Here is a 56,605-nt window from a genome sequence, read left to right as displayed (position 1 = left end):
CCTCGCCGGCGATGGCACCCAGTTCGTCGGCGAGCCGCTCGGTTTTCTCGGCGCTCGCCCGCACCCGGGCAGCGGCCGCGCGGTTGCGGGCGACCCCCTCGGCCACCTGTTGGGCCGAGCGTTCGGCGTTGGCCGCCACTTCGTCCATGGTCGTGGAGAGCTCTTCGATGCTGCTCGCCATGCGTTGCGCCGCTTCGGCCTGGTGTGAGGCGGCATCCGACGTTTGCAGCGCGCGCTGCGTCTCGTCCTGTACCGCCTCCTTGAGCTTGTGCCCGACCTGGCTCAAGGTGATCACCACTTCATAGAAACGCGCGCGCATGATCTTGAGCGCATCGAGCAGATCGCCGATCTCGTCGCGTTGCAAGTCATCGACGTCGGTGCGCAGGTCGAGGCGGGCGATCGAACGGGCCATGGAGAGCATGTTTTCCATGCCGCGCTCGATGCGCCGCCCGGCCCAGGCGGCCAGGATGGCGAGCAGAATGAAACCGGAGATACCCAGCCCCAGCAAGGCGTATTCGGTCGCGCGGGCCTCGCTGGCGGAGCGCTGCAGGCCGGCATCGGTGCGGGCACGCTGAAAGGCGATGAGCTCGTCGAGCGTGGCATGAACCACCCGGCCGCGATCTTCCATGGCCGTGAGATAGCCCCCGGCGATTGCCAAGGCTGTTTCGCGATCGGGAGCGCGCTCGAGCGCCGCGCGTGCCGCCATCAGGAGTTCATGATAGGCACGGCGATTTTGCTCGAATTTCTCGAAGAGGGCCCGCTCTTCGGGATCGTCGGTTTTTTTGAGATAGGAAGCGATGCGCCGATCGATCTCGGCGGCGGCGCGATCCATTTCTTGCCACTCTTCGCGGTAATACTCGCCGGTGCCATAGAGCGTGGCCGCTTCGCCGAAGGCGCGGTAGAGCATCGACCCCTTGCGCTCGATGAGGTGTTTCACCGTGGCGAGATCGGTGAGCGGCAGCACGCGATCGCGGTAGATCGAGCTCATCGTGCCGATTTCGCTTTGCAGCGTGCGCACGGCGGTAAAGCCCATGCCGGCGAAGAGCAGCATCGCCACTACCACGGTCGTCCAGAAGCGGGCCTTGAGGGTGATGCGGCGCAGGAAGCGCACCGGCGCCGAGGGGCGGGGTTTCCCCCGCTCGAGCCGCAGCGAGGGGTCGGAGCGCATGCGGGCATGGAGCGCCTGGGCGGCAGCGATTTCTTCCGGTGCGGCCTTGAGCCGAATGCTCATGTAGCCGGAGCCGTCGGGCAGCGGGGCCACCGTGGCCTTGACCCAGTAGTGGTCGCCGTTCTTGCGCCGGTTCTTGATGACGCCTTGCCAGGGGCGGCCGCTCTGAATGGTTTCCCACAGGTCGCGGAACACTTCGGGCGGCACGTCGGGGTGGCGGATGACGTTGTGCGGCTGGCCGATGAGCTCCTCGCGCGTCATCCCGGCATATTCGCAGAAGTCGTCATTCACATATTTGATGACGCCTTCCTTGTCGGTGTGCGAGACGATCACCACGTCGTCGCGCACGGGGTATTCCTGCTGCGTCACGGGTTCGTTGATCCGCATGGTCGGACTCTCGGGTCGGTGGATTGTTGTAATTACGGCCGGCGCGACAAAAACTTTAGGAACCTCCTGCCGCGCCAGCGGTCATGCTGCTACAATGGCTCGGCATCGGACGGGGGCGTCCTCGGGCGGTGTCATCTTACTTTGATTGTACGGAGTTCGTTCCATGGAAGTGGCAAAAAACACGGTGGTCACGCTGCGCTACACGGTGCGCGACAGCGACGGCGAGTTGATCGACGACGGCAAGGAGCCCCTGGTCTATCTGCACGGCGGCTACGACGGCATTTTCCCCAAGATCGAGGAAACGCTGCAGGGCAAGAAAGTGGGCGATACCCTGCGCCTCAAGCTGCAGCCGGAAGAAGCGTTCGGCGAGTACGACGAAGAGCTCGTCTTCGTCGAGGACATCAGCCTCTTTCCCGAAAACATCGAGGTCGGCATGGCCTTCGAGCGCGTGGGTGAAGACGGTGAGGACGACATCCTCTATCGCATCACCGACATCGCCGAAGGCAAGGTCGTCGTGGATGGCAACCATCCCCTCGCGGGCATGGCGCTGGTCTTCGACCTCGAAGTTGCCGATGTGCGTCCCGCCACGCCCGAAGAGATCGCTCATGGACACCCGCACGGAGCCGGCGGACACGCGCACTGAAGCAGCCGTCGAGAAATCCTTCGGCGGTGAGCGCAAGGTGCTGGTGATCGAGGATACGGTCACCAGCGCCGCGGTGCTCGCCCGTCATCTGGAGAAGATGGGTTGCGTCCCCTTGCTGGCGCACAGTGGCGAAGAGGGGCTGGAAACCTTTTTTCGCCACAATCCCGACGTCGTGCTGCTCGACGTGATCCTGCCCGGCATCGACGGCATCGAGGTGGCCCGGCGCATCCGCCAGTCCGAGCGCCCGGGCGAGTGGACCCCCATCATCTTTCTCACCGCGCGCAGCGACGACGGGGCAATCGAAGCGGGCATCGAGGCAGGCGGCGATGACTATCTCGCCAAACCGGTCTCCTTCGTGGTGCTGGCGGCCAAGCTGAGGGCGATGCTGCGCCTGGCGCACGCCCAGCAGAATCTCCTCCTGCTCACCCGTCGGCTCGACGAGGCCAACCAGAAACTACGCCGGCTCACCAATCTCGACGGACTCACGGGTATCGCCAACCGGCGCGGGTTCGACGACAAGCTCGCCCGCGAATGGGCGCGCTGCCGCCGTGAAGAACGTCCGTTGGGTCTGTTGATGATCGACGTCGATCATTTCAAGGCTTTCAACGACAGTCTCGGGCATCTGGCAGGCGATGATACGCTGAAGATCGTCGCCGCCACCATCGCCGGGTCTTTGCAGCGTCCCGGCGACATGGCCGCGCGCTACGGCGGCGAAGAATTTGCCGTGGTACTGCCCAACACCGACCTAGCCGGCACGCGCCACATCGCCGAACGCATCCGTGAGAACGTGGAGAAATTACGTATTCCCCATCCTGCTCAGGGAACGGCGGAACACGTGACGATCTCCGTGGGCGGAGCCGTGGCGCATCCGGCCGCCTTGCCGGCCATGCCGGCGAATCGCCTGATCGACTTCGCCGACGCCGCCCTCTATCGGGCGAAAAAAGAAGGCAGGAACCGAGTCGTCATCTTCGATGCCGATGCCATGGCGTCTTCTTTGCCTGCTTCTCGTTGAGCCGAGAGTGCGTGCATCAGCCGCGAAAGCCGTCCTTCCATTGGCGCAGCAGACGAAAGCGCTCGACCGGATCGTCGGGGCAATGCCCGTAATGCCGCGCGAGCGCCGTGGCGACTGTCGGCTGATGCACCCGGAGGAAAGGATTGATCGCGCGCTCGAGGCCAATGGTGCTCGGCAGCGTTGGCTCGCCCGCGGCGCGTTTTTGCTCGCAACGATGTTGATATTCGGCCCGTTCGGCATTCTCCGGCTCGACCGCCGCGGCGAAACGCAGGTTGGCCAGCGTATATTCATGGGCGCAGCACACGCGGGTCGACTCGGGCAGCGCGGCGAGCCGCTGCAGCGAGGTGTACATCTGCGCCGGGGTTCCCTCGAACAGGCGGCCGCAGCCGGCGCAGAAGAGCGTATCGCCGCAGAAAACGAAGTCCTCGCCCACATAGGCGAGATGCCCGCGGGTATGGCCGGGGATTTCCCATACCTCGAGCGTGAGGCCGAGTTCGGGAATCCGCACTCTGTCGCCCTCGTGCAACCGCTGCGTGAGGCAGGCGATGTCCTCGGCGGCAGGTCCGTACACGGGAACGTCGTACTCGGCGCGCAGCGCCGGCACGCCTCCTACGTGGTCGAAGTGATGGTGCGTGACGAGGATGGCGACCAAAGCGAGCCTTCGGGCGGCGAGTGCCGCGCGCACGGGGTCGGCCTCGCCCGGATCGGCCACCACGGCGTGCCGGCCGTCGTGCAACAACCAAACGTAATTGTCGCTCAAAACGGCGATGGGTTCGAGGAGCGCTTGGGTCATGACTTCTCCTGAGGGGCAAGAATCAGCGTTCCCCTCTTGGCTGGATTCGCCGGCAGGGGAACGAGTCTGGACATGGTGTGAGGAGGTCGTCGATCGCTTCGTTGCCGACGTCTTCGGATTCTACGCCATCCAGCTCGGCCTGCCACAGCGCGATCTGCTCGCTTCCTGCCGTATTCCCTGGCGCTGGCGCTGCGACCCCGAAGGAGGGGAAGTGCGCGCCGCCTGGGACGAGCTGCCGTTCGAGTCGAACGCCCTCGATCTGGTCGTGGTCCCCTTTGCGCTCGATCGCAGCGGCGATCCCCATGCGCTGCTGCGCGAGATCGAGCGCGTGCTGGTGCCGGAAGGTCATGCGCTGTTCTTCGGGTTCAACCCTTGGTATCCTTGGCGGCTGCTCGTACGCCACGAGCGCTGGCCGCACTTGCCGGGCAGCATGACCGTGCCACGCCTCAAGGACCGCCTGCTCGTGCTCGGTTTCGAACCGCGAGGAGGGCGTTTCGGCCTCTATGCGCCGCCCGGTGAGGGAGCGCCATCTCGCGCGCGCCGCGCCTTCGAGGCGGCGGGAGACCGGTGGTGGCCGCTCCTGGGCGGCGTCTACGTGCTCGACGCGGTCAAGCGCGTGCCCGGCATGCGCATCATCCAGCCCGACTGGCAGAAACGCAAGAAACAACGTGCCGAGCGGCTCGCAGCCATCGCCGAGCGCGCGCGGCTGGAACGAGGATCGTGAGCGCAGAGAAAAAAGTGGAGATTCATACCGACGGGGCCTGTTCCGGCAATCCCGGCCCCGGCGGCTGGGGCGCGGTGCTGCGCTGGAACGATCACCGCAAGGAACTGTGGGGGGGCGAACCCGCTACCACCAACAACCGCATGGAGCTGCGGGCGGTGATCGAGGCGTTGCGGGCGCTGCGTCGGGTCGTGCCGGTGGCGCTCTACACCGACAGCCAGTACGTGCAAAAAGGCATCACTGAGTGGCTGCCGCAGTGGAAACGTCGCGGCTGGCGTACCGCCGCCGGCAAGCCCGTGGCCAACCAGGACCTCTGGCAGGAGCTCGACGCGCTCGCTTCGCGTTTTCCCGTCGAATGGCACTGGGTACGAGGGCATGCCGGGGACGAAGGCAACGAACGGGCCGATGAGCTCGCCCGCCGCGGCATCGACGAGGTGCGTCGCGGCGCCTTGCAGGAGAAATGAACCATGCATCAGATCGTGCTCGACACCGAGACCACAGGGCTCGATTGGAAGAACGGCGATCGTATCATCGAGATCGGCTGCGTCGAGCTGCTGGCGCGGCGACTGACCGACAATCGCTTCCACCGCTACCTCAACCCCGAGCGCGCCATCGACGCTGGAGCGGCGGAAGTCCACGGCATCACCGATGAAATGCTCGCCGACAAGCCGCGCTTTGCCGACATCGTGGACGAATTCCTCGACTACGTGCGCGGCGCCGAGCTCATCATCCACAATGCGGCGTTCGACCTGGGATTTCTCAACGCCGAACTCGCCCGCCTGGGACGGGATCCGATCGAGACGGTGGTCTCCGGCGTGATCGACACGCTCAAACTCGCCAAGACGATCGCCCCGGGCAAAAAGGCGTCGCTCGACGCGCTGTGCGAACGCTACGGCATCGACCACCGTCACCGCACCCTGCACGGCGCGCTGCTCGACGCGGAACTGCTCGCCGAAGTCTATCTGGCGATGACCCGGGGGCAAGAGACCCTGATGCTGGATGCAACGCCCACGTCGAAGGCCCAGCGCGGCGCCCGGCGTGACGGCGCCCCTCGGCCGGCACTGCGGGTGCTTCGGGCGAGTGAGGAAGAACTCATCGCCCACGAATCGGTGCTCGCCGAGATCGACAAGGCGAGCGGTGGCAAGACGCTATGGCGCTCGTCCCGGTCCGGCGGTGCGCAGGCCGGTTGAAAGGATCAATCGGCCTTCTTCGTTTTCAGGTAATCCTTGGCGATATCGGTAATGGCCTGCAACAGCTCATGGATCAATACCTTCGGAGACGGCGAGTCGTCTTTGTCTTGATTCATCGGGCGAAACGCAAATCTTAATAGTGCAAGAGCCAAGACAGCCATCAAGGACGCGAGAACAACGAATGGGGCAATAAAAAGCGAGGCACGATAAGTGGTTGTGATACTTTGGTCCATGATGTTCATTCCGATCAGGACAACCCATCCAAGCAATGCCGAGAATGTGCCGAGGAATACCACGCCAACACCAAAAAATGCCCATTGACGGAAAACGCGCTGCAGCCTTTGATCGTTGATATTCTCAGTCAAGATGCGGGAGTCCGCATCTTGTGCCCCGGCAGACAAGTCCTCCGCAGCCCCGGTTTCCAGCCTTTTGACCTCGTCTCTTTCGCCGGACAACGGGCTCATTACAACCACCCCAAATTCTTCAGCCTGAACTGCATCGCCACCCCCGACGTATTGAAGAGTGCTGCCAGGCGATCGAAGTCGGTGATCTTGCGCTTCATGATCAGGTGGTTGATGACGTCTGCAGGCATGAGTAGCTCGGCAGCAAACTGGTTGGCGGCAACTTCCTTGGAATCGTAGGCCGTCAGCGAAAAATTCTCAGACGGGTCCCGAAATCGCGGTCCGTGCCCCAGTGCGTGGTGCCCCAGTTCGTGGGCGACGGTGAATCGCTGGCGTACCAGAGGCTCGCGGCCGTTGAACTCGATGACGGGACCGTCCTCATCGTAGAAACAGCCCGACAGGGGAGCCAAGTTGGGGTTCTGGAAGACCCGTACACCAGCGGCTTGAGCAATGGCGACAGGATCCACGGGTAGCTGACGGTTCCAGTATCGATCCAGATACCATTGGGCGACACCGATCGGGTCGTTCGTCCCGATTTGCCAGGCACTTGGTGCCAAAGATGTAGTGGCAGTAGCCATGGCTCCCCCCTTGGTTTTTTCAACGGATTATAGACTACATATCCCGTGCGTAGTTCGTGAGGATACTTCGCCCGGGCTCCTCACGAATCAGGGGGAGGGATTGCGCAGGGCCGCGCGCAGGCGCTCGAACCACTCGATCGCCTCTCCCAGGGTGAGCGCGCGCGGATCGACGTCGGCGAGCGGTTCGAGCCACGCCGGCAGCACTTCCACGCGCTGCGGCTCGGGTTCGGGCGCCAAGTCGTCGCTCGGTTCGCAGGCGAAGAGCTGCGGCTGGCGGGTTTCCTCCAGGGCGCGGGCTTCGAGGCGCGCCAGTTCCCGGCGGGCTTGGGTGAGCACGGCGCGCGGCATGCCGGCGAGCGCGGCCACGTGGATGCCGTAGCTGCGACTCGCCGGCCCCTCGCGCACCGAGTGGAGGAAAACCACCCGTCCCTCGTGCTCCACCGCTTCCACATGCACGTTGGCGCAGGCTTCCAGCTCCTCGGCCAGACGCGTGAGCTCGAAATAGTGCGTCGAAAAGAGGGTGAGGGCGCGGTTCTTGCCGTGCAAGTGGCGCGCGATCGCCCAAGCGAGCGCCATGCCGTCGAAGGTCGAGGTACCCCGGCCGATTTCGTCCATCAGCACGAGGCTGCGCTCGCTCGCGTGGTGCAGGATATAGGCCGCCTCCGTCATCTCCACCATGAAGGTGGAGCGGCCCGAGGCAAGATCGTCGCTTGCGCCGATGCGGGTGTAGATCGCATCGAGCGGCCCGATGACGGCGCGCCGCGCCGGCACCCAGGCGCCGACGTAGGCGAGCAGGGCGACGAGCGCCGTCTGGCGCATGAAGGTGGATTTGCCGCCCATGTTGGGGCCGGTGATCACCAGCAGCCGCCGGGTCGCGCCGTCGAGCCGTACGTCGTTGGCCACGAAGGTTTCCACCTGACGCTCGACCACGGGATGTCGCCCGCCCTCGATCGCGAGCCCCGGCGTGTCGGTAAATTCCGGTGCGACGTAGCCATAGCGTTCGGCAGCTTGCGCGAGCGAAGCGAGCCCGTCGAGCTCGGCGGCCGCGCGCCCGGCCTCCTGCAGCGCCGCCACCCAGGCAAGCAGTCGGCGCACCAACTCTTCATAAAGAAAACGCTCCCGCGCGAGCGCCCGTTCGGCCGCCGACAGCGCCCGATCCTCGAAGGACTTGAGCTCGGGGGTGATGAAACGCTCGGCGTTTTTCATCGTCTGGCGCCGGCGGTAGTCGGCCGGCACCTTGTCGGCATGCGTCTTGCCCACTTCGATGTAGAAACCGTGCACCTTGTTGTATTCGACCTTGAGGGTCGCGATGCCCGTGCGCTCGCGCTCGCGCGCTTCCAGTTCGAGCAGGAAGGCGCCGCAGCCGTTGTGCAAGGCGCGCAATTCGTCGAGTTCGGCATCGAACCCCGGGGCGATCACACCGCCATCGCGCACCAGCGCCGGAGGATCGTCGGCCAGCGTGCGTTCGAGCAGGGTGAGCGCTTCGGGTGGCACCGTCAGGGAATCGCTCAAGGCGGCAAGGCGCGGCACCTCGCGGTGCGGCTCGAGTAACGCCCTCAGCTCGGGCAGACGGCACAGCGAGGCGCGCAGCGCCGCCAGCTCACGCGGGCGCACCGTGCCCAACGCGATGCGCGCCGCGATCCGTTCCAGGTCGCCCAGCCCCTCGAGCCGCTCGAGGAGGGCGGCGAAGGTGCGCGGTTGCGCCAGCAGCCTGCCGATCACCGCCTGGCGCTCGCGCGCGGCAGCAGCACTGCGCTGCGGATGGTGCAAAGCCTGCTTCAACCAACGCGCACCCATCGCCGTGCGGGTGAAGTCGAGCGTGGAGAAAAGGGTGGGGGAGGATTCGCCTCGCAGCGTCTCGGTGAGTTCGAGGTTGCGGCGCGTGGCGGCGTCGAGCCAGAGATAGTCGTCGTCGCGCTCGAGGCGCAGCGCGCGCACATGGGCGAGTTCGCTTTTCTGCGTCTGGCGCACGTACTCGAAAAGCGCCGCGGCCGCGGCGAGCGCCGGCTCGTGCATCGAGTCCACGCCGAAAGCCGCCAGATCCTGTACCCCGAAATGGGCCGTGAGCAGGCGCCGCGCGATCGTCGCATCGAACTGCCAGCCGGGCAGGCGACGCAAGGGCGTGCGCTCCGTCTCCAACACCGCGGGCAAAGGCAGATCCTCGGGCACGAGTACCTCGGCCGGTCGCAGGCGCTCGAATTGCGCTTCCAGCTCGGCGGCATCGCACACCAGCAGGCGAAAATCGCCGCTCGCCAACGTCAGGGTCGCCACGCCTATTTTCCCCTTGCGGGTAAACAACGCGGCAAGCGGCGCATCGCTGCGTTCGTCGAGCAGCGCCGCATCGACGAGCGTGCCCGGCGTGACGATACGGGTCACCACCCGCTCCATCGGCCCCTTTTGCGCGCCTGGCTCGCCTTGCTGCTCGGCGATGGCCACCGCTAGGCCGGCGCGCACCAGCCGTCCCAGATACGTCTCCAGGGCATGGAACGGGATGCCGGCCATGGGAATGGGCGCCCCGGCCGACTGGCCGCGGGTGGTGAGCGTGAGATCGAGGATCCGCGCCGCCTTTTCGGCATCCTCATAGAAGAGCTCGTAGAAATCCCCCATGCGAAAGAGCAGCAGGCACCCCGGATGCTGCGCCTTGAGGCGCAGATATTGCTGCATCATGGGGGTGTGGGCGGAGAGATCGCCGACGGCGGGCGTCACGGCTTTGGTCATGGCGGCGAAAGGAAAAAGGGAGAAAAGCGCAAGCAAACAGTGCAGTCTACCATGCTGCGTTTCGCGGCGAGATTGGGTCGTGAGAAACGTAACCGTCTCTTTCCTTCTCTTGCCAGAAAAGATGGTGCCATGCAACAATCGCGTCATCGCATCACCGGAGCCCTCCATGGACTGTCCTGGTCGAAGTTTCCCCTTTTGGCAGAAAGTCTAGGCAGGGTAACGGTACCGTCACGTAGAGCCGCTATCCTGCCCCGATTCGGCGGGTAGCGGATTTGATGGGTGCGGACGGCGTCCTTCTCCGCTTTCCCGGAATACCCGGATTCCATGCTCTCCCCGGGCTGGAAAGAAGAAAAGGAGGATGCCGTGCGTCTCACCTTCGTCAAAGAACTCTTCGCCGGTTTCGTGCGCACCCGCGCACTGGGCCGGCATTTCCGCCGCTTTCCGCTCTTCGACGGTACCCCGGCCCCGGCCAAGGAGCCGCCGCCTTCGCTCTCGCGCGAACTCATCGAAGCGGCCAAGAGTGATCCCCAGCAACTCCTCGAACGGCTCGGTACGCATCCCGACGGGCTCACCGACGCCCAGGCCGAGCGCATCCGCGAGCGGGTCGGCCCCAACCAGGTCGTCACCGAAAAACCGCTGCCGTGGTGGCTGCACCTGTGGCACTGCTACAAGACGCCATTCGATTTGCTGCTGACGCTGCTTGCCGTCGTCTCCTATCTCACGGAAGATCTGCGCGCCACCCTCGTCATCGGCAGCATGGTGGTGCTGTCGGTGGCCATCCGTTTCTGGCAGGAACGCAAGTCCTCCCGTGCGGCCGACGAGCTCAAGGCCATGGTCAGCAACAAGGCCACCGTGCTGCGCCGCGATCTCAGCGAGGAGGTGGCCGAGAGCGCCATCCGCTACTTCGGTGTCCAGCTGCACGTCAAGCCGCCGCGCCGCCTGGAGCTTCCTTTCTCCGAACTGGTGCCCGGTGACATCGTGCTCCTGTCGGCCGGAGACATGATTCCGGCCGATTGCCGCGTCCTCTCGGCCAAGGATCTCTTCGTCAACCAGGCTGCGATGACAGGTGAATCGCTTCCGGTCGAGAAGTATGCCGTGCAGCGTGACCCGAACGTGACCAATCCGCTCGAACTCGACGACATCGTCTTCATGGGAACCAACGTCGTCTCCGGTTCGGCCACGGCGGTGGTGCTCCATACCGGGGCGCAAACCTACTTCGGGTCGCTGGCGCAGCGCGTCACCGCCGTCGATCGCGCTCCGACCCAGTTCCAGGCCGGGGTGAACAAAGTGGCCTGGCTGCTCATCCGCTTCATGGCGGTCATGACGCCCGTGGTGCTACTGCTCAACGGCTTTACCAAGGGGGACTGGCTCGAAGCGGCGCTCTTTGCCATGTCGGTGGCCGTGGGGCTCACGCCCGAGATGCTGCCCATGATCGTCACCTCGACGCTCGCCAAGGGGGCAGTGAAACTCTCGCGCCAGAAAGTGATCGTCAAGCGGCTCGATGCCATCCAGAACTTCGGGGCCATGGACGTGCTGTGCACCGACAAGACCGGCACGCTCACCCAAGACAAGATTTTCCTCGCGCGCCATACCGACGTCTGGGGCGAGGAGTCCGACGACGTGCTCGAAGCGGCCTATCTCAACAGCTATTACCAGACGGGGCTGAAGAACCTGCTCGATCTGGCCGTGCTCGAACACACCGAAATGGACAAGCAGCTCCAGCCGGCGGTGAATTTCCGCAAAGTCGACGAGATCCCCTTCGATTTCCAGCGTCGGCGCATGTCGGTGGTGGTGGCCGAGCACGACGAGCACCACCTGCTCATCTGCAAAGGGGCGGTCGAGGAAATCCTCTCCATCTGCGAGCGCGTGCGTCACGGCGAAACCGACGAGCCCCTCACCCCGGAGCTGCTCGAGCGCATCCGTGAAGTGACCACCGAACTCAACGACGACGGCCTGCGGGTGGTGGCCGTAGCGGTGAAAGAGCTTCCTCCGACCAAGGAAACCTACGGCGTGGCCGACGAGTCGGGGCTCACGCTGCTGGGCTACGTCGCCTTTCTCGATCCGCCCAAGGAATCGACGGCACCGGCCTTGCGCGCGCTCGAGCAGAACGGCGTGGGCGTGAAAGTGCTGACCGGCGACAACGAGCGTGTCACCGCCAAGATCTGCCGCGAAGTGGGCTTGCCCGCCGAGCGGGTGCTGCTGGGCAGCGAGATCGAACGCATGAGCGACGAGGAACTCGCCAAGGCGGTGGAGGAGCATGACGTCTTTGCCAAACTGACGCCGGCGCACAAGGATCGCATCGTGCGTCGCCTCAAGCAGAACGGGCACGTGGTCGGCTTCATGGGCGATGGCATCAACGATGCGCCGGCCCTGCGCAGCGCCGACATCGGCATCTCGGTCGATTCTGCCGTCGACATCGCCAAGGAGGCCGCCGACATCATCTTGTTGGAGAAGAGCCTGCTGGTGCTGGAAGAAGGCGTCGTCGAGGGGCGCAAGACCTTCGTCAACATGCTCAAGTACATCAAGATGACGGCGAGCTCGAATTTCGGCAATGTCTTCTCGGTGCTGGTGGCGAGCGCTTTTCTCCCTTTCTTGCCCATGCTGCCCATGCACCTCTTGGTGCTGAACCTACTCTACGACATCTCGCAGGTGGCGATTCCGTTCGATACGGTCGATGAAGACCTGGTGCGTCAGCCCCAGCGTTGGAACCCGGACGACATCGGCCGCTTCATGCGATTTTTTGGTCCGACGAGTTCCGTGTTCGACATCCTCACCTTCGCCATGATGTGGTTCGTCTTCGGGGCGAACTCTCCCGAGCAGCAAACCCTCTTCCAGTCGGGCTGGTTTGTCGAGAGTCTGCTCACGCAAAGTCTCATCGTGCACATGCTGCGCACGCCGAAGATTCCCTTCGTGCAGAGCAGGGCGAGCACGGCGCTTCTGGGGGCCACGCTCGCCGTGATGGCGGTGGGTATTTTCCTGCCGATGGGGCCGCTCGCGCCGTACTTCAAGCTGCAGCCGCTACCCTTGGCATACTTCCCGCTGCTGGCGGCGATCCTTGCCGGCTACATGGGGCTGACGCAGCTGGTGAAACGGTTCTATCTGCGGCGCTACGGTTGGCAGTGAGCGCTTGCTCAGCGTGAAAGCTCGGGCGTGAGGTGCTCGCGCACCAGCCCGAGCAGCGGCACGAAAACCTTGGGGGTGCCGGCCACGACGTTGCCGCTCTCGAGAAAGCCGCCTTCACCGGAGAGATCGCTCACCAGGCCGCCCGCCTCGAGGATCAACAGCGCACCCGCGGCCATGTCCCAAGGCTTGAGGCCGAATTCCCAGAAACCGTCGAATCGGCCGGCGGCCACGTAGGCCAGATCGAGCGCCGCCGCGCCGGGACGGCGAATTCCGGCGGTCTTTTGCGCCAGATCGCGGAAGATCGCCAGATAAGTGTCGATGTGGCGAAACTCGCGGAACGGGAAGCCGGTGCCGATGAGCGCCTGGTGCAACTTCACGGTGCGGCTCACGCGAATGCGCCGTTCGTTGAGATACGCCCCGCTGCCGCGCGAGGCGGCAAAGAGCTCGTTGCGCACCGGGTCGAAGACCACCGCGTGTTCCAATATGCCGTCCTTGCGCACGGCGATGGAGATGGCGTATTGCGGAACGCCGTGGATGAAGTTCGTCGTGCCGTCGAGCGGGTCGATGATCCACTCGAATCCTTCCCCGGCCAACGCGCCCGATTCCTCGGCGAGGATGGCGTGTTCCGGGTACACTTCGCGGATCGTCTCGATGATCGCCTCTTCGGCCGCGCGATCGACCTCGGTGACGAAGTCGTTGAACGCCTTGGCCTCGATGGTGAGCCGCTCGAGCTGCAGCGCCGCGCGGTTGATGATGGCGGCGGCACGCCGGGCGGCCTTGATGGCGATGTTGAGGGTGGGGTGGACGATCATCGGCAAAATCCTCGGTTGCGAAACGCCCGTGCGGGCCAACCCGGAATTTTACCGTAAAGGGCGGCGGGGCTGGCGGACGGAAAACCGGCCAAGGTCGTACGTTTCAGTCCTCCCGCACCGACAAGGTGAAGTCGATGTTGCCGCGCACGGACAGACTTGATGTGCGACAAGCACCGGTTCTTCTGCCGTGCGTTGAGTTTTTCTCAACGGCGATTTAGAATGAATCACATTGATTCAGAACATGAAGAGACTACAGATGTCGAAAACCGAGACTCGAGTTCTGACAGTCCACGTGCCTGTCCCTTTGGCCGAGAAAGTCGATGATCTCGCCCGGCGCATGGAGCGGTCGCGGGGCTGGATCTTGAAACAGGCACTTGCGGCCTGGATCGCCCAAGAGGAAGAAAAGGATCGTCTCACGAGGGAGGCACTCGAAGACGTCGATGCGGGGTACGTGGTGGAGCATCGGGTCGTTCAGGAATGGGTCGAACGAATCGGTACCGATCAACCCTTGCCGATGCCCGAGCCGCGATGAGGGAAATACGCTGGACGGGCAAGGCCTTGTCCGACTTGGAGCGTCTCTACGCTTTTCTTGCCCCAAAGAATGAGCAGGTGGCCAAGAGGGTGCTGAAAACCCTGATTTCGGCGCCGAATATCTTGGTGACGAATCCCCGGATCGGGGAGCAGCTTTTTCAGTTCGCGCCGCGCGAGGTTCGTCGGTTGCTCATAAGCGATTACGAGATGCGATACGAGCTCTGTGACTCGGGTATCTTCGTTTTGCGCATATGGCATACACGGGAGCAACGCTGAATTGTTGTCGCTTACGCTAGATCACGAGGGCATGCGATTGCTTTCCCATGTGCGCGTCGTGCTGTGCCGCCCCTCGCATCCGGGCAACATCGGTGCGGCGGCCCGGGCGATGAAGACGATGGGGCTGTCCCGGCTCGTGCTGGTGGCACCGCGGCGTTTTCCCGATCCCCAGGCCACGGCGCTCGCCTCGGGCGCGGTCGACGTGCTCGAGCGCGCCATGGTGGTGGATACCCTCGCCGAGGCGCTTGCCGGGACGGCTGTGAGCGTGGCTTTCACCACGCGCTCGCGCACGTATGTTCAGCCTTTTCGCACGCCGGAAGAGAGCGCCCGGGAAGTGCTGCAGGCGCTGCACTCCACATCCGACACCCAGGCTGCGCTCGTCTTCGGCAACGAGACGAATGGCCTCGCGAACGAGGAAGTGTGGCAATGCACCTTCCCGGCGACGATCCCCGCCAATCCCGCGTATTCCTCGCTCAACCTCGCGGCGGCGGTGCAGGTGGCCTGTTACGTGCTCGCCCGCACCTGCGAAGCCTTTGCGCCGCAGGCAGGCGCCATCGCGGACGCGCCCGATTTCGTGCCTGCTTCACACGAGGCGGTCGAAGGTCTGCTCGCGCAGTGGCTCGCCGTGCTCGAGCGGCTCGATTTTTACGATCCAGCTTCGCCGAAACGGCTGGAGGCGCGGCTGCGGCGGCTGCTTGCGCGCGCCCGGCTCGAACGGGCCGAGCTCGACATCCTGCGTGGCATGCTCAAGGCGGTGGCGCGTAAAATCCCGTAAAATGATCCGCCTTGCGGCGCAACCGAGAAAGGAACCCCTTCATGCCCTCCTGGCTGGAACGCCTGCGTGAAGACATCGACAGCATCCTGCAACGCGACCCGGCGGCGCGCTCGCGCTGGGAAGTGCTCACCTGCTATCCGGGCCTGCACGCCCTCTGGCTGCACCGGCTGGCGCATTTTTTGTGGACGAAGCGCTGGCGCTGGCTCGCGCGCTTCATCAGCCACCTCACGCGCTGGCTCACGGGCATCGAGATCCATCCTGGCGCGACGATCGGCCGGCGCGTGTTCATCGACCACGGCATGGGGGTGGTGATCGGCGAGACCGCCGAGGTGGGCGACGATTGCACCATCTATCAAGGCGTGACGCTGGGTGGCACGTCGCTCTATCGCGGCGTCAAGCGCCATCCCACCCTGGAAGCCGGCGTCGTGGTGGGGGCCGGGGCCAAGGTGCTGGGTGGCTTTACCGTCGGAGCGGGGGCAAAAATCGGCTCGAACGCGGTCGTCGTCAAGCCGGTTCCGGCTGGGGCCACGGCGGTGGGGACGCTCGCGCGCATCCTCGAGCCGGAAAAAGAAGAGTCGCGCGACGAAGCCCGTCGACGCAAGGCCGAGGAGATCGGGTTCACCGCCTATGGGCTCACCAAGGATCTCGACGATCCGCTCGCCAAGGCGGTGCATGCGCTGCTCGATCACGCGGTCGAATCCGACCGGCGCTTCGCCGAACTCGTGCGCCGGCTGGAAGCGGCCGGCATCGCCTTGCCCGATCTGCCCGGCGAGGATCAGGGGTTCGATCCGCAGCGCGTCTCGCGCTGGGTGGAATAGCCCGGGATAGCAGAAACGCATCGCCCGAATAGTTGACTTTTTCAGTAGGGTAAGTTATCTTGCTTACGGCACGTCGGCCACGACCCGGCGGGAGGATGGACGATGCGACTGACGACGAAAGGGCGATTCGCGGTCACCGCGATGGTGGATCTGGCCAAGCACCAGGACAAGGGGCCGGTGGCGCTGGCGACCATCGCCGAGCGCCAGGACATTTCTCTGTCCTATCTCGAACAGCTCTTCAGCCGCCTGCGGCGCGAGGGGCTAGTGTCGAGCGTGCGCGGACCCGGCGGCGGCTACCGCCTCGGGCGGCCGATGGACGAGATCACCATCGCCGAGATCGTCGAGGCGGTGGACGAGCCGCTCGATACCACCCAGTGCGGCGGCAAGGAAAACTGCCAGAACGACCACATCTGCTCCACGCACCACCTGTGGAGCAACCTCAACGTGCGCATGATGGAGTATCTCGATTCCGTCACCTTGGGGGCGGTGGTGCGCGGCGAGATCAAGCGTGTCATCTCCCGTCGCCGTCCCCGCAAGAAGGCGAGCGAGACGGGGGAACTGACCGCCTGTGCGGCATGCTGAAGCGATGAGTCTGGCGGCCGGTAGCGTCTATCTCGACTGGAACGCCACCGCGCCGCTCGCCGCGGCGGCGCGCGCCGCGCTGCACGCCTGCCTCGATGACGAGCGGCTCGGTAACCCCTCCAGCCTGCACGCCGCAGGGCGCCGCGCCCGTACGTTGCTCGAAGAGGCGCGGCGTACCTTGGCTGAATGCCTGGAGTCCTCGCCGGAGGAGATCGTCTTCACGAGTGGCGGCACGGAGGCCAACGCGCTTTTTCTGCGCGGGGCGGCGGCGCGCCTGGAACCCGGCCTCATCGCCGTGAGCGCCGTCGAACACTCCAGCGTCTACGAAACGGCAAGGCTCCTTGCCGCGCACGGCTGGCGCCTGGTCGAGATCCCCGTCGATGCCGAAGGCCGAATCGACCCTTTTGCCTTCGAGCGCATCCTGCGCGAGCGCCCGGCGATCGTCTCGGTGATGTTGGCGCACAACGAAACGGGCGTGATCCAGGACGTGGCGAGCCTCGCCCGGGCGGCACGTGAGGCCGGCGCCCTGGTGCATTGCGACGCGGTGCAGGCGGTCGGGAAAATGCCTTTGTCGCGGCGCGCCCTGGGGGTGCATGCGCTCACGCTCTCGGGGCACAAGTTCGGCGCGCCGACGGGGATCGGCGCCCTCGTACTCGCCCGCGAAGTGGCATTGGCGCCATTACTCACCGGCGGCGGGCAGGAGGCAGGGCGGCGCTCGGGCACCGAGAACGTGCCGGGCGCGATGGCCATGGCCGCGGCGCTCGTCGAAGCGCTCGAAGCCAGGGAATCCTTGCACGCTCGCCTGCACGCCTTGCAGCAGCGGCTGGAGGCGGGGCTCGCAGCGCAGGGGGCGGTGATCTTCGGCGCCAGTGCGGCGCGGCTACCCAATACGACGTTTTTTGCCCTGCCCGGCTTGGAAGGGGCGGCGCTCGCCGGTGTGCTCGATCGCACCGGTTTCGCGGTGGGCACCGGCTCGGCCTGTTCCAGCGGTGAGCCTGGCGCACCGCGCAGCCTTCTTGCCATGGGCGTACCCGAGGCGCTCGCCCGCGGCGCCGTCCGCGTGAGTACCGGACGCAGTACGACCGAAGCCGACATCGACGGGTTTCTCGCCGCGCTCGCGCAGGCCGCGGGCCAGCTGCGGCGCCTCGCGGCCCTGTGTGCCGATTGAAAGGAATCCTTCATGCAGCGACGACCGATCTACCTCGACTATGCCGCCACCACGCCGGTGGATCCGCGCGTGCGCGATGCCATGATTCCCTGGCTCACCGAACGTTTCGGCAACCCGGCAAGCCGCACCCACGCCTACGGCTGGGAGGCGGAAAAAGCCGTGGAGGAGGCCCGTGCCCACGTGGCCGAGCTCGTCGGCTGCGAGCCGCGCGAACTCGTGTGGACGTCGGGCGCGACCGAGGCCGACAACCTCGCCATCAAAGGCGTGGCGGAGTTCTACCGCGACCGGGGTCGGCATCTCGTCACCCTGCAGACCGAACACAAGGCGGTGCTCGACAGCGTCAAGGCGCTGGAATCGCGCGGTTTCACCGCCACCTATCTGCCGGTGCGCGAAAACGGTCTGGTCGACCTGGACGAACTCGAACGCGCCCTGCGCCCGGACACTCTGCTCGTGTCGGTGGCGCTCGTCAACAGCGAGATCGGCGTCATCCAGCCGATCGAGGAGATCGGGGCGCTGTGCCGCGAGCGCGGCATCCTCTTTCATGTCGATGCGGCGCAGGCCACCGGCAAGGTGGCGATCGACCTGCAAAAACTCGACGTCTCGCTGATGTCCTTCTCTGCCCACAAGACGTACGGCCCCAAAGGGATCGGCGCGCTCTACGTGCGCCGTCGCCCGCGGGTGCGACTGGAGGCGCAGATGCACGGCGGAGGGCACGAGCGTGGTTTTCGCTCGGGGACGCTGCCCACGCACCAGATCGTCGGCATGGGCGAAGCCTATCGCCTCGCGCGCGCAGAGATGTCCGAAGAACTGCCGCGCATCCGGGCATTGCGCGACCGCCTGCTCGCCGCGTTGCTGGAGCTGCCGGGTATCCACGTCAATGGCGACCTCGAGCGGCGCGTGCCGCACAACCTCAACGTCTCGGTCGAAGGCATCGAGGGGGATGCGCTGCTCCTGTCGCTGGGCGAAGAACTGGCCGTCTCGGCCGGTTCGGCCTGCACCTCGGCGAGCCTCGAACCCTCCTACGTGCTGCGCGCCCTCGGGCGAACGCCGGAGCTCGCCCGCAGCGCCTTGCGCCTCACCCTGGGGCGGTTCACCACCGTCGAAGAAATCGACACGGCGATCCGCCTGCTGCGCGAGCGCATCCTCGCCCTGCGGAGGCGCTGAGGGAAACCCGGTGGGGCAGGGAAGGGTCTATTTATTTACCTCGAAAAATGGAGCGCATCATGGCAATCACCCTGACGGAACGCGCCGCTGCCCAAGTGCGGCGGATCCTGGAAAAACGCGGCCACGGCTTGGGCCTGAAACTGGGCGTGACGCCTTCGGGCTGTACGGGTTTTGCCTACAAGCTCGACGTGGCCGACACGGCGGGACCACAGGACCTGGTGTTTGAGAGCCACGGCGTGAAAGTGCTGGTGGCGCAAGACGATCTGCCGATGCTCGACGGCACGGTGATCGACTACCGCCGCGAAGGCTTGAACGAATCCTTCAAGTTCGACAACCCCAACGTGAAGGCCACCTGTGGGTGCGGCGAGAGCTTCGCCGTCTGAGTCTTCCCCGGCGCTCATAGGGAAACGCTGAAGAAATGAGCGAGCGGGATGAAGCGCAAGGCGCACGGAGCGCAGCGACCGAGACATATCGAGTGGATAGGCGAGGGAGCGAGCACCGCGCAACGCAGCGATTCGCCCGCGCAGCCAATTATTCAGCGTTTCCATAGCGCGGAGGCGGGCAGGAGGAACACCTTGTCCTCCGCCGTCTCCGTGGCGAGCCAAGTGAAGGGAAGTTCGGGGAATGCCGCTTCCACGAGCGCCCGATTGTGCCCGACCTCCACGGCGAGCCAGCCCTGCGGCGTGAGGTGGCGCTTCGCTTCGGAGAGGATACGCCGCACCACGTCGAGCCCGTCTTCTCCCGCGGCGAGCGCGAGCGCCGGCTCGTGGCGGTATTCCTGCGGCAATTCGGCCATGACCTGCGCCGTGACGTAGGGCGGGTTGCTCACGATCAAGTCGAACGTTTCACCTCCGAGCGCCGAGAATACGTCCGAGCGCAGTAGCCGTACGCGATCCTGCAGGTCATAGGCTTCGACGTTGATCCGCGCGACTTCCAGCGCCTCGTCCGAGAGATCGGCCGCCACGATCTCCGCTTGGGGAAAAGCATAGGCGGCCATGATCGCGAGGCAGCCCGAGCCGGTGCACAGATCGAGCACCCGCTGTATTCTTTCCGGCTGCTCGAGCCAGGGCGAGAAGCGCTCCTCGAGCAGCTCGGCCAGAAACGAGCGCGGCACGATCACGCGCTCGTCCACGTAGAAGCGAAACGGTCCCAGCCAGGCTTCGTTGAGCAGGTAGGCCGTCGGCACTTTATCGACGGCGCGGCGCTCCACCAGCTCGGCCAGGCGTTGGCGCTCGGACTCGGTGAGGCTTGCGTCCAGAAACCACTCGAAGCGCTCGCGCGGCAGCTTCAAGGCGCCGCTCACCAGCCACACCGCCTCATCGAGGACGTCCTCGCAACCGTGGCCGTAGAACGCCTCTTCGCTCTCGAGCCGGGTGACGGCGTAGCGTACCCAGTCGCGCACCGTGATGAGCGCCTCGGTCTCGTCGTGCTCGTGGGCTTCGAACATCGGATCGTCTTCAGCTTCGTGCATGGGCTTCTCCGGCAGGGGGCAGCAAGCGTTCCAGGACGCCGCGATAGACGGCGGCGAGTGGCTCCAGTTCTTCGAGCGCCACGCATTCGTCGATCTGGTGGATGGTGGCATTGACCGGTCCGAATTCCACCACCTGCGGACAGATGGCGGCGATGAAGCGTCCGTCGGAGGTGCCGCCGCTGGTGGAGAGCCGCGGACTGATCCCGCAGGCGGCTTCGACGCCGTCCGATAGCGCCGCGACGAGTTCGCCCCGGGGCGTGAGGAAGGGGCGCCCGCCCAGCTCCCAGGAAAGGGAGAAGGGCACGCCGTGGCGGTGCAAAATCGCCTCCACCCACTCCTGCAGGCCCTCCGGCGTCTGCTCGGAGGAAAAGCGGAAATTGAAGGTCATGCGGCATTCGCCGGGCACCACGTTCGTCGCACCCACCCCGGCGTGCAGGTCGGTCACCTGCAGCGACGTGGGCGGAAAATGTTCGTTGCCCCGATCCCATTCGGTGGCCACGAGTTCGGCGAGCGCCGGCGCCAGGCGATGCACCGGGTTATCGACCAGATGGGGATAGGCGACGTGACCCTGCTTGCCATGCACCGTGAGCCGGCCAGTGAGCGAACCGCGCCGGCCGTTCTTGATCGTGTCTCCGAGCACGCGCTCGCAGGTGGGCTCGCCCACCAGGGCGTAGTCGAAGCGCAGGCCGCGCGAGCGCAGAACCTCGACCACGTGGCGTGTGCCGTGCACCGCCGGCCCTTCTTCGTCGGAGGTCAGCAGAAAGCCGATGGAGCCGCGATGCGCGGGGCACCCCGCGAGGAAGGCTTCCACCGCGCACACCATGGCGGCGAGCGAGCTCTTCATGTCGGCGGCGCCGCGCCCGTAGAGCCTGCCCTCGGCCACCGTGGCAGAAAAGGGCGGAAAGCGCCAGCGATCCTCGGGGCCGGGCGGCACGACGTCGACGTGTCCGGCGAAGACGAAGAGCGGCCCCTCTTCCCCGCGCCGCGCCCAGAGGTTGGCCACGCCGCCCGCATCGAGCCGCTCCAGGGTAAAGCCGAGCGCGGCGAGCCGCTCGCCGATGAGCGCCAAGCAGCCGGCTTCCGCGGGCGTGACGGAAGGGCGGCGGATGAGCGCCTGGGCGAGTTCAAGGACGTTCATGTCTTGGTGCTGGCCAGCGAAGGAAACTCGATTTCGGTCATCTGCGAGGGCAGGTCGACGTCGGCGGGGGGAATGCCGCCATCCTGGATCGTGGTCTGCACCCCAGCGTTTTGCAGTTCCCACTGCAGGTTGATGGGCGAGTCGGCCTGGGCGATCGCCTCTTCCAGGGTGATGGCGCCATTGCGGTAGAGCCGCACAAGATCCTGGTCGAAGGTCTGCACGCCCGGCGAGAGGGAGCGCTCCATCGCGTCCTTGATCATGGAGAGATTGCCTTTCTCGATCATCTCGGCGATCAGCCGCGAATTGACGAGGATCTCCACTGCAGGAATGCGTTGCCCTTGGACGTGCCGTACCAGGCGTTGGGCGATGATCCCGCGCAGGGCCACGCTCAAGTCGGAGAAGAGGAGCCCCCGGCTCTCGAGCGGATAGAAATTCACGATGCGGTTGAGCGCGTGATAGGTGTTGTTCGCGTGCAGCGAAGCGAGCACCAGGTGTCCGGTGAGCGCATAGGCGATCGCCGCCTGCATGGTTTCCAGATCGCGGATCTCGCCGATGAGGATGCAGTCCGGTGCCTGGCGCATGGCGCTCTTGAGCGCCTCGCCCCAGGAGAGGGTGTCGATCCCCACGTCGCGCTGGTTGACGAGCGATTTCTTGTGGCGGAAGAGGTATTCGATCGGGTCTTCCACCGTGAGGATGTGCCCCGGCAGGGTCGAGTTGCGGTGATCGATCATCGCCGCGAGCGTGGTCGACTTGCCCGACCCCGTGGGGCCGACTACCAGGATGAGGCCGCGTTTGCCCAGGGCCATTTCGCCCAAGACCGGCGGCAGGCCAAGCGTTTCGAACGAGGGAATGTCGCGGCTCACGTAGCGGATCACCGCCGCCGGGCTGTTGCGCTGCCAAAAGGCGTTGATGCGGAAATTGCCTACATCGGACAAACCGAGCGAAAAATTGAGCTCTTTGCGCTCGACATAGCGCTGCCACAGCGTTTCGTTGGCGATGGCTTCTTCCAGGATCCGCCGCACCTGTTCGGGTTTCATCACCTGCTGATTGATCGGCATTACGATGCCGTTGATCTTGATGTGGATCGGCGCCCCCGCCGTGACGAAGATGTCGGAGGCGCTGCGGTCGTGCATCGCGCGAAAGAGCTTTTCCAGCACCGGTGTGACGATCGGCATGATGATCGACTCCTCAGGCGCCGCGCAGCAGTTCGTTGATCGCGGTCTTCGCGCGCGTCTGCGCATCCACGCGCTTGACGATCACCGCGCAGTACAGGCTGTACTTGCCGTCGGCGGAGGGAAGGCTTCCCGGCACGACCACGGCACCGGACGGCACACGCCCGTAGAGGATCTCACCGCTTTCGCGATCGTAGATTTTCGTGCTCATTCCCAGATAGACGCCCATGGAGATCACGGCATTCTCTTCGACGATCACCCCTTCGACGATCTCGGAGCGGGCGCCGACGAAGACGTTGTCCTCGATGATGACCGGGCCCGCCTGCACCGGCTCGAGCACGCCGCCGATACCCACGCCGCCGGAGAGGTGCACGTTCTTGCCGATCTGGGCGCAGGAGCCCACCGTGGCCCAGGTATCGACCATGGTGCCTTCATCAACGTAGGCGCCGATGTTCACGTAGGAAGGCATGAGCACCACGTTCTTGGCGATGTAGCAGCCGCGCCGCGCTGCCGCCGGGGGCACGACGCGAAAGCCGCCTGCGCGAAACGCCGATTCGTCGTAGCGGGCGAATTTCGGCTCGACCTTGTCGAAGTAGCGCGTCTCGCCGCCTTCCATGAGGCGATTGTCGCGTAGGCGGAAGGAGAGCAGCACCGCTTTCTTGATCCACTGATTGACGTGCCAATCGCCGTCGCGCTTCTCGGCCACCCGGATCGCGCCCCGGTCGAGCCCGTCGATCACCGCCTCCACCGCGTCGACGAGATCTTTGGGCGCGTTGCCGGGAGAGAAGCGGGTACGCTCTTCGAATGCCGCGTCGATCAGCGATGCGACGCCTTGCCAGTCGGCCATGAGGTTCCTCCGTGGAGATGATTCCAGTTTCACGTAACGCGAAATGGTATCATGCGCGGCTCGAAGCCCTCATTGGTCTTCCCTCATACGCCGTGCGACTCATCAAGATCAAACTGGCCGGTTTCAAGACCTTCGTCGAGCCAACCACCCTCGTGCTCCCCGGGGCATTGGTCGGCATCGTCGGCCCCAATGGCTGCGGCAAATCGAACGTGATCGACGCCGTGCGCTGGGTGCTCGGTGAAATGCGCGCCTCCGCCTTGCGCGGCGAGCAGATGTCGGACGTGATCTTCAACGGCTCGGACACGCGAAAGCCCCTGGCGCGCGCCAGCGTCGAGCTCGTCTTCGACAATGCCGACGGCAGCGTGCCGGGCCCCTGGGGGCGGTTTGCCGAGATTTCGGTCAAACGCGTCGTCGTGCGCGGCGGCGAATCCTCCTATTTCCTCAACGGACAGCGCGTGCGCCGCCGAGACGTGGTCGACCTCTTCCTCGGCACGGGACTGGGGCCGCGCGCTTACGCCATCATCGAACAGGGCATGATCTCGCGCATCGTCGAGGCGAAGCCCGAGGAGCTGCGCCGTTTCCTCGAAGAGGCGGCCGGCGTGACCCGCTACCACGAGCGACGCAAGGAGACGGAGGCGCGGCTGCGGGATGCGCGCGCCCATCTCGAGCGGCTGGCCGACCTGCACGCCGAACTCGCAGCCCAGGCCGAGACGCTCGCCACCCAGGCCGAACGTGCCCGGCGCTATCGTGAGCTGGAAAAGCGTCTGCGCCTCGCACGGCAGCAATCCTGGGCGCTGCGGCGGCGCGAGGCGGCCACGACCCTTGCCGCCGGAGACGAGCGCATCGCCGCGCTCGAAGCCGAGCTCGAACGGCAGCGGCAGGAACGAACGAGCCTCGAAGCGGCGCTCGAATCGGCCCGTGCCCAGGCGCAGGCGGCCGCCGCGGCGCTCGAATCCGCCCAGCAGGTTTATTTCGAGGCGAGCGCCCGGCTCGAGCGGGTGATCGAGGCCCGTCGCCACCGCGAGGAAACGCTCGCCGCCCTTGCCGAGCGGTTGGAGCGCATCGCCGAGGAATCGCAACGCTGGCAGGAAGAGGGCGAACAGGCCCGCCTCGACCTGGCGCGCTGGGACGAGCTCGCCGAACTCGCCCAAGGGCGTCGCGAGACGCTGCAGGAGCGGGGGGATTCGTTCGACGAGGTCCTGGAAGCGCTCGGGCGTGCCCTGGAAGATGCCCGCCACGGCGCGGCGATCGCCGAGCGCGAGCGGAACGATGCCCAACGGCAGATCGCCGTCGAACGCGCCCGCATTGCCGCGCTCGAGCGCTCGCTGCAGGCGAACGAGGCCCGGCTCGAGCGTCTGGCGCAGGAGTCCTCGTCGCTCGAGGGCGGCGACGAGGAGGCGCTCGAACGCGAGCGCACCCGGCAAGACACGCTCTCCGGGCGGGTGGAGGAGCTGCGTGAGGCACTTGCCGCCGCCCAAGCCAAGGCGCAGGAGGCGCAGGTACGCCTCGACGCCGTCCGCGACGAATTCCGTCGGCTCGATGCCGAACTGGGCCGGCTCGAAGCGCGCCGCCGGGCGCTCGCCGAAACCCAGGCGCGCTGCGCCGGGGCTGCAGGGCAGGAGTACGCGGCCCTCTGGCCCAGGCTCGAAGTCGCCGCCGGCTGGGAAGCGGCAGCCGAAACGGTGCTCGGCCCCTGGCTCGGCGCGCGCCTCGTTCCGCTACCCGAGGCCGCAAGGCAGCTCGAACACGCGCCGCATTCGGGGGAAGCCTGCCTGTGGCAGGATCTTCCCCTGGCGGACGAGCCGGAAGGCTTCGGGCCAGTGCCCCAGGGGGCAGTGCTCGCCGTGGCGGCGGTCTCCACGAGCGACCCAACGCTCGCCGGAGCCCTCCAGCGTCTCCTGGCCCATACGGTCTTCGTCGAGACGATCGACGAAACGAACCTCGCCTGGGCCCGCGAGCACGGGTTGCGCCTGGTCGACCGGCGAGGCTGGATTGCCGATCCCCATGGAGCGCGTAGCCTCGGCGCCGACGAGCAGATGCTCGCCGGGGTCCTCGAGCGCGCCCGCGAGCTCGGTGTGCTGAACGCCGAATGTGCCGAGCTCGAGCGGCAGCGGGAATCCGCCGCGGAGGAACGTTCCCGCCGTGCCGCTGCCTGCGACGAAGCCAAGGCGGAACACGAGGCGCTACGCCGCGAGCTGCAGCTAGCCGAAAAGCTGCAGCGCGACCATGCGCTCGAGCTCGCCCGACTCGAGACGGCCTTCGAGCATGCCCGTCGTCGACGGCAGGCGATCGACGAAGAGCGCGCCGCCCTCTCTCGTCAGGCCGAGCGCGAGCGCGCCGAACTCGCCACGTTGGAAGAACGCATCGCCGAGCTGCTCGAGCGCGAGGCCGCGCTCGAAACCTCCTGCCTCGAGCGTCAGGCCGATCTCCGCCGTCAGCACGAACGCCTCGAAGAGGCCCGCACGCAGCGTCAGGCGCTCGCCCGCGAACTGCAGGAGGCCGAATTTTCCTGCCGCGAATGCGCCCTCAAGCGCGAGGAAAGCGAGCGCCGTGCCCGGATTGCCGCCGAAAGTCTCGAGCGGCTCGAGCGCGAGCGCATCGAGCACGAGGCCGAACGCGAGCGGCTCGCCGCCGCGCCACTCGAAGAAGAATCCCTCGTACGCGAGGCGCGCGAACACGCCGCCGGCGCACTCGCCCAAGCCCGTCTGCGGGTAGACGAGCACCACCAGCAGCTCCGTACGCTCGAAGAAACCCGCCAGCGGCAGGAATTCGCCCTACAACCCCTGCGCGACGAACTCGAACAGGCGCGGCTGCAACGGCAGGAAGCGGCCGCGGCGCTCGCGCATGCCGAAGAGCGGCTCGCCGAATTGGGCGCCGATCTGGCCGCGCTCGAACCCCAGCTCGACCATCTCGACGCCGCCAAACTCACGCGGGAGATCGAGCGCCTCGGACGCGAGCTCGCCGCGTTGGGCGAAGTCAACCTCGCCGCGCTCGAAACCCTGCGTCAGGTGGAAGAACGCAAGATGGCGCTGGAGACTCAGCTCAACGATCTCACCACCGCCATCGGCACGCTGGAAGAAGCGATCCGGCGCATCGACCGCGAGACGCGCCAGGCGCTCGCGGCCACGTTCGACGCCGTCGATGCCCATTTCGGCCGGCTCTTTCCCCGGCTCTTCGGCGGTGGGCAGGCAAAGCTCGTGCTCACCGGCGAAGAGATTTTGGATGCCGGCGTGCAGATCGTCGCCCAACCGCCGGGCAAGAAGAATGCGAGCATCCACCTTCTTTCCGGAGGGGAAAAGGCGCTCACCGCCATCGCGCTCGTCTTCTCCTTCTTCGCCCTCAACCCGGCGCCTTTCTGCATCCTCGACGAGGTCGACGCGCCGCTCGACGATGCCAATACCGAACGTTACGCCCGATTGTTGCGGGAGATGTCCGGCACGACGCAACTTCTCTTCATCAGTCATAATAAAATCACGATGGCGGCGGCCGAGCAGCTCATCGGCGTCACGATGCAGGAGCAGGGCGTCTCGCGCATCGTCGCCGTCGATATCGACGAAGCGCTGCGGCTCGCCGAAACGCCCTGAGGCCAGCCCGCGCGCCGACGCAAAGGAATACGCATGGACACCGATTTGCTCATCGCACTGGGAGGCGTGGTCGTCATCGTCACTGCCGGCTTTTTCGGCTACGGCAAGTGGCAAGAGACCCGCAGCCGGCGCACCCTCGAGCGTACCCTGCACACCCCGTCGCACGACCCCTTGCTCGATGAGGGCGAACGAGACCCGGGCGAAGCGCCCGGCAGTGGTTTCAGCGAAGACGAGGGCGTGCTCGGCCCGGTACGCCGCGTCACGCCCCGGCGCGAACCGCCTGCGGAAGCCGGAATCGCCCGCGCGCCACGACATCACCCCGACAGCCTCAAAGAAGGGATCGATCTCATGATGCGCCTCGAATCGCTCGGCGGCATGGATGCCGCGGCGCTACGGGAGGCCGTCGTGCGCGAATTCCGCGATTCGCCGCGTCCGGTCGGCTGGTACGTGTTCGACGATGCGAGCAACGACTGGCAGCCGCTCACCGCCAAAACCGACGGCCAGTACCATCTCGCGCTCGCCTCGCTACAGCTCGCCGATCGCGCCGGCGCCATCGGCGAGAAAGAGTATCTGCGCTTCACCGGCGGCGTCGAGCGGGTGGCCGACCAGCTCGGCGCCGTGCCCGGGGCGATCGAATCGCGCGTCACCGTCCTTGAGCGGGCCGCCGCGCTCGACCGCTTCTGTGCCGAGGTCGACGTGCAGATCGCCATCAACGTCGTGCCGCGCAATGCCCCGATTCCGGGCACCAAGATCCGGGCCGCTGCCGAAGCGGCTGGCCTCACACTCGGCGAAGACGGCCTCTATCGCCTGCTCGACGATCAGGGTGTTCCCTTGTACGCCCTCGCCGACCTCGACGGACGTCCCTTCCGCCAACCCGACATCAAGCTGCATCAGGCAAACGGCGTCACCCTTTTCCTCGAAGTCACGCGCATCTCCTCGCCGGTGGTGTTCGACCGCATGTTCGCCTTTGCCGAGAAGCTTGCCTCCACGCTCGATGGCCAGCTGGTCGACGATGCGGGCAACCCCATCACGCCCGAGGCCGGTCGGCTCATCCGCGAGCGCATCGCCCAGATCCACCAGCGCATGAAAGCGCAGGAAATTCCCCCCGGCAGCGCCATCGCTCGTCGCGTCTTTGCCGGATGAAAGGATCGTCATGACCTCCCATGCCCCGCCGGAAGCGGTCGAGCGCGCCCGTTGGTTGCGCGAGGAGATCGCCCGGCTCGATTACGCTTACTACGTGCTCGCCGAGCCGCTCGTGCCGGATGCCGAATACGACCGGCTCTTTCGCGAACTCGTCGAGCTCGAAACCCGCTACCCCGAGCTCGTCACCCCCGATTCCCCCACCCAGCGCGTGGGCGGCAAGCCGGCGCCTGAGTTCGCCGAAGTCCGGCACGAAGTGCCGATGCTCTCGCTCAACAACGCCTATACCGACGAAGAAGTGTATGCCTTCGACCGGCGTTGCCGCGAGCTGCTCGGCGTCGAGCGCATCCGCTATGCCTGCGAACCGAAATTCGACGGGCTCGCCATCTCCCTCATCTACCGCGACGGCCTCTTCACCCTCGGCGCCACCCGGGGCGACGGATTCACCGGCGAAGACGTCACCGCCAACCTGCGCACCCTGCGTTCCATTCCCTTGCGTCTGCGGCTCGAAACCCCGCCGACACTGCTGGAAGTGCGCGGCGAAGTCATCATGACCCGCGAGGACTTCAAACGCCTCAACGAAGCGCAGCTCAGGGCCGGCGAAAAAACCTTCGTCAACCCGAGAAACGCCGCCGCCGGCAGCCTACGCCAGCTCGATCCCGCCGTGACCGCCAAACGGCCGCTGCGTTTCTACGCCTACCAGCTCGTGCGCCTCGAAGGGCATCCCTGGCCGGAAACACACAGCCAGGCGCTCGCGCTGCTGCAGCGCTGGGGCTTCCCTCTGTCGGACGCACGCGCGCTCGCCGACGGCGTCGACGGCTTGCTCGCCTACTACCGTCGCATGGAAGTCGAGCGCGACCGCCTGCCTTTCGACATCGACGGCGTCGTCTATAAAGTCGATGATCTGGCCGCGCAGCAGCGTCTGGGCACCATCGCCCGCGCGCCGCGCTGGGCCATCGCCCACAAGTTCCCGCCGCAGGAAGAGATCACCCGCCTCGTCGGCATCGAAGTGCAGGTCGGACGCACCGGCGCGCTCACTCCCGTCGCCCGGCTCGAACCCGTCTTCGTGGGAGGCGTCACCGTCACCAACGCTACGCTACACAACGAAGACTACATCCGCGACAAAGACATCCGCATCGGCGACTGGGTGGTGGTGCGCCGCGCGGGCGAAGTCATCCCCGAGGTCGTCAAGGTGCTCCCCGAGCGGCGCGACGGCAGCGAACGCCCCTTCGTCATGCCCGAGCACTGCCCCGTGTGCGGCTCGGCGGTGGCCCGCGACCCGGACGAAGCCGCGGCCTACTGCACCGGCGGCATGTACTGTCCCGCCCAGCGCAAACGCGCCCTCGAGCATTTCGCCTCTCGTCTGGCGATGGACATCGAAGGGCTGGGCGAGAAGCTCATCGAGCAGCTCGTCGATCTCGGCTGGGTCGAAACCCCGGCCGATCTCTACGACCCCGACAAAATCAATGCCGATCGGCTCGCGAGCCTGCCCCGCATGGGGGAAAAATCCGCCGCCAAGCTGATGGCCGCCATCGAGCGCAGCAAGAAGACGACGCTCGCCCGCTTCATCTATGCCCTTGGGATCCGGCACGTGGGCGAGGCCACCGCCAAGCTCCTCGCCGGGCACTTCGGCTCGCTCGACGCCCTCATGAACGCCAGGCTCGACGAGCTCACCGCCATCGAAGGCATCGGCCCGGTGGTGGCGCAGAGCATCCGCGACTTCTTCGACGAGCCGCACAACCGCCAGGTGATCGAGCGCCTGCGCCGGCTCGGCGTGCATTGGGAAGAAAGCGTCCCCGCCAAGAAGAGCAGGGCGCTCGCCGGTCTCACCTTCGTGCTCACCGGCACGCTACCGCGCTTGACGCGCGAAGAAGCGAAGGCTCTCATCGAAGCGCACGGCGGCAAGGTGAGCGCCTCCGTGTCGAAGAAGACCGATTACGTCGTCGCCGGCAGCGAAGCCGGCAGCAAGCTGCAGCGGGCGCTCGAGCTGGGCGTTCCCGTCATCGACGAAGACACGCTCGAGCGCCTGATCGCCGAGCGCAGCACAACCCAAGGATGAACCCATGGATCAACCGCAGGAGTCGAATGAAATGAAGAAAGCCGTGCGCAAGGCCGTGTTCCCCGTGGCCGGGATGGGCACCCGGTTCCTCCCCGCCACCAAGGCGAGCCCCAAGGAAATGCTGCCCATCGTCGACAAGCCCCTCATCCAGTACGCCGTGGAAGAAGCGGTGGCTTCCGGCATCACCGAGCTCATCTTCATCACCGGGCGCACCAAGCGCTCGATCGAAGACCACTTCGACAAAGCCTACGAGCTCGAATCCGAGCTCGAAGCCCGCGGCAAGAAAGAGCTCCTCGAAGTCGTGCGCAAGACCGTCCCCAAGGGCGTCAACTGCATCTACATCCGCCAGTCCGAAGCGCTGGGTTTGGGGCACGCGGTGATGTGTGCCGAATCCGTGGTCGGTGATGAACCCTTCGCCGTGCTGCTCGCCGACGACCTCTGCGATCACCCGGGCGGCAAACCGGTGCTCGCCCAGATGATCGACGTCTACAACTACCACCGCTGCTCGGTGCTCGGCACCATCAACGTCGCTCCGGCGGAAACGCGCCAATACGGCATCGTCAGCACCGAACCGGAGGCGCACGGCAAAATCCAGCGCATCACCGGCATCGTCGAGAAGCCCAAGCCGGAAGAAGCCCCCAGCACCCAGGCCGTGGTCGGGCGCTACATCCTCTCGGGCAACATCTTCGAACACCTGCACCGCATCCAGCCCGGAGCGGGGGGCGAACTGCAGCTCACCGACGCCATCAGCTCCTTGTTGCAGGAAGAAGCCATACTTGCCTACGAATTCGACGGCGTACGCTACGACTGCGGCTCCAAGTTGGGCTACCTCAAGGCCACGGTCGAATTCGCCCTGCGTCACCCCGAAGTCGCCAACGATTTCCGCGATTTCCTGCGTGAAAGATCGGTGGGGTTGTAACGAAAAAGCCTCCGAAGGGGCTTTTTCGCGAAAGAAAGCTCAGGCGAGCGCCGTCTGCTTCGCCGCGCGGCGGCGATCGTGCTCCTGCAGGTGGCGCTTGCGCAGGCGGATCGACTTCGGCGTGATCTCCACCAACTCGTCGTCCTCGATGAACTCCACCGCCGCTTCCAGCGTGAGTTCGATCGGCGGCACGAGCCGGATCGCCTCGTCCGAGCCGGAAGCGCGGATGTTGGTGAGCTGCTTGGTGCGGATCGGATTGACCACGAGGTCGTTTTCCCGCGTGTGGATACCGATGATCATCCCCTCATAGACCGCATCGCCCGGATTGACGAACATGCGGCCGCGATCCTGCAGCTTCCATAGCGCGTAGGCCACGGCTTGGCCGTCGTCCTGCGACACGAGTACGCCGTTGCGCCGTCCGCCCACGGGGCCGGCGAGCGGTCCGTAGCCGTCGAAGATGTGGCTCATGAGCCCCGTGCCGCGCGTGAGCGTGAGGAATTCGCCCTGGAAGCCGATGAGGCCGCGCGCCGGCACGCGGTACTCCAACCGCACGCGTCCCTTGCCATCGGGCGCCATGTCGAGGAGCTCCGCCCGGCGCCGCCCGAGTTCCTCCATCACCGCGCCCTGATGGCCTTCCTCGATGTCGACGGTGAGCCGCTCGTAGGGCTCGTGCATCTCGCCGTCGACTTCCTTCAATACCACGCGGGGCCGACCCACCGCCAGTTCATAGCCCTCGCGGCGCATGGTCTCGAGGAGGATGGTGAGGTGCAATTCGCCCCGGCCGGAGACCTCGAAGCTGTCGCCGTCCTCGCCAAAGCGCACGCGCAGCGCCACGTTCTTGAGCAACTCCTTCTCCAGCCGCTCGCGGATCTGGCGGCTGGTGACGAATTTCCCCTCGCGCCCGGCGAGCGGCGACGTATTGACCATGAATGTCATGGTGAGCGTGGGCTCGTCGACCTCGATCGGCGGCAGCGGTTGCGCCGCCTCGGGGTCGCACACCGTCACGCCGATGCCGACCTGTTCCACGCCGGAGATCATCACGATGTCGCCCGCCACCGCCTCGGGCACGGCCTCGCGCTCCAGGCCGACGAATTTCAGCACCTGACCGACCTTCGCCCGGCCCAGGTTCTGCTCGCCCAGCCACACACCCACTTCCTGATTGGGACGCAGGCGCCCCTGGCGGATGCGGCCGATACCCAGCTGCCCCACGTAGCTCGAATAGTCGAGTGAGCAGATCTGCAGCTGCAAGGGGGCGTCGATCGACACCGGCGGCGGCGGAACGTGCGCGATGATGGTCTCGAAGAGCGGCCGCATGTCCTTGCCCGGCTCGTTCAGATCCAGCGTGGCATAGCCCTGCAGGCCCGAGGCATAGACGATGGGAAAGTCGAGTTGCTCCTCGCTCGCATCCAGCTCCGCGAAAAGATCGAACGTGGCGTTGATCACCCAGTCGGGGCGCGCGCCGGGGCGGTCGATCTTGTTGATGACCACGATGGGCTTGAGCCCCTGCGCGAGCGCTTTCTTGGTGACGAAGCGCGTCTGCGGCATGGGGCCTTCGACGGCGTCGACCAGCAGCAGCACGCCGTCGACCATGGAGAGCACCCGCTCCACTTCACCGCCGAAATCGGCGTGGCCCGGGGTGTCGACGATGTTGATGTGGGTGTCGCCATAGCGGATGGCGCAGTTCTTGGCCAGGATGGTGATGCCGCGCTCGCGCTCGAGATCGTTGCTGTCCATCACCCGTTCGGCGATGGTCTGATGCTGCGCGAATGTGCCGGATTGCTTGAGAAGCTGGTCGACGAGGGTGGTCTTGCCATGATCGACGTGCGCGATGATGGCGATGTTGCGAATGGCGGAGGACATGGACTTCCAGACGTACGAAAACACCAATTATAACAAAGGGGCAGGGCGGCGTCGTGTAAAATTCCGCATCCATCGGCTCGACCTGGGAAACCCATGTTCGCGATCATCGGCGGTACCGGCCTCACTTCGCTCAACAACCTCGAAATCGTTCATCGTCAAGTCGTCCGCACCCCCTACGGCGACCCCTCCGGGCCGCTGACCCTCGGGCGCATCGCCGGGCAGGACGTCGTCTTCCTTGCCCGGCATGGCTATGGCCACACCTACGCCCCGCACCGCATCAATTACCGCGCCAACGTGTGGGCGCTGAAACACGTGGGCGCGAGTGAAGTCATCTCGGTCGCCTCGGTGGGCGGCATCCAGGAACGCTATGCCCCTGGTGCCCTGGTGATTCCGCACCAGATCATCGACTACACCTGGGGGCGCGCGTCGACCTTCTTCGAGGGAGAAGAGGATCCGGTCACGCACATCGATTTCACCCTGCCGTTCACCCCGGCGCTGCGCGAACGGTTGATCCGCGCCGCGCGCAGGGCAGGGGAGCCGGTGATCGACGGCGCCGTCTACGCCTGCACCCAGGGCCCGCGCCTGGAGACCGCCGCCGAGATCGACCGCCTGGAGCGCGACGGCGCCAACGTCGTCGGCATGACCGCCATGCCCGAAGCAGCACTCGCCCGCGAACTGGGGCTTGCCTACGCTGCGATCAACGTGGTGGCAAACTACGCCGCCGGCCGCGGCGCCGACGCGAACGAGATCTCATTCACGGAAATCGAGGAGACGCTTTCCGAGACCATGGCACGGGTCAGGCACGTGCTGGAAGCGTTCGCGGCGCAGGGGGAGTGAGCGAGGCAGGTTCCTTTTCTACGATGGGCACGGAACGGTCGTAAAGGGTTTCGGGGGCGATGTCGATGTTGCCGGGCCATACTACCGTACCATACTCGATGTGGGCGCCGAAGAATGCTCCCTGTTCCTTGAGTCGCGAGAACGGTTTTTTGTCCAGCAGCGGCGCCATATCAAATCTGCGTCGCTCGCCATTTTCGAATTCCAACTCCAGGCTGTAGTCTGGATGGGCTTTGACTTTGACCACATCAAGCAACTCATTCATGACGTACTCCTACTGCAGCGGCGCAATCCGGAAGGGCTCTTCGCCATTTAGCACAAGTTCCCAATCCGCGAAGAGTTCATCGCGATGCAATTCGACCCAGGCTTCGACCAGCTTGAGCTGCTTGGGAGGAAAACTCCCGGCAAGCACTCGACCATCTTCAATCGCGATAGATGCCTTGAAATTCTGGTAGCGGACATGAAAATGCGGAAGGTGGTGACGGTCGTTATCTTCGTACATCAGGGCAACGATGATGCCGTAGAACATGCTGATGGTGGGCATGGGCAGCAAGGAGTTGGGCGAATACTATGGCGGAGATGGAGGGATTCGAACCCTCGATACCGGTTTTAGCCGGTATGCTCCCTTAGCAGGGGAGTGCCTTCGACCTCTCGGCCACATCTCCGTAAAAGAGGTGCTATTCTAACCGAGGAGGGCGTTTGGCGTCAAACCTTCGGAGCAAATCGAACGTCATGAAAATCGATCTCGAACTCGACGCGCGCGGGTTGCGCTGTCCCTTACCCATCCTGCGCACGAAAAAAGCACTTGCCACGCTGCACTCGGGGCAACGCCTGCGGGTGCTGACCACCGATCCCGGTTCGATGAAAGATTTCTCTGCCTTCGCGCGCCAAAGCGGCAACGTGCTGGAAGTGGCGCACGAAGTCGGGGAGGGGGAATACGAATTCGTGTTGGTGCGGCGCTAAGAATGGGCTATTCAGGTTCGAAGACGCGGAAGCAGGAGGAAACCTCATGCGTATAACCCTTGAATTAGACGAAGATACGGCCCGGCAGATTCAAGTGTTGACCGGTCGTGACCGAGCGCGGCGCAATGCGCTCATCCGTGAGGCGCTGTATGAGTGGCTCAGCCGCCAGGGGCGAGCGCAATGGCCTGAATCAGTGTTGCGCTTCGAGGGGGACGCCGACATGCCCCCGTTCGAACGCTCGCGAGAAGAGCTCATCGCTCCGCCGGAAGATCCCCTGACATGAATTATTTGCTCGATACCTGCACCGTATCCGATTTCGTCAAAGGCCAGCCGCAGGTACTCGCTCGGATGAAGGCGACCTCGCCGCGCCTGATCGCAGTATCCGTGATTACCCGCATGGAAGTCGATTACGGTCTGGCGATCAATCCCGAGCGAGGAAAGCGGCTTGCGCCCATACTCGAGGCGTTTTTTGCCTCGATCATTACGCTTGCTTTCACCCAAGATGCTGCGCGAGAGAGTGCGATGTTGCGTGCTGTCCTCAAGACACAGGGGCGTCCGATTGGAGCCTACGATGCACTCATCGCTGGTACGGCGCTTGCTCACGGGCTCATCGTCGTGACGTCGAACGTTGGCGAATTTGGGCGGGTCGTTGGCCTGCAAGTGGAAGATTGGCGTACAGGTTGAAATCGACCGCCCCCTCACCCCCGATTCCCACCTCACCCCCTCCCCAAATGCCGCTCGAGGCGCGCGAGCTGAGGTTCGAGCTGGGCGAGGGTGGCGCTGAAGCGTTCGATGCGCTCGCGCTCCTGGGCCACGACCTCAGCCGGGGCGCGCTCCACGAAACTGGGGTTTTCCAGTTTCTTCTTCGCCTTGGCGATTTCGGCGTGCAGGCGGGCGATCTCCTTGGCGAGTCGCTCATGCTCCTTGGCGGCGTCGATAGGCACGTCGAGCATGAGCTGTAGGGTTTCCACCGCCGCCACGGGCGCGAGCGCGTCTTCGGGCAAGCGCGCGAGCGTGCGCACTTCCGTGAGCCGCGCGAGCGCTTCCAGGTAGGGGACGAACCCGGCGATCGTCGCTGCGAGCGCCTCGTCGGACGGCTCGCCCAGCGCCACCGCCAGCGGCACGCGCTCGCCCGGGTTGAGCTTCATCTCGGCGCGCAAGCCCCGCACCGCCCGCGTGATTGCCTGGAAGAGCGCCATCTCGCGCTCGGCCGCTTCGTCGAGCTTTTCCGGCTCGGCGACGGGGTAGGGCGCCACCATGATCGAGTCGCTCACCTTGCGCCCGGCCACGGGGGCTACGTGCTGCCAGAGCTCCTCGGTGATGAAAGGAATCACCGGATGCAGCAGCCGCAGCACGGCTTCGAGCACGCGGATGAGCGTGCGGCGCGTGGCGTGGCGCACCGCCTCGTCTCCTTGCGCAAGACGCACCTTGGCAAGTTCCAGGTACCAGTCGCAGTATTCGTCCCAGACGAATTCGTAGAGCGCCTTGGCGTAGAGGTCGAAACGGTAGTCGCTGAGCTGGCGTTGCGCTTCGGCCTCCACCCGCTGTAGCCGCGAGACGATCCAGCGTTCGGCAAAACCAAGCGCTTCGGGCGCCGCAGGTGTATCGGGCAGGCGTTCGCCCACGTTCATGAGCACGAAACGCGTCGCATTCCACAGCTTGTTGCAGAAATTGCGGTAGCCCTCGCAGCGGCCGAGATCGAACTTGATGTCGCGCCCGGGGCTCGCGAGCGAGGCGAAGGTGAAGCGCAGGGCATCCGCGCCAAACGCCGGAATGCCGTTGGGGAACTCCTTGCGTGTGCGCTCGGCGATCGCCTCGGCCTGTTTCGGATTCATCAAGCCGGTGGTGCGCTTCTGGATGAGCGATTCGAGGTCGATGCCATCGATGAGGTCGATCGGATCGAGCACGTTCCCCTTGGATTTCGACATCTTCTGCCCTTCGGCATCGCGGATGAGGCCGTGGACATAGACGTGCTTGAACGGGATCTTGCCGGTGATGTGGGTGGTCATCATCACCATGCGCGCCACCCAGAAGAAAATGATGTCGAATCCGGTGACCAGCACCGAAGAGGGCAGGTAGAGGTCGAGCGCTGGGTTCGATTTGGCCGGATACTCGGGCGTCCAGTCGAGCGTGGAGAACGGCCACAAGGCCGAAGAAAACCACGTGTCGAGCACGTCGGGGTCGCGCGTGAGTTTGCCGGTGTACCCTTCGGCCGCGGCGAGCGCGCGCGCCTCGGCCTCATCGTGCGCCACCCAGAATCGGCGATGCTCGGCCGGATCTTCGTCGGCATACCATGCCGGGATCTGGTGCCCCCACCACAGCTGCCGCGAGATGCACCAATCCTGAATATTGACCAGCCACTGGCGATAGGTGTTCACCCAGTTCTCGGGGAAAAAGCGGATGCTGCCGTCCTCGACCACCTCGAGCGCCTTCTGCGCGAGCGATTTACCATCCGGCCCAGGCTTGGTGGTGGCGACGAACCACTGGTCGGTGAGCACGGGTTCGAGCACCACCCCGGTGCGCTCGCCGCGCGGCACCATCATCGTGTGCGGTTTCACCTCCACCAAAAGCCCCTGCGCCTGCAGCTCGGCCACGGCTTTTTCCCGGGCCACGAACCGGTCGAGTCCGCGGTAGGCGGGCGGGACGTTGTCGTTCAGGTGCGCATCCAGGCGGAAGATGTTGATCATCGGCAGCCCGTGGCGCTGGGCCACGGCGTAGTCGTTCGCGTCGTGCGCCGGCGTCACTTTCACGCAGCCGGTACCGAAACTCGGATCGACCGCCGGATCGGCGATGATGGGGATGCGACGGCCCACGAGCGGCAGGATCACCTCCTTGCCGATGAGCGCCTGATAGCGCGGATCTTCCGGATGGACCATTACCGCCACGTCGCCGAACAGCGTCTCCGGCCGCGTGGTGGCCACCACCACCCCGGCACGGCCGTCGATGGGGCCGTCGGCGAAGGGATACAGGATGGACCAGAGGAATCCTTCCTCCTCTTCCGCCGACACTTCCAGGTCGGAGACCGCCGTGCGCAGCTTGGGATCCCAGTTCACCAGACGTTTGCCGCGATAAATCAACCCCTCCCGATAAAGCCGCACGAACACCTCGAGCACCGTGCGCGACAAGCCCTCGTCCATGGTGAAACGCTCGCGCGTCCAGTCGGCCGAAGTGCCCAGCCGCCGCATCTGGCGCGTGATGGTGCCGCCCGAGTATTCCTTCCACTGCCACACGCGCTCAAGGAATTTCTCCCGCCCCAGGTCGTAGCGCGTGAGCCCCTCGCGCTCCAGCTGGCGCTCGACCACGATCTGGGTGGCGATCCCGGCGTGGTCGGTGCCCGGCTGCAGCAGCACGTTGTCACCGCTCATGCGCCGCCAGCGTACGAGCGTATCGATGATGGTCTGGTTGAAACCATGCCCCATGTGCAAGGTGCCGGTCACGTTGGGCGGCGGCATGAGGATGCAGTAAGCATTCTTGCGGCCAGGGTCGAAACCGGCGCGGAAGTAGCCGTGTTCTTCCCAGTAAGGGTACCAGCGGGATTCGATCGCCTTGGGTTCGAAGCTCTTGTCGAGGGTCATGGCGGAGTCTGGTCGTTTGCGAAAGCTAATAATTATAGCCAAGCGGGACGGACTGCGGCAGAGAGAAATCGCGCCAAACCAAGAGTAATAGTTTTTAAGCTCCACGGCTTGGCCCAGAGGGGCTGTGCACGGTGCCCTGATGAAGAGTTTTCGTCGATTCTACGCCGGTAGCATCGCAGCCGATGCCGGAACGCATCCTTGCTGCTTCTTCCGATGCCTACCGCCAGGCGCTCCTCTGCCTTACAGAGATTTGATGCGATTGCCCTGGGGGCAGAGCAAGTCCAATCATCCACGACAGGTCATGATGATATATAATGACAAAACCACCCATATGGGGATGGGCGGTTTCCACGGCAAGGAGAGTGCTATGAGGTACAGTAAAAAATTGCTTGCATCGATTTTGATGCTTGGCATGATTTCTACATCCTGGGCTCAGGGGGCAACGACAACAGAATCTGATTCTGCAGCTGAACCTAAAGCGGCGGAAAATGGCAAGGCTGCGTCAGGAGCTGGAGCAGGGCAGCTCAATGAAGCTGCAGTGATCGGCGTTGCCGCCGCCGTTGGCATTGCCGCGGCTGCTGCCGGTGGAGGCGGCGGGGGCGGTCATGGCTCGACCGGAACGACCGGAACGACCGGCTCGACAGGTACTAATCCCTAACTCATCAAGCAAGAAGGCGACGAAGCATGGCAGGTTCGAGGATGCAGCCGCAGTGGCAAAGGTTCGGGTTTTTTTGGCCGCTGTTGCTGGTCGGTTGGCTCGGCGGCTGTGCTTTGGCGCCTGGTCTGGTGATGGAGCCCGGCTCGGAAGAGCAGGGCGACGTGGCGTTCATCCCCATCACCGATCGTTTGGTATATGCCCTCTCCGAAGAAGAGAAGCGTAAGCCCTCGGTACCGCAAGAACTTCTCGAAGAAAACGGTCACCCCTATCGCATCGGCGTCAACGATTCCCTCATGGTCACCTTCTGGGGGGTGCCCGAGATGATGCCGAATCTGCCCACGGTGCAGGTCGGTGGGCAAGACATCTCCCAGCCGGTGGGTACCCAAGTCGTTCAAGCCGATGGCACCATCTTCGTGCCTTATGTCGGTGCAATTGCGGTAGCGGGGCTCACAGAAGGGGAAGCTCGCGACAAAATCACCGCGGCCCTCAAGCCCATTCTGCAAAGTCCGCAGGTCGATGTCTCCGTGGTCAAGTTCGACAGTCGCCATGTCACGATCACGGGGGCGCTGGCCAAACCAGGCAGAGTGGCGCTCACGCGCAAACCGCTCACCCTAGCCGAAGCATTCGGCGCTGCCGGCGGGCTCACCCCTCAAGCCGATGCCTCACGGGTTTCCCTCGTTCGAGGCGATCGGATCTACCAAATCGACCTCGATGCCCTGCAACCTTTGGCGGGCAGAGTCCTCCTGCGCGATGGCGATCGCGTCCATGTTCCCACCACCGAAGACAAGAAAATCTTCGTGATGGGCGAAGTGTCCAAGCCCACCGTGATCCGCTATGGGCGTAAATCCATCTCCTTGATGGAAGCCCTCGGGGAAGCCAACGGCGTGCGTCAGGATACGGCCAGCGGGCGGGAAATCTACGTGATTCGCGCCTTCGATTCCCACATGCAGACGGCCCGCGTGGTATATCGCCTCGAAGCGGCCTCGGCCTCGAAACTCGCCCTGGCGGGAAGCTTCCCTCTGGAGCCGCAAGACATCGTTTTTGTCGGCCCAGCCCAGATCACGCGTTGGAACCGCCTGGTCAGTTCATTCTTCCCCTCCCTCCTGTTCCTCACAACAGCTGACAATCTACAAAATTAACGATGAGGATGGGTATAGGAAGGGCCGTGATGCTCGCGACGGCGCTCTGCCTCGTCGGTTGCAGTTCCTCGCCTGAGGGAGACCCGGCGCTGGCCACGGTGCGCCAGCTCTTCTCCGGCCCGCCGGCCTATGCGCCCAAGCCGCTGCCCTACGATAGCCTCGTCCTGCGCCGCAGCGATGGGGCATTGTGGGCGCAGGCCGTCTTGGGGAGGGTGGAGCCGCAAACCGCCTCCCTCTACTGGTTCGTCGGCGGGCAGAGCGTGCGCACCAGCGCCGTGCGCCTCACCAAGGCCACCGACACCGCCTTCGACTTCATCCTTGAACCCGTTTCCCTCGAGCACTGGCGCTTCGATCCCATCCGCCAAGCTTGCCTCACCGGTCAAGCCCAGCATCGCGAAGACTGGTTGGATTACCCCGCCGAAGACCTCTGGTCGCTGCATCGCCTCAGCGACGTTGCGCCCCGAGCTTCGGCCGACGCCCCCATCGAAGAAACATTCTCGGTTCCTCTGCTGAAATGGCAAGGAACCAACCGCTACTGGCTGGATGCTGCCTGCCGGCCTCGCCGTGCGCTGGTGTGGCTGCATCCCAAGCAACCCGCGTGGGAACTGCGCTGGCTCAAGGCAGGAGAGCGGCCGTGAAAGCCAGGTGCGCCTTCGTGTTCTGGTGTGCGCTTGGCGTTTCGGTCAGCCTTCGGGCCGAAGGGCAAACTTCCGCGTCGCCCGCCTCCTGGCCGCCCCCGCCGGTGGCCGAAGTGCGGATCGAGGAAGAAATGCCGCTCTCTCGCGCCTTGCGCGAGCACAAGCAAGCCCATCCAGAATCCTTTCTGCCGGCCACGCGCTGGTGTCGCACCGTCGGGGAAACGCGCCACCGCCTAGCCAAAGCGGCGCTCCTCTACGCCTTGCGCCAAGCGCCCGAAGACTCCCCGCCACGCCGCGTCGCCCAGTGGCTCGAGGCGCTCCCCGTGTGCGAGCGCACCCCCCACTATCGCTGGGATGCCGAAGCGCTGGAAGTCCGCCCCTGGGAAGATCGCCTGCTCGCCGCAGGCGATCGGCTCGTCTTCTTCCCTCGGCCCCAAGGCATTTATTGGCTGGCGCCCGATGGCACCCTTCTTTTGGCTGAATTCACCCCGGGCAAAGTGCTTCAGGAATACGGCTGGATGGCGACCCCGCGCGCCCAAGCCGATCATGCCTGGCTGGTACGCCCCGATGGCGTGCGCCAGCGCGTGGGGGTGGCCGCGTGGAACGAGAACGAATCGCGCCCCCGCCTGATGCCGGGCACCCTCGTGCTGCCGGAATACGGCTGGTGGCAGGCCTCGCCCGTGCTGCCGCAGTTGGCGGCCTGGCTCAACGGTGAGGTGCGCTGGTGAAGCGAACGGCGTGGCTGAGCCCTTTTCTTTTCGGCATGATTCCCGCGCTCGCGGCCGAGCCCCAGGCCTGGATTTCGCGCAACGACTGGGGCGAACCGGGAATGCTGCAGATGCCCTCGGCGCGCTTCGACGAAGCCGGCCAATTCGCCGTCACGATGAGCCACGTCGACCCCTACCTGCGCTTGAGCGTGTTCGTTACCCCTTTGCCATGGATCGAAGGCGGGTTTCGCTACACCGACATTCGCAACCGCCCGTATGGCCCGAAAAATCTCTCCGGCAGCCAATCGTACAAAGACAAATCCATCGACCTGCGTGTGCGCCTGTGGGAAGAGAGCCGCTACCTGCCGCAAATCGCCGTGGGTTGGCGCGATCTCGGCGGTACCGGCCTTTTCAGCGGAGAATACCTCGCCGCCAGCAAGCGTTGGAGTACGCTCGATTTCACCGCCGGCCTGGGCTGGGGCTACGTCGGCGCACGAGGAGACTTCGACAATCCCCTAGGCTGGCTGAGCGACAAATTCAAAACCCGGCCGGGCGCGAATAAAATCTCCGGCGCCACGGACCAGTTCGGCTTCGACCAATGGTTCCGCGGTCCGGTAAGCCCCTTTTTTGGCGTCGTCTGGCAGCCTGGCGATGGACGCTTCGCCTTCAAAGCCGAATACGACGGCAACGACTACAAGCACGAACCCCTCAACAACCCGCAAAAGACTTCATCCCCCTTCAACCTAGGGCTGGAATACCGCTACTCGCCCGGCGTGCGCTTTTCCCTCGGCTGGGAGCGAGGCAACACGGCCATGGTGGGCATCCAGATATCGTTGAATCTGGCCGACGACTGGAAACAACCCAAGTTCGATCCCCCGCCGGTGCGCCGTACTCCCGAACAGCCGCTGCCGGCCCAAGTGCAGCAGGTAAACTGGCCCGAAGTAGTGAAGAAAGTCGAAGAATCGAGCGGCTTTGCGGTGCAGCGTGTTGCCCTTCGGCCCCATGGGGAAGTGGCGCTCTATGGTGAGCACATCCGCTATCGCGACACGCCCAAGGGAGACGTTCGCGCCGCGCAAGCCCTGGATGCCACGGTGAGCGAGGACGTGCGCTCCTTTGCGCTCGTTCAGGAACCCTTGAAGCTCGGCATGGTGGAATCGGGCGTGTCGCGGCAGAAAGTGCGGGACTACGTGGAAGGCCGCAGCGAAGCTCCCGACCTGCACCGAGGCTTCGACGTCACCGCACCGACGAAAGCACCCGAGCAGATCCTCTACGAAGAAGAACCCTCGCGCCTGGAGTATTGGATGGCGCCCGGTCTCATCCAGAACATCGGCGGTCCCGACTCATTCTACCTCTATAGCCTCACGGCCAACCTCGGGATTGATTACTGGCTCACCGACCGCTGGCGGCTCGGTTCGGTCATGGCGCTGCGCGTGCTCGACAATTTCGACAAGTTCCGCTACGACGGGCCCAGCGGCCTGCCGCGCGTGCGCACCGACATTCGCCGCTACCTCACCACCTCCAAGCTGATCCCCGACCGCCTCTACCTCTCGCGCGTCGACAAACTCGGCGAGGACATCTTCCAAGGCGTGTACTTCGGCTGGCTCGAGTACATGTATGCGGGAGCAGGCGGGCAATGGCTCTACCGCCCCATCGGTTCGGAATGGGCCGTGGGCGCCAACCTCAACTGGGTGAAGCAACGCGATTTCGGCGCCACGCTCGGTCTGCGCGACTACGACACGATCACCGGTCACGTCACGGGCTACTACCGCGAACCCCATACGGACATCCTCGCCAAGCTCAGCGTTGGGCGCTACCTCGCCAAGGACATCGGCGGCACGCTCGATCTCTCGCGCCGCTTCGCCTCCGGCGTGGAAGTGGGCGTGTGGGCCACGATCACCGATGCCAGCACCAAAGCCTTTGGCGAGGGTAGTTTCGACAAAGGCTTCTACCTCACCCTGCCGTTCGACGGATTCTTCACCAAATCCTCTCGCCGCAGCACCACCCTGGTGTGGACGCCGCTCACGCGCGACGGCGGCCAGCGCCTCTCGCTGCCGCTCGATCTCTACTCCATTTCGGATGGCCGAGATATGCAGTGGTATCATCAAAGATTCAAGGAGATCGATCGATGAGCCTGCCGTTTCATTCCCTTCTTACCGTCTGCACGGGCAACATCTGCCGTTCACCGGCGGCCGAAGCCCTGCTACGCGCTCGCCTGCCGCAGACGTTTCGCGTTGGCTCGGCCGGGCTCGGCGCCTTGGTCGGCCAATCCATGGACGAGACCACGCGCCGCGTGATGCAGCGACGCACCGGCGTCGATCATCCCGATCACCGGGCGCAGCAGCTTGTCGAGCCCATCCTGCGCGCGTTCGAGCTCATTCTCGTGGCCGAAGCGGCGCAGCGCGACGAAATCCTCGGGCGCTGGCCCTTCGTGCGCGGCCGGGTATTTCTGATCACGCAATGGACCGACCGCAGCGACGTCATCGACCCCTACCGCCAGCCCGAAGAAATTCATGAGCAATGCTTGATACAAGTCGAAACCGCGGTAGAATCTTGGGCCAGCCGACTGGGCGTGAAGTGAATGAGCGTAATGAATCAGCAAGTACTCCCCGAAGCGGCGCTTCCCCAGCCTCCGTATCAAGAAAACGACGAAATCGACCTGCGCGAACTCTTCGCCGCGCTCGCGGCCCGTAAATGGACGATTTTCTCGCTCACTGCCCTGGTGCTCCTGCTGAGCGCGGCATATGCCATTTTTGCCACGCCGATCTATTCCTCGGATGCCCTGGTGCAGGTGGAAAAGAAAAAGCCGAGCCTTCCCCTCTTCGACCAGCTCGCCGCCATGGATCCGTCGGGAGCATTCGACACTGGAGCCGAGGCCGAGATCGAGATCATCAAATCCCGTTTCGTGCTCGGCAAAGTGGTGGATTCCCTGGGGCTCGACATTCAGGTCCAGCCAAAAACTTTCCCCCTCATCGGGCGCTATGTCTTTCGCACATACCGGCCGGAAGCAGACGAGCCCCCGGTGCGGGATCCGTGGCTGAGCAGCCGATGGGCCTGGGGCGGCGAAAAAGCCCAGCTCTCGCTGCTCAACGTTCCGGACGATTGGGTGGATCAAAATCTGCTCCTGCGTAAGACCGGAGCGGACAGCTTCGAGCTGCTCGCCGACGACGAACCCGTGATCCAGGGCAGAGTAGGCGAATTCATCCAGCAAGGGCCCTGGGCGATCAAAGTCGAACAACTCCTGGGCCACGACGGGGTGCGCTTCGCGGTGTCCAAGCTCAGCCCCTACCAGGCCATCTCCAACCTGCTCGATCAGCTCACCGTCAAAGAGCGCGGCAAGAAAACGGGCGTGATCGAACTCTCCTACCTGGATCCCGACGCGGCCCGCGCTCGAGCCATCCTCAATGAGATCACCCAGGTCTATTACGATCAAAACGTGCGGCGTCTGTCCCAGGAGGCGGCCAACAGCATCGCCTTCATCAAAACCCGGCTGCCGGAACTGCGCCGCCAGCTTACCGAAGCCGAAGTGGCCCTCAACCGTTTTCGTCAGCAGCAAGGCACGGTCGCGATCGACGAAGAAACCAAGGCCGTGATCGAGCGGCTCACCGAGGTGGAAAGAAAGCTCCAGGACATCGGCCTCAAAGAAGCCGAATTCTCTAAGCGATTCCGTACGGATTACCCCATCTATCGAGCGCTCATCGAACAAAAGGACAAACTGCAGGCCGAGCGGGCCGCGATCGAGAAGCAGATCAAGAAATTCCCCGACCGCCAGCAGGAGCTCATCCGCCTCACGCGCGACGTCCAAATCGCCAACGACGTCTATACCCAGCTGCTCGCCAAGCAGCAGGAACTCGAAGTGGTTCAGGCGAGCACCGTAGGCACCGTACGCATCCTCGATCAAGCCATCACCAATCCGAAGCCGGTGAAGCCGAAAAAACCCCTGATCGTGGCCATCGGCGGCATGCTGGGGCTCATGCTGGGGGTGGGCGTCGTGCTCGTGCAACGCATGCTGCGCCAGGAAATCCACAACGTCGCCCAGCTGGAAGAAACCACCGGGCGCCCCGTCTATGCCACCATCCCCGAAGTGCCCGCGCTCGTCAAGCAGATGCGCCGCAGCCGCAGCAAAGAAGAAAAACTGCCGCTCCTCACCGAGGTGGTGGCAAACGACGACCCCGCGCTCGAATCTTTCCGCTCTCTGCGCACGGCGGTACATTTCGCCCTGCTCGACGACGCACGCCCCGTGCTGGCGGTCACGGGTCCAGCGCCGGGGGTGGGAAAATCCTTCGTCTCCGTACATTTGGGCTTGGTGGCCGCGCAGGGCGAAGCCAAGGTGCTTCTCATCGACGCCGACATGCGCAAGGGCCATATCGAGCGCTATTTCGGCCTCTCGCGCTCGCCCGGCCTTTCGGAAGTGCTCGCCGGCGATCTCCCCTGGCGCGATGCCCTGCATCGCCTCGGCCCCAACGACCTGCACCTCCTCACCGCCGGGCGCTATCCGCCCAACCCGGCCGAGCTGCTGATGCACCCCCGCTTCCAGGCGCTCCTCGACGAAGCCCGCGAGACGTTCGACCTGGTGATCGTCGACACCCCGCCGGTGCTCGCCGTTACCGACGCCGTCATCATCACGCACCTTGCCGGCGCAACGCTCCTCGTCTGCCGCGCCGGGGTCACGGAATACGGCGAAGCCACCGCCGCACTCGCGCGCCTTGCCCAGAATGGCGTCAATGTGAAAGGTCTGATCGTCAACGCGCTCGACACCCGTAGCCGCTACGGTTACCGCTATGGCAACCGGTATTACTACAGCGCAAGCCGGTATCGCTATCAGGCGTCGGCGTGAGAAAGGAAAAACATCCGTGAACTTTGCAGATTCCATCGCCCTCATCGGCCTCGGCTACGTCGGCCTGCCGCTGGCCGTCGAATTCGGCAAGCGCCGCCCCGTGATCGGCTACGACCTCAAGCGCAGCCGCATCGAAGAACTGCGCCGCGGGCTCGACCGTACGCGCGAAGTCTCCGCCGAAGAACTCGCCGCCGCCCGTCACCTCCGCTTCACCGACGACCCGGCGGAGCTCGCGCGCTGCACCGTCTTCATCGTCACGGTGCCCACGCCCATCGACCGGCACAAGCGTCCCGATCTCACCGCGCTGCTCGCGGCCAGTGAAACGGTGGGCAAAGCGCTCAAGCCGGGCGATCTCGTCATCTATGAATCCACCGTCTATCCCGGCTGCACCGAAGAAGACTGCGTGCCGGTGTTGGAGCGCGCCTCCGGCCTCGTCTTCAACCGCGACTTCACCGTCGGCTACAGCCCCGAGCGCATCAACCCCGGCGACCCCGAGCACCGCCTTCCCACCATCAAGAAAGTCACCTCCGGCTCCACGCCCGAAGCCGCCGAACGGGTCGACGCCCTCTACCGCGAAATCATCACCGCCGGCACCCACCAAGCCCCCAGCATTCGCGTGGCCGAAGCCGCCAAGGTGATCGAAAACACCCAGCGCGACGTCAACATCGCGCTGATCAACGAACTCGCCATCCTCTTCAACCGGCTCGGCATCGACACCCAGGCCGTGCTCGAGGCAGCCGGCACCAAGTGGAACTTCCTGCCGTTTCGCCCCGGTCTGGTCGGTGGACACTGCATCGGCGTCGACCCCTACTACCTCACGCACAAGGCGCAGGAAGTCGGACACCACCCCGAGATCATCCTCGCCGGGCGCCGGCTCAACGACGCCATGGGCGCCTACGTCGCCGGGCGCGTGGTCAAGCTCCTCATCAAGCGCCGCCGCCCCGTCGAAGGCGCCCGCGCCCTCATCCTCGGGCTCACCTTCAAGGAAAACTGCCCCGACCTGAGAAACACTCGCGTGATCGACCTCATCGCCGAGCTCCAAGACTACGGCATGCAGGTCGACGTGCACGACCCCTGGGCCGACCCGGAAGAGGCGTGGCAAGAATACGGCCTCGAACTCACCCAGAAACCCCGGCTCGGCAGCTACGATGCTATCGTGCTCGCCGTGGCGCACCGGCAATACCGCGAGATGGGAGCAGGGGCGATAAGGGCATGGCTGCAAGAGGATGGGGTGCTCTACGATGTGAAGCACGTGCTTCCTCCTGAATCCGTTGATGGAAGGTTGTGACCATGCGTGTTTTCATTACCGGCACCGCCGGATTCATCGGTTTCCATCTTGCGCGGCTGCTGCTGGAGGAAGGCCATGTCGTCCATGGCTACGATGGCCTCACCGACTACTACGACGTCAATCTCAAGCGCCGGCGCCATGCCATCCTGAGCGAATATCCCGGTTTCACGGCCACCGAGGCGATGCTGGAAGATGCTCCCGCGCTCGAATCCGCCGTGCGTGCCGCGCAGCCCGAGGTCATCGTCCACCTCGCGGCACAAGCCGGCGTGCGCTACAGCCTGGAAAACCCCCGCGCCTATATCGACGCCAACCTTGTAGGCACCGCCAACCTGTTGGAAATTGCCAGGGCCCTTCAGCCTCGCCATTTGCTCATGGCCTCCACGAGCAGCGTATATGGCGCGAACACCGACATGCCTTTTGTAGAGAGCCAAAAAACCGACACGCCTCTCACCCTCTACGCGGCTACTAAAAAAGCCAACGAGGCCATGGCGCACGCCTACGCCCACATCCACGGCGTGCCTACCACGATGTTCCGCTTCTTCACCGTCTACGGCCCCTGGGGGCGACCGGACATGGCGCTCTTCAAATTCACCAAGGGCATTCTCGAAGGCACGCCCATCGACATCTACAACCACGGCGACATGTACCGGGACTTCACCTACGTGGCGGACCTCGTGCGCGCCATCCGGCTGCTGATCGACGTGCCCCCACCGCCGCTGGATCAACGCGATCAACCCATCGAAGGTGACACCCTCAGCCCCGCCGCGCCGTGGCGTGTGGTCAACATCGGCAACTCCAACCAGGTGCGTCTGCTCGACTTCATCGAAGCCATCGAAGCGGAGCTGGGCAAAAAAGCCATCCGCAACTACCTGCCCATGCAAACCGGCGACGTACCCGCCACCTGGGCCGATTGCACGCTGTTGTTGCGGCTGACCGGTTACCGGCCCCAGACGCCAGTGCACGAAGGTGTCATCAAGTTCGTGCAATGGTATCTTGAGTACTTTGGTGTGGAACGCAACAGGTCATGATTCTCGTCACCGGCGGTGCCGGCTTCATCGGCAGCAATTTCGTTCTCGACTGGCTGGCGCACAGCGACGAGCCCGTCGTCACCCTGGACAAGCTCACCTACGCCGGCAACCGCGACAACCTGGCCGCGCTGGACGGTGACGCGCGCCACATCTTCGTGCAGGGCGACATCGGCGACCGCGCCCTGATCGAGCGGCTGCTGGCCGAACACCACCCACGCGCCGTGCTGCACTTCGCGGCCGAGAGCCACGTCGACCGCTCCATCCACGGTCCGGAGGACTTCATCCAGACCAACGTGGTGGGCACCTTCCGCCTGTTGGAGGCCGTGCGCGCCCACTGGAGCGCGTTGCCCCAGGCCGAGAAGTCCGCCTTTCGCTTCCTGCACGTCAGCACCGACGAGGTCTATGGCACCCTGGGCCCCGGCGATCCGCCCTTCGCCGAGACCCATCCGTACCAGCCCAACAGCCCATACTCCGCCAGCAAGGCCGCCAGCGATCACCTGGTGCGCGCCTGGCATCACACCTACGGCCTGCCGGTGCTCACCACCAACTGCTCCAACAACTACGGCCCCTACCAGTTCCCGGAAAAACTCATCCCGCTCATGATCGTCAACGCCCTGGCGGGCAAACCCCTGCCCGTCTATGGCGACGGGCAGCAAGTTCGCGACTGGCTCTACGTGCTCGACCACTGCAGCGCCATTCGCCGCGTGCTCGCCGCAGGCCGCGTGGGCCAGACCTACAACATCGGCGGCTGGAACGAAAAGCCCAACCTCGAGATCGTGCACGCCATCTGCGCGCTGCTGGACGAACTGCGCCCGCGCGCCGACGGGCGATCCTACCGCGAGCAGATCACCCACGTGCCCGACCGCCCTGGCCACGACCGCCGCTACGCCATCGATGCGCGCAAGATCGAGCGCGAACTCGGCTGGCGCCCGGCCGAGACCTTCGAGACCGGCATCCGCCAGACCGTGCAGCGGTACCTGGACCACCCGGACTGGGTGCAGCGCGTGCAAAGCGGCGCCTATCGGGAGTGGGTGGCGCGGCAGTGTGGTGCGTAATCGAAAAGAACAGACCAGGGAGAATCCATGAACCCAAACCCGCCGCATCCCCGCCGCAAGGGCATCATCCTCGCTGGTGGCGCTGGCACGCGGCTGCATCCGGCAACGCTTGCCATCAGCAAACAACTGCTGCCCGTGTACGACAAACCCATGATCTACTACCCGCTGAGCACGCTCATGCTCGCGGGCATCCGCGAGGTGCTCGTCATCAGCACCCCGCACGACACACCGCGTTTTGCCGAACTGCTGGGCGACGGCAGTCAGTGGGGCATGCAGCTGCACTATGCCGTGCAACCCAGCCCCGACGGGCTCGCGCAGGCGTTTTTGATCGGGGAAGCCTTCATCGGCAACAGCCCATCGGCACTCGTGCTCGGCGACAACATCTTCTACGGCCAAGACTTTCCTGAACTGCTCGCGCACGCAGCGCAGCGCAGCCAGGGCGCCACCGTCTTCGCGTACCACGTGCAAGATCCCGAGCGTTACGGCGTCGTCTCCTTCGATGCCCAAGGCCGCGCCATCAGCATCGAAGAAAAGCCCAAGGCGCCAAAGTCCAACTACGCCGTTACCGGCCTCTACTTCTACGACGCCCAAGTGGTGGACATCGCGCGCGCCGTGCGTCCCAGCTCCCGTGGCGAGCTGGAGATCACCTCTGTCAACCAAGTTTATCTTGAGCGCGGCCAGCTCAACGTGCAAATCATGGGCCGCGGCTACGCCTGGCTGGACACCGGCACGCATGACAGTCTGCTGGATGCCGGTCAGTTCATCGCCACGCTCGAACGCCGCCAGGGCCTCAAAATCGCCTGCCCTGAAGAAATCGCCTGGCGTCAAGGCTGGATAGACACCGCGCAGCTCCACCGTCAAGCCATGGCGCTGGCCAAAACCGGCTATGGCCAATACCTGCTGCGTTTCATCGAAGAATTTGCAAGGTAATCCCATTATGACCACCCCATCCGCCACCCCGCAAGTCATTTACGTCACCCAACCCCACCTGCCGCCACTCGAAGACTTTATCCCTTACCTGCAGCAAATCTGGGCCAACAAAATTCTCACCAACGGTGGTCCCTTTCACCAACAGCTCGAAAAAGAACTCTGTGACTACCTTGGCGTGAAGCACATCAGCTTGTTCGCTAATGGCACCCTAGCCTTGGTCACCGCCCTGCAAGCCTTGCGCATCACCGGCGAAGTCATCACCACTCCGTATTCTTTCGTCGCCACCGCGCACGCACTGTTGTGGAACGGCATCAAACCCGTGTTCGTCGATATCGACCCGGACACATTCAACCTTGATCCAACTAAGATTGAAGCCGCCATCACGCCGCACACCACCGCCATCCTGCCCGTGCATTGCTATGGGCATCCCTGCGACGTGGCTGCCATTCAGCGAATTGCCGATATTTACAATCTCAAGGTTATCTACGACGCTGCTCATGCTTTCGGCGTGCAAGACGCGGGCGGCAGCATCCTGCGTCATGGCGATCTCTCGGTGCTAAGTTTCCACGCCACCAAGGTCTTCAACACCTTCGAGGGCGGTGCCATCGTCAGCCCCGACGCCAAGACCAAGCAGCGTATCGATCACCTCAAGAATTTCGGTTTCGTCGATGAAGTTACCGTCGTCGCGCCCGGCATCAACGGCAAGATGAGCGAGATCAACGCCGCTTTCGGTCTGCTGCAACTCAAGCATATCGATGCTGCCATCGACGCACGCCGGCGCATCGACGCACGTTACCGCGAAGCCCTGCAGCACGTACCCGGCATCCGCTGCTTGCCCGACGCAGGGGAAAAAGTTGGAAACTACGCCTATTTTCCCATCCTCGTCGAACCGGACTATCCACTGAGCCGCGACGCGCTCTATGAACGACTCAAAGAGCATGGCATCTACGCTCGGCGCTACTTCTACCCGCTGATCTCGGATTTTCCCATGTACCGCGGCCTGCCCTCGGCCGCACGCAGCAATCTGCCCGTGGCTGCGGCCATGGCAGACAAGGTGCTGTGTTTGCCGATCTATCCCGCGCTACAACCGTCCGACCAACAGCGCGTCATTGATCTTGTCCGAGGTGCCTGAATCATGCCCATGTTGAGCCGTGATGCCATTGACGCGATGGGATTTGCTGCCGTGGGAGAAAACGTTCAGATTTCCGATCGAGCGTCATTTTACGGCATCAGCCGCATCACTTTGGGAAACCATGTCCGGATCGACGACTTTTGTGTACTGGCGGCTGGAGACGGGGGAATCATCATTGGCAATTATGTGCATATCGCGGTTTTTTCTTCCCTGATTGGCAAAGGGAGAATAACCCTTTCGGATTTTAGTGGTCTCTCGTCTAAAGTATCAATCTATTCAAGCAGTGATGACTATTCAGGCGCAGCCTTGACCAATCCAACGGTTCCCACTGAATATACCGGCGTAACTCATGCCGACGTTTGGCTTGGCCGACATGTGATCATCGGTAGTGGCAGCGTCGTTTTACCCGGTGTGACGCTCGAAGAGGGCGTAGCCGTTGGCGCCCTTAGCCTCGTCAATCGCGATTGCAAGGCATTCGGCATTTATGCGGGAAATCCGGCACGCAGAATCAAGGATCGCAAGCGCGATCTATTGGAGGTTGAGAAGCGCTTTTTACAATCTCTGGTCCAATGACCCTCAAAACCAACATCCTTGCCACCTACGCCAGCCAGATCTACGTCACACTGGTGGGCATTGTCGTGGTGCCGTTGTATCTGCGCTACATGGGGGCAGAGGCGTATGGTTTGGTGGGGTTTTTTGCCATGCTGCAGGCGTGGTTCAACCTGCTGGATTTGGGACTCACGCCCACTGTGGCGCGCGAGACGGCGCGTTTTCGGGGTGGGGCACTCGATGCCGTAGGATATCGCCAATTCGTGCGCGCGCTACAAGGCATTTTTTTGGTGGTGGCGGTGGTAGGCGGGGCGGTGTTGTGTGCATGTGCGCCGCTCATCGGCGCCAACTGGCTCCGTGCCGAGCATCTACCCACTGCACAAGTCAACTTGGCGCTCCAGCTCATGGGGCTGGCCGTGGCGTTGCGCTGGATGTGCGGCCTGTATCGCGGCGTGGTCAGCGGCTCCGAGCGGCTGGTATGGCTCAGCGCCTTCAATGCCGCCATTGCCACGCTGCGCTTTGTGTGCGTGCTTCCATTGCTGATGTATGTAAGCGCCACGCCTGAGGCATTTTTTGGCTACCAGCTCGGCGTGGCCGTGCTGGAACTTGGTGGGCTCATGCTGCTGGCGCACCGGCTGCTGCCGCCGCTGCCCGCGGGTCAGCGCCTTGCGTGGCAATGGGCGCCGCTCAAGCCCATGCTCAAATTCTCGTTGACCATAGCCTTTACCTCGTCGGTGTGGGTGCTGGTCACGCAGACCGACAAGCTGCTGCTCTCCAAAATTTTGCCGTTGGCCGACTATGGTTACTTTACCGTCGCCGTGCTGGTGGCCAGTGGCATCTCCATTCTAGGTGGCCCCATCAGCAGCGCTATTTTGCCGCGTATGTCACGCCTTCAGGCGGAGGGCAAAGAAGCAGAACTGATCGCCCTATACCGCCAAGCTACGCGAATGGTAGCTGTGGTGACCGCGCCGGCGGCGCTGGTGTTGGCTTGTTTCCCTGCGCAAGTGCTATGGGCTTGGACGGGCAACGCCGAATTGATGACCAAATCCGCCCCCGTGCTCACGCTGTATGCGGTAGGCTACGGCATTCTGGCCGTGAGCGCGTTTCCGTACTATCTGCAATACGCCAAAGGCAACCTGCGCCTGCACCTCATAGGTAACATCGGCTTTGTAGGCTTGCTCATCCCCTCTGTGGTATGGGCCGCGATGCACCATGGCATGACGGGCGCGGGTTGGGCATGGCTCGTTTCCAATGCGATATATTTATTCTTGTGGACGCCACTGGTGCACCGCCAATTCGCTCCAGGCATGCATGCCAGATGGCTGTTGCATGATATTTTTCAACCCGTCGCCCCAGCACTTTTGTGTACAATTGCCGCGCTGCTGTGCATGCACTGGACAGACAACCGCATTCTTTTAATTGCAGAGCTGATGACTGCGGGGATGGTGCTGTTGCTATTGTGTTATGCCTTTGCGGGGCGGGTAAGGTTTGGGAGAAAAGCCAATGAATTCGCAGGTTGAGAAAAAAATAGAAGACACGAGCAGAATGGAAAGAAGACCAAAAGTCTCCGTTTGCGTGGTTACGTATAACCAGGAGAAATACATTGGGCAATGTCTGCAAAGCCTTGTGGATCAGAAAACGAATTTTGACTTTGAGATTATCGTAGGGGATGATTGTTCCACGGATGGAACGCGAGAGATTGTGCGCCAATTTCAAGAAAAGTATCCTAATATAGTTAAACCAATTTTCCATGAGAAAAATTTAGGTCCTTGCAGGAATGTCATTGCTGTTTATACAGCGGCATCGGCTGATTATATATGCCATATGGATGGAGATGATTACGCTTTGCCAGGCAAATTACAGGCCCAGGTCGATGTTCTGGATAATAACAGTGACTGTGTAGTTGTATGGCATCGGATGAAAATATTGGATGAAAAATCATCAATTTTTTATGATGATCTAATAGATTTAGAAAAAATAGGGAAACATGTTTTTACGCAGCGAGATCTTATGATGCTGGGGAGTATAGCCTGTCATAGTTCAAAGTGTTTCCGAAAAAATACGCTGCCTAAATATTATCCGTCGCAGGATTTTATGGATTTTTTTCTCAATGTGGTAAACTTATCGCATGGAACTGGTGTATATCTGAATGATGTTTTGGGTGTATATCGTTCTGGAGTCGGATTAACGCAGAGTCCGAAGATCAAGGAAACATTCCTGAGAAATCTCAGGATGCTTCTGAAGGAATATCCAGAGAATTCGAGTGACCTTGGGGTGCTTTTTTTGAAAACAGCCTTAATAAATATAAAAAACAATCAAGATGTCGCATTGGGTTTAAAGTTGCTTTTGGAGTTTTTTCGTCCGTCTGTGGTGATGAATTTTTTAAGGACTTATAGATATATCAAATTTTTTAGATCGCCTATTTAAATGAAATTATCAATAATTACTCCGACCTATAACCGAAAAAGCTTGATTGCTCGTTCGCTGGATTCTTCCCTAAATTTTGTATCTGAAGGCCATGCGTATGAAGTTATAGTAGTGGATGATGCATCGACGGATGGAACTGTCGAATATTTGCAAGAGAAGTATGCTAAAGAAATTGTATCTGGAACTTTAAAAATTATTAAACTAAAAGAAAATCATGGTGTTACTGGAGCGAAGAACATCGGAGCTTTTGCTGCGCGTGGTGATTGGCTGGTCTTTATGGATTCTGATGATTTTTTCTTGCAAAATGCAGGTCAAATAATTCAAGATGAGTTAAAACGCCTCGCAGAGTTCGACATGATATTTTTTAGATGCATAGATGAGATCTCTGGTGTCTTAATAGGTAGCGCAAGTGCGGAGTGCAGTATAGATTTCAGATATATTTTGAACAAAGGCACACCCGGAGAATGCTTGCCAGTAGTAAAAAGAACAACATTCCTTCGGCACATCTATAACGAGGAATTGCGTGGCTGCGAGTCATTGTCTTATATAAAAATATTGCATTCAGGGGGGCGAGCCTATGTTTCAAAAGAGGCTGTGCGAGTGTATAGAAGCAAGGGAGATGATAGGCTGAGTAGCAGATCCAATATATTAAAAAGGGCAGATAAAATGCTTAAATACAATACTGCCTTATTGAGGTATATTGGCAGTATGACGCCGAAGGTTGCCGCAAAAATAACCATCAAGGCCATAGCGTATGGGGTTATTTCTGTTTTTGCGCGAAATTTTAATATTTTGCAGGATCGAAAGTAATTTCAAATTTATGAAATTTTCTCAAAAAAAGGCTGCAAATTATTTTGCGCAGATTTTTTTGTGCCTTGTTTTTTTTGCTATATTTTTCGATTGGGGATCAAGCACCTATGGCGGCGACTTACAAAATTACCACGAAAAGTATATAGGAAAAGAGATATTCGGTCTTGCCTCATTTGGATATTATTTTCTGTCTTATTTATTCTCGGTGCTCGGAATACCGTTTGTGCTGTTTAGATTTTTTCTTTTTTTTATGCTCTACTTTTCATTAATGCGTTTTTCTTTAAAAATAACTCAAAAAAAAATTCTGATTTTATTGTTTGTATTGGGTATATTTTTTTTCCCACCGTACCAAAGCTTGTCTGATTTTATTTTAAGACAAGGGCTTGGTTTTAGTTATCTATTTTTAACCAATTTCTTTTATTTTAATGAAAAGCAGGATTTTCGCGATAAGATTATTAACATCATTGTTGCATCTTTATTTCATCCTACTTTTTTATTTTATTTTTTTCCTTTACTTGCGTTAAAAATTTTCCGCGCCTTAGTCCCAACGCTAGCCATCTATGTGATTTTTGTTATTTTTTATGTGCTTGATTTCGGCTACTACACAAGTGATCTTTTTAGGACTTTTATATATCTTGATATCATAACAAGTTTCGATCCTTTGGTGAGCGCAGAGGATTATGTGGTTGGGTTTAAGTTTTATTTTTTATTAGCATCATTGTTGCCTTTAATTGTTTATTTGGCTGGATATTTGTTTGGATTAGTATTCAAAGAATTTGAAGTTGAATTGTTCAGATTTTATTGTTTTGCCAATGGTTTGGGGTTTTTGTTTTCAGGATACCCGTATTATGATAGGGTAATGCTTTTTTCTTGGGTTTTGATTCCTTTTTTTGCGATTTCTTTTTTGAGTAAATTTTCATTCGGGAGGCGACTTCATCATTAAAACGTTTGAACAATTATGCTGATCATCCTCCACCTCATCACTAAC

At 63.0% G+C, this 56,605-nt stretch carries 52 protein-coding genes, 1 tRNA gene and 1 pseudogene (1 of these 54 cut by a window edge); 39 read left to right on the top strand and 15 right to left on the bottom strand.

The features are described 5' to 3' along the window. Positions 1 to 1,555 carry the 5' portion of a methyl-accepting chemotaxis protein gene (locus tag H607_RS0102870; RefSeq protein WP_028874188.1) on the bottom strand. Its footprint begins 545 nt before the window's first position, so the window shows 1,555 of its 2,100 coding nt (coding positions 1-1,555); it begins with the start codon at positions 1,553 to 1,555; its stop codon lies off the left edge, out of view. 163 nt (positions 1,556 to 1,718) lie between these two features. Here H607_RS0102870 and H607_RS0102865 point away from each other — a divergent pair, with 163 nt between their 5' ends. Beyond that, positions 1,719 to 2,198: an FKBP-type peptidyl-prolyl cis-trans isomerase gene (locus tag H607_RS0102865; protein ID WP_028874187.1), complete on the top strand. Its 480-nt coding sequence runs from the start codon at positions 1,719 to 1,721 to the stop codon at positions 2,196 to 2,198. After that, complete coding sequence (locus H607_RS0102860; protein WP_083961902.1) at positions 2,161 to 3,210, top strand: GGDEF domain-containing protein; 1,050 nt, start codon at positions 2,161 to 2,163, stop codon at positions 3,208 to 3,210. Before H607_RS0102865 ends, H607_RS0102860 begins: the two co-directional genes overlap by 38 nt. 16 nt (positions 3,211 to 3,226) lie before the next feature. On the opposite strand, the gene gloB is transcribed toward H607_RS0102860, so the two are convergent. Beyond that, a complete protein-coding gene (gene gloB, locus H607_RS0102855) occupies positions 3,227 to 4,003 on the bottom strand; it encodes a hydroxyacylglutathione hydrolase (protein ID WP_028874185.1) in 777 nt (258 codons plus the stop codon). Between gloB and H607_RS0102850 the strand changes: the two genes are divergently transcribed. Genes H607_RS0102850 through dnaQ form a run of 3 tightly spaced genes read left to right on the top strand, consistent with a single transcriptional unit; the run spans position 4,002 to position 5,914 of the window. Further along, entirely contained in the window at positions 4,002 to 4,727 is a 726-nt protein-coding gene (locus H607_RS0102850) for a class I SAM-dependent methyltransferase (protein WP_028874184.1), read from the top strand. The two genes, gloB and H607_RS0102850, sit on opposite strands and share 2 nt — an antisense overlap. Next, positions 4,724 to 5,188, top strand: coding sequence for a ribonuclease HI (gene rnhA, locus H607_RS0102845; RefSeq protein ID WP_028874183.1), 465 nt, complete (start codon positions 4,724 to 4,726; stop codon positions 5,186 to 5,188). The genes H607_RS0102850 and rnhA overlap by 4 nt, the downstream gene beginning before the upstream one ends. Before the next feature lie 3 nt (positions 5,189 to 5,191). Next, positions 5,192 to 5,914 (top strand): DNA polymerase III subunit epsilon, encoded by a 723-nt coding sequence (gene dnaQ / locus H607_RS0102840; protein ID WP_028874182.1) that lies wholly within the window; start codon positions 5,192 to 5,194, stop codon positions 5,912 to 5,914. Positions 5,915 to 5,919: 5 nt separating this feature from the next. On the opposite strand, the gene H607_RS0102835 is transcribed toward dnaQ, so the two are convergent. From H607_RS0102835 to mutS, 3 genes are all read right to left on the bottom strand, one after another. Continuing rightward, positions 5,920 to 6,378 carry a hypothetical protein gene (locus H607_RS0102835; protein WP_028874181.1) on the bottom strand — a complete coding sequence of 153 codons (459 nt, stop codon included), beginning with the start codon at positions 6,376 to 6,378 and terminating at the stop codon, positions 5,920 to 5,922. Continuing rightward, the gene (locus H607_RS0102830) at positions 6,378 to 6,893 is read right to left on the bottom strand and encodes an ImmA/IrrE family metallo-endopeptidase (protein WP_211218453.1); all 516 of its coding nucleotides are present in this window, start codon (positions 6,891 to 6,893) and stop codon (positions 6,378 to 6,380) included. Before H607_RS0102830 ends, H607_RS0102835 begins: the two co-directional genes overlap by 1 nt. A gap of 87 nt (positions 6,894 to 6,980) precedes the next feature. Continuing rightward, positions 6,981 to 9,611 carry a DNA mismatch repair protein MutS gene (gene mutS / locus H607_RS0102825; protein ID WP_028874179.1) on the bottom strand — a complete coding sequence of 877 codons (2,631 nt, stop codon included), beginning with the start codon at positions 9,609 to 9,611 and terminating at the stop codon, positions 6,981 to 6,983. A gap of 363 nt (positions 9,612 to 9,974) precedes the next feature. Here mutS and mgtA point away from each other — a divergent pair, with 363 nt between their 5' ends. Further along, positions 9,975 to 12,734: a magnesium-translocating P-type ATPase gene (gene mgtA, locus H607_RS0102820; RefSeq protein WP_028874178.1), complete on the top strand. Its 2,760-nt coding sequence runs from the start codon at positions 9,975 to 9,977 to the stop codon at positions 12,732 to 12,734. Positions 12,735 to 12,742: 8 nt separating this feature from the next. Here the strand turns inward: mgtA and H607_RS0102815 are convergent, their stop codons facing one another. Beyond that, positions 12,743 to 13,546, bottom strand: a complete 804-nt coding sequence (locus tag H607_RS0102815) for an inositol monophosphatase family protein (RefSeq protein WP_037989385.1) — start codon at positions 13,544 to 13,546, stop codon at positions 12,743 to 12,745. Positions 13,547 to 13,802: 256 nt separating this feature from the next. Here H607_RS0102815 and H607_RS0102810 point away from each other — a divergent pair, with 256 nt between their 5' ends. From H607_RS0102810 to H607_RS0102775, 8 genes and pseudogenes are all read left to right on the top strand, one after another. Beyond that, positions 13,803 to 14,078: a CopG family ribbon-helix-helix protein gene (locus H607_RS0102810; RefSeq protein ID WP_028874176.1), complete on the top strand. Its 276-nt coding sequence runs from the start codon at positions 13,803 to 13,805 to the stop codon at positions 14,076 to 14,078. Next, positions 14,075 to 14,353 carry a type II toxin-antitoxin system RelE/ParE family toxin gene (locus H607_RS0102805; RefSeq protein WP_028874175.1) on the top strand — a complete coding sequence of 93 codons (279 nt, stop codon included), beginning with the start codon at positions 14,075 to 14,077 and terminating at the stop codon, positions 14,351 to 14,353. Before H607_RS0102810 ends, H607_RS0102805 begins: the two co-directional genes overlap by 4 nt. A gap of 31 nt (positions 14,354 to 14,384) precedes the next feature. Next, positions 14,385 to 15,128, top strand: a complete 744-nt coding sequence (locus tag H607_RS0102800) for an RNA methyltransferase (protein WP_028874174.1) — start codon at positions 14,385 to 14,387, stop codon at positions 15,126 to 15,128. 41 nt (positions 15,129 to 15,169) lie between these two features. Next, positions 15,170 to 15,946, top strand: a complete 777-nt coding sequence (gene cysE, locus H607_RS0102795; protein WP_028874173.1) for a serine O-acetyltransferase — start codon at positions 15,170 to 15,172, stop codon at positions 15,944 to 15,946. A gap of 102 nt (positions 15,947 to 16,048) precedes the next feature. Then, a complete protein-coding gene (locus H607_RS11430; protein ID WP_051240597.1) occupies positions 16,049 to 16,528 on the top strand; it encodes an Rrf2 family transcriptional regulator in 480 nt (159 codons plus the stop codon). Next, positions 16,515 to 17,696: a cysteine desulfurase family protein gene (locus H607_RS0102785; protein WP_211218451.1), complete on the top strand. Its 1,182-nt coding sequence runs from the start codon at positions 16,515 to 16,517 to the stop codon at positions 17,694 to 17,696. Before H607_RS11430 ends, H607_RS0102785 begins: the two co-directional genes overlap by 14 nt. A 12-nt stretch (positions 17,697 to 17,708) precedes the next feature. Continuing rightward, positions 17,709 to 18,851: pseudogene (locus tag H607_RS11425) on the top strand (IscS subfamily cysteine desulfurase); the annotation flags it as partial. 68 nt (positions 18,852 to 18,919) lie between these two features. After that, complete coding sequence (locus H607_RS0102775; protein ID WP_028874171.1) at positions 18,920 to 19,243, top strand: HesB/IscA family protein; 324 nt, start codon at positions 18,920 to 18,922, stop codon at positions 19,241 to 19,243. Between the two features lie 152 nt (positions 19,244 to 19,395). Here the strand turns inward: H607_RS0102775 and prmB are convergent, their stop codons facing one another. The 4 genes from prmB to dapD are packed head-to-tail and all read right to left on the bottom strand — an operon-like array spanning position 19,396 to position 23,488. Beyond that, positions 19,396 to 20,331: a 50S ribosomal protein L3 N(5)-glutamine methyltransferase gene (gene prmB / locus H607_RS0102770; protein WP_028874170.1), complete on the bottom strand. Its 936-nt coding sequence runs from the start codon at positions 20,329 to 20,331 to the stop codon at positions 19,396 to 19,398. Beyond that, positions 20,318 to 21,469, bottom strand: coding sequence for a succinyl-diaminopimelate desuccinylase (gene dapE / locus H607_RS0102765; protein ID WP_028874169.1), 1,152 nt, complete (start codon positions 21,467 to 21,469; stop codon positions 20,318 to 20,320). The genes prmB and dapE overlap by 14 nt, the downstream gene beginning before the upstream one ends. Then, complete coding sequence (locus H607_RS0102760) at positions 21,466 to 22,644, bottom strand: PilT/PilU family type 4a pilus ATPase (protein ID WP_037989383.1); 1,179 nt, start codon at positions 22,642 to 22,644, stop codon at positions 21,466 to 21,468. The genes dapE and H607_RS0102760 overlap by 4 nt, the downstream gene beginning before the upstream one ends. A 13-nt stretch (positions 22,645 to 22,657) precedes the next feature. After that, entirely contained in the window at positions 22,658 to 23,488 is an 831-nt protein-coding gene (gene dapD / locus H607_RS0102755) for a 2,3,4,5-tetrahydropyridine-2,6-dicarboxylate N-succinyltransferase (RefSeq protein WP_028874167.1), read from the bottom strand. A gap of 17 nt (positions 23,489 to 23,505) precedes the next feature. Here dapD and smc point away from each other — a divergent pair, with 17 nt between their 5' ends. The 4 genes from smc to galU are packed head-to-tail and all read left to right on the top strand — an operon-like array spanning position 23,506 to position 31,190. Further along, positions 23,506 to 27,072, top strand: coding sequence for a chromosome segregation protein SMC (gene smc, locus H607_RS0102750; protein ID WP_157381263.1), 3,567 nt, complete (start codon positions 23,506 to 23,508; stop codon positions 27,070 to 27,072). Positions 27,073 to 27,105: 33 nt separating this feature from the next. Beyond that, complete coding sequence (locus H607_RS11420; protein ID WP_051240595.1) at positions 27,106 to 28,215, top strand: cell division protein ZipA C-terminal FtsZ-binding domain-containing protein; 1,110 nt, start codon at positions 27,106 to 27,108, stop codon at positions 28,213 to 28,215. Positions 28,216 to 28,225: 10 nt separating this feature from the next. Continuing rightward, a complete protein-coding gene (gene ligA / locus H607_RS0102740) occupies positions 28,226 to 30,271 on the top strand; it encodes an NAD-dependent DNA ligase LigA (RefSeq protein ID WP_028874165.1) in 2,046 nt (681 codons plus the stop codon). Positions 30,272 to 30,275: 4 nt separating this feature from the next. Further along, positions 30,276 to 31,190 carry a UTP--glucose-1-phosphate uridylyltransferase GalU gene (galU, locus tag H607_RS0102735; RefSeq protein ID WP_245563163.1) on the top strand — a complete coding sequence of 305 codons (915 nt, stop codon included), beginning with the start codon at positions 30,276 to 30,278 and terminating at the stop codon, positions 31,188 to 31,190. A 39-nt stretch (positions 31,191 to 31,229) separates the two neighbouring features. Here the strand turns inward: galU and typA are convergent, their stop codons facing one another. Next, positions 31,230 to 33,050, bottom strand: coding sequence for a translational GTPase TypA (gene typA / locus H607_RS0102730; protein ID WP_028874163.1), 1,821 nt, complete (start codon positions 33,048 to 33,050; stop codon positions 31,230 to 31,232). A gap of 93 nt (positions 33,051 to 33,143) precedes the next feature. On the opposite strand from typA, the gene H607_RS0102725 reads away from it, so the two are divergent. Then, the gene (locus H607_RS0102725) at positions 33,144 to 33,887 is read left to right on the top strand and encodes an S-methyl-5'-thioinosine phosphorylase (RefSeq protein WP_028874162.1); all 744 of its coding nucleotides are present in this window, start codon (positions 33,144 to 33,146) and stop codon (positions 33,885 to 33,887) included. Here the strand turns inward: H607_RS0102725 and H607_RS11415 are convergent. From H607_RS11415 to H607_RS0102710, 3 genes are all read right to left on the bottom strand, one after another. Further along, positions 33,847 to 34,149 (bottom strand): DUF2442 domain-containing protein, encoded by a 303-nt coding sequence (locus H607_RS11415; protein WP_083961900.1) that lies wholly within the window; start codon positions 34,147 to 34,149, stop codon positions 33,847 to 33,849. The genes H607_RS0102725 and H607_RS11415 overlap by 41 nt on opposite strands. A gap of 9 nt (positions 34,150 to 34,158) precedes the next feature. Then, a complete protein-coding gene (locus tag H607_RS0102715; RefSeq protein WP_028874161.1) occupies positions 34,159 to 34,428 on the bottom strand; it encodes a DUF4160 domain-containing protein in 270 nt (89 codons plus the stop codon). 27 nt (positions 34,429 to 34,455) lie between these two features. Further along, a tRNA-Ser gene (locus H607_RS0102710) sits at positions 34,456 to 34,549 on the bottom strand. A gap of 67 nt (positions 34,550 to 34,616) precedes the next feature. On the opposite strand from H607_RS0102710, the gene H607_RS0102705 reads away from it, so the two are divergent. The 3 genes from H607_RS0102705 to H607_RS0102695 are packed head-to-tail and all read left to right on the top strand — an operon-like array spanning position 34,617 to position 35,531. Then, positions 34,617 to 34,847, top strand: coding sequence for a sulfurtransferase TusA family protein (locus H607_RS0102705; RefSeq protein ID WP_028874160.1), 231 nt, complete (start codon positions 34,617 to 34,619; stop codon positions 34,845 to 34,847). A gap of 46 nt (positions 34,848 to 34,893) precedes the next feature. Continuing rightward, positions 34,894 to 35,130, top strand: a complete 237-nt coding sequence (locus H607_RS11410; RefSeq protein ID WP_037989381.1) for a ribbon-helix-helix protein, CopG family — start codon at positions 34,894 to 34,896, stop codon at positions 35,128 to 35,130. Continuing rightward, positions 35,127 to 35,531, top strand: a complete 405-nt coding sequence (locus tag H607_RS0102695) for a type II toxin-antitoxin system VapC family toxin (protein ID WP_028874159.1) — start codon at positions 35,127 to 35,129, stop codon at positions 35,529 to 35,531. The genes H607_RS11410 and H607_RS0102695 overlap by 4 nt, the downstream gene beginning before the upstream one ends. 32 nt (positions 35,532 to 35,563) lie before the next feature. Here the strand turns inward: H607_RS0102695 and H607_RS0102690 are convergent, their stop codons facing one another. Further along, entirely contained in the window at positions 35,564 to 38,422 is a 2,859-nt protein-coding gene (locus H607_RS0102690) for a valine--tRNA ligase (protein WP_028874158.1), read from the bottom strand. Positions 38,423 to 38,723: 301 nt separating this feature from the next. Here H607_RS0102690 and H607_RS13070 point away from each other — a divergent pair, with 301 nt between their 5' ends. From H607_RS13070 to H607_RS13050, 17 genes are read left to right on the top strand one after another with little or no spacing between them, the layout of a single operon-like run. Beyond that, positions 38,724 to 39,080, top strand: a complete 357-nt coding sequence (locus tag H607_RS13070; RefSeq protein ID WP_211218450.1) for a hypothetical protein — start codon at positions 38,724 to 38,726, stop codon at positions 39,078 to 39,080. A 26-nt stretch (positions 39,081 to 39,106) separates the two neighbouring features. Beyond that, positions 39,107 to 40,219: a polysaccharide biosynthesis/export family protein gene (locus H607_RS0102685; protein WP_083961898.1), complete on the top strand. Its 1,113-nt coding sequence runs from the start codon at positions 39,107 to 39,109 to the stop codon at positions 40,217 to 40,219. A gap of 29 nt (positions 40,220 to 40,248) precedes the next feature. Further along, positions 40,249 to 40,857, top strand: coding sequence for a hypothetical protein (locus tag H607_RS0102680; protein WP_028874156.1), 609 nt, complete (start codon positions 40,249 to 40,251; stop codon positions 40,855 to 40,857). After that, a complete protein-coding gene (locus H607_RS0102675) occupies positions 40,854 to 41,585 on the top strand; it encodes a capsule biosynthesis GfcC family protein (protein WP_028874155.1) in 732 nt (243 codons plus the stop codon). Before H607_RS0102680 ends, H607_RS0102675 begins: the two co-directional genes overlap by 4 nt. Then, positions 41,582 to 43,693: a YjbH domain-containing protein gene (locus H607_RS0102670; protein WP_157381262.1), complete on the top strand. Its 2,112-nt coding sequence runs from the start codon at positions 41,582 to 41,584 to the stop codon at positions 43,691 to 43,693. Before H607_RS0102675 ends, H607_RS0102670 begins: the two co-directional genes overlap by 4 nt. Next, positions 43,690 to 44,142 carry a low molecular weight protein-tyrosine-phosphatase gene (locus H607_RS0102665; RefSeq protein ID WP_028874153.1) on the top strand — a complete coding sequence of 151 codons (453 nt, stop codon included), beginning with the start codon at positions 43,690 to 43,692 and terminating at the stop codon, positions 44,140 to 44,142. Before H607_RS0102670 ends, H607_RS0102665 begins: the two co-directional genes overlap by 4 nt. After that, a complete protein-coding gene (locus tag H607_RS11405) occupies positions 44,143 to 46,398 on the top strand; it encodes a polysaccharide biosynthesis tyrosine autokinase (RefSeq protein WP_083961897.1) in 2,256 nt (751 codons plus the stop codon). Between the two features lie 16 nt (positions 46,399 to 46,414). Continuing rightward, the gene (gene tviB, locus H607_RS0102655; RefSeq protein WP_028874152.1) at positions 46,415 to 47,686 is read left to right on the top strand and encodes a Vi polysaccharide biosynthesis UDP-N-acetylglucosamine C-6 dehydrogenase TviB; all 1,272 of its coding nucleotides are present in this window, start codon (positions 46,415 to 46,417) and stop codon (positions 47,684 to 47,686) included. 2 nt (positions 47,687 to 47,688) lie between these two features. Continuing rightward, on the top strand, positions 47,689 to 48,714 hold the full coding sequence (locus H607_RS0102650) for an NAD-dependent epimerase (RefSeq protein ID WP_028874151.1): 1,026 nt from the start codon (positions 47,689 to 47,691) through the stop codon (positions 48,712 to 48,714). Continuing rightward, positions 48,711 to 49,769: a dTDP-glucose 4,6-dehydratase gene (gene rfbB / locus H607_RS0102645; RefSeq protein WP_028874150.1), complete on the top strand. Its 1,059-nt coding sequence runs from the start codon at positions 48,711 to 48,713 to the stop codon at positions 49,767 to 49,769. The genes H607_RS0102650 and rfbB overlap by 4 nt, the downstream gene beginning before the upstream one ends. Before the next feature lie 27 nt (positions 49,770 to 49,796). Next, positions 49,797 to 50,699, top strand: a complete 903-nt coding sequence (rfbA, locus tag H607_RS0102640) for a glucose-1-phosphate thymidylyltransferase RfbA (RefSeq protein WP_028874149.1) — start codon at positions 49,797 to 49,799, stop codon at positions 50,697 to 50,699. Positions 50,700 to 50,706: 7 nt separating this feature from the next. Then, complete coding sequence (gene vioA / locus H607_RS0102635; RefSeq protein ID WP_028874148.1) at positions 50,707 to 51,831, top strand: dTDP-4-amino-4,6-dideoxy-D-glucose aminotransferase VioA; 1,125 nt, start codon at positions 50,707 to 50,709, stop codon at positions 51,829 to 51,831. A gap of 3 nt (positions 51,832 to 51,834) precedes the next feature. Beyond that, positions 51,835 to 52,404: an acyltransferase gene (locus H607_RS13065; protein WP_083961895.1), complete on the top strand. Its 570-nt coding sequence runs from the start codon at positions 51,835 to 51,837 to the stop codon at positions 52,402 to 52,404. Continuing rightward, on the top strand, positions 52,401 to 53,900 hold the full coding sequence (locus H607_RS0102630; RefSeq protein ID WP_037989374.1) for an oligosaccharide flippase family protein: 1,500 nt from the start codon (positions 52,401 to 52,403) through the stop codon (positions 53,898 to 53,900). The genes H607_RS13065 and H607_RS0102630 overlap by 4 nt, the downstream gene beginning before the upstream one ends. After that, the gene (locus H607_RS13060) at positions 53,884 to 54,807 is read left to right on the top strand and encodes a glycosyltransferase family 2 protein (protein WP_083961894.1); all 924 of its coding nucleotides are present in this window, start codon (positions 53,884 to 53,886) and stop codon (positions 54,805 to 54,807) included. The genes H607_RS0102630 and H607_RS13060 overlap by 17 nt, the downstream gene beginning before the upstream one ends. After that, complete coding sequence (locus H607_RS13055; protein WP_083961893.1) at positions 54,808 to 55,617, top strand: glycosyltransferase family 2 protein; 810 nt, start codon at positions 54,808 to 54,810, stop codon at positions 55,615 to 55,617. It begins immediately after the preceding gene. Between the two features lie 10 nt (positions 55,618 to 55,627). Further along, a complete protein-coding gene (locus H607_RS13050; RefSeq protein ID WP_157381261.1) occupies positions 55,628 to 56,560 on the top strand; it encodes an EpsG family protein in 933 nt (310 codons plus the stop codon). Positions 56,561 to 56,605 lie beyond the last annotated feature (45 nt).

The organism is Tepidiphilus margaritifer DSM 15129, assembly GCF_000425565.1.
Taxonomy (GTDB): Bacteria; Pseudomonadota; Gammaproteobacteria; order Burkholderiales; family Rhodocyclaceae; genus Tepidiphilus; species Tepidiphilus margaritifer.
Note: the sequence above shows the minus strand (reverse complement) of the source record. Positions and strands in the feature narration are given on the sequence as shown.

Bases quoted from the DNA above. Each gene is read 5' to 3' on its own strand.
- H607_RS0102865 (WP_028874187.1), top strand. From the start codon at position 1,719: ATGGAAGTGGCAAAAAACACGGTGGTCACGCTGCGCTACACGGTGCGC.
- H607_RS0102860 (WP_083961902.1), top strand. From the start codon at position 2,161: ATGGACACCCGCACGGAGCCGGCGGACACGCGCACTGAAGCAGCCGTC.
- H607_RS0102850 (WP_028874184.1), top strand. From the start codon at position 4,002: ATGACTTCTCCTGAGGGGCAAGAATCAGCGTTCCCCTCTTGGCTGGAT.
- gloB (WP_028874185.1), bottom strand. From the start codon at position 4,003: ATGACCCAAGCGCTCCTCGAACCCATCGCCGTTTTGAGCGACAATTAC.
- dnaQ (WP_028874182.1), top strand. From the start codon at position 5,192: ATGCATCAGATCGTGCTCGACACCGAGACCACAGGGCTCGATTGGAAG.
- H607_RS0102835 (WP_028874181.1), bottom strand. From the start codon at position 6,378: ATGAGCCCGTTGTCCGGCGAAAGAGACGAGGTCAAAAGGCTGGAAACC.
- H607_RS0102830 (WP_211218453.1), bottom strand. From the start codon at position 6,893: ATGGCTACTGCCACTACATCTTTGGCACCAAGTGCCTGGCAAATCGGG.
- mutS (WP_028874179.1), bottom strand. From the start codon at position 9,611: ATGACCAAAGCCGTGACGCCCGCCGTCGGCGATCTCTCCGCCCACACC.
- H607_RS0102815 (WP_037989385.1), bottom strand. From the start codon at position 13,546: ATGATCGTCCACCCCACCCTCAACATCGCCATCAAGGCCGCCCGGCGT.
- H607_RS0102810 (WP_028874176.1), top strand. From the start codon at position 13,803: ATGTCGAAAACCGAGACTCGAGTTCTGACAGTCCACGTGCCTGTCCCT.
- H607_RS0102805 (WP_028874175.1), top strand. From the start codon at position 14,075: ATGAGGGAAATACGCTGGACGGGCAAGGCCTTGTCCGACTTGGAGCGT.
- H607_RS0102800 (WP_028874174.1), top strand. From the start codon at position 14,385: ATGCGATTGCTTTCCCATGTGCGCGTCGTGCTGTGCCGCCCCTCGCAT.
- cysE (WP_028874173.1), top strand. From the start codon at position 15,170: ATGCCCTCCTGGCTGGAACGCCTGCGTGAAGACATCGACAGCATCCTG.
- H607_RS11430 (WP_051240597.1), top strand. From the start codon at position 16,049: ATGCGACTGACGACGAAAGGGCGATTCGCGGTCACCGCGATGGTGGAT.
- H607_RS0102775 (WP_028874171.1), top strand. From the start codon at position 18,920: ATGGCAATCACCCTGACGGAACGCGCCGCTGCCCAAGTGCGGCGGATC.
- prmB (WP_028874170.1), bottom strand. From the start codon at position 20,331: ATGCACGAAGCTGAAGACGATCCGATGTTCGAAGCCCACGAGCACGAC.
- dapE (WP_028874169.1), bottom strand. From the start codon at position 21,469: ATGAACGTCCTTGAACTCGCCCAGGCGCTCATCCGCCGCCCTTCCGTC.
- H607_RS0102760 (WP_037989383.1), bottom strand. From the start codon at position 22,644: ATGCCGATCGTCACACCGGTGCTGGAAAAGCTCTTTCGCGCGATGCAC.
- dapD (WP_028874167.1), bottom strand. From the start codon at position 23,488: ATGGCCGACTGGCAAGGCGTCGCATCGCTGATCGACGCGGCATTCGAA.
- smc (WP_157381263.1), top strand. From the start codon at position 23,506: ATGATTCCAGTTTCACGTAACGCGAAATGGTATCATGCGCGGCTCGAA.
- H607_RS11420 (WP_051240595.1), top strand. From the start codon at position 27,106: ATGGACACCGATTTGCTCATCGCACTGGGAGGCGTGGTCGTCATCGTC.
- ligA (WP_028874165.1), top strand. From the start codon at position 28,226: ATGACCTCCCATGCCCCGCCGGAAGCGGTCGAGCGCGCCCGTTGGTTG.
- galU (WP_245563163.1), top strand. From the start codon at position 30,276: ATGGATCAACCGCAGGAGTCGAATGAAATGAAGAAAGCCGTGCGCAAG.
- typA (WP_028874163.1), bottom strand. From the start codon at position 33,050: ATGTCCTCCGCCATTCGCAACATCGCCATCATCGCGCACGTCGATCAT.
- H607_RS0102725 (WP_028874162.1), top strand. From the start codon at position 33,144: ATGTTCGCGATCATCGGCGGTACCGGCCTCACTTCGCTCAACAACCTC.
- H607_RS11415 (WP_083961900.1), bottom strand. From the start codon at position 34,149: ATGAATGAGTTGCTTGATGTGGTCAAAGTCAAAGCCCATCCAGACTAC.
- H607_RS0102715 (WP_028874161.1), bottom strand. From the start codon at position 34,428: ATGCCCACCATCAGCATGTTCTACGGCATCATCGTTGCCCTGATGTAC.
- H607_RS0102705 (WP_028874160.1), top strand. From the start codon at position 34,617: ATGAAAATCGATCTCGAACTCGACGCGCGCGGGTTGCGCTGTCCCTTA.
- H607_RS11410 (WP_037989381.1), top strand. From the start codon at position 34,894: ATGCGTATAACCCTTGAATTAGACGAAGATACGGCCCGGCAGATTCAA.
- H607_RS0102695 (WP_028874159.1), top strand. From the start codon at position 35,127: ATGAATTATTTGCTCGATACCTGCACCGTATCCGATTTCGTCAAAGGC.
- H607_RS0102690 (WP_028874158.1), bottom strand. From the start codon at position 38,422: ATGACCCTCGACAAGAGCTTCGAACCCAAGGCGATCGAATCCCGCTGG.
- H607_RS13070 (WP_211218450.1), top strand. From the start codon at position 38,724: ATGATGATATATAATGACAAAACCACCCATATGGGGATGGGCGGTTTC.
- H607_RS0102685 (WP_083961898.1), top strand. From the start codon at position 39,107: ATGGCAGGTTCGAGGATGCAGCCGCAGTGGCAAAGGTTCGGGTTTTTT.
- H607_RS0102680 (WP_028874156.1), top strand. From the start codon at position 40,249: ATGCTCGCGACGGCGCTCTGCCTCGTCGGTTGCAGTTCCTCGCCTGAG.
- H607_RS0102665 (WP_028874153.1), top strand. From the start codon at position 43,690: ATGAGCCTGCCGTTTCATTCCCTTCTTACCGTCTGCACGGGCAACATC.
- H607_RS11405 (WP_083961897.1), top strand. From the start codon at position 44,143: ATGAGCGTAATGAATCAGCAAGTACTCCCCGAAGCGGCGCTTCCCCAG.
- H607_RS0102650 (WP_028874151.1), top strand. From the start codon at position 47,689: ATGCGTGTTTTCATTACCGGCACCGCCGGATTCATCGGTTTCCATCTT.
- rfbB (WP_028874150.1), top strand. From the start codon at position 48,711: ATGATTCTCGTCACCGGCGGTGCCGGCTTCATCGGCAGCAATTTCGTT.
- rfbA (WP_028874149.1), top strand. From the start codon at position 49,797: ATGAACCCAAACCCGCCGCATCCCCGCCGCAAGGGCATCATCCTCGCT.
- vioA (WP_028874148.1), top strand. From the start codon at position 50,707: ATGACCACCCCATCCGCCACCCCGCAAGTCATTTACGTCACCCAACCC.
- H607_RS13065 (WP_083961895.1), top strand. From the start codon at position 51,835: ATGCCCATGTTGAGCCGTGATGCCATTGACGCGATGGGATTTGCTGCC.
- H607_RS0102630 (WP_037989374.1), top strand. From the start codon at position 52,401: ATGACCCTCAAAACCAACATCCTTGCCACCTACGCCAGCCAGATCTAC.
- H607_RS13060 (WP_083961894.1), top strand. From the start codon at position 53,884: ATGAATTCGCAGGTTGAGAAAAAAATAGAAGACACGAGCAGAATGGAA.
- H607_RS13055 (WP_083961893.1), top strand. From the start codon at position 54,808: ATGAAATTATCAATAATTACTCCGACCTATAACCGAAAAAGCTTGATT.
- H607_RS13050 (WP_157381261.1), top strand. From the start codon at position 55,628: ATGAAATTTTCTCAAAAAAAGGCTGCAAATTATTTTGCGCAGATTTTT.